This window comes from Clostridium sp. Marseille-P2415 (assembly GCF_900155545.1).
In the GTDB taxonomy this organism is placed as follows: domain Bacteria; phylum Bacillota; class Clostridia; order Lachnospirales; family Lachnospiraceae; genus Lacrimispora.
In genome coordinates this window covers 1,300,030-1,357,700 of the sequence record NZ_LT732526.1, presented here as the reverse complement: position 1 = coordinate 1,357,700, position 57,671 = coordinate 1,300,030, and the positions used below count along the sequence as shown (strand labels likewise).

Genomic DNA, 57,671 nt, shown 5'->3' with positions numbered 1-57,671 from the left:
AATGGGCCCGGTGTCGCCAGTAGGCCCGGTGTCGCCGGTAGGTCCAGTATCGCCCGTAGGCCCGGTAGGTCCGGTATCGCCCGTAGGCCCGGTAGGTCCGGTATCACCAGTCGGTCCTGTACCTCCCTCCACATTTTCCTCTACAATAACCATAGTACCTTTTAGTGGCACTTGTTGAGAATAAAATACGGTTGCTGTACTAATATTTATTAATGATAGGGTAGCAGGTGCACTTGTTATTTCAATAATAGCAACTCCATAAACCTCTCCAGTTTTTAATGGAGAATTGCCTTCTAATAAATCTCCTTGTGAAGTAGTCAAAGCAAATGCTGATCCATTTGTGGATTGGGAAGATTGTGTTGCTAACCACCAGTCTACAACAAATCTCCCGGCTTCTAAAAAGGTGACTACGCCCGTTGCTGGATTATAAGCTATATTTCCTGATAGAAAAACGATGTTATCAAAAAGTACGTTTGATCCAACGCTAATACTTTCAGATGATATTAATTCTATTTGAAGAGCAATATTAGCCATTGCTGTTCCTCCCTCTTCTTAAAATACTCTTGACGTATATTCATGATAAATAATAACGCCTACAATTAATTTATGATATTTCAGTAATTTTGGGAACATTTGGGACTTCCGGGTACTGGACTGAGTACGGTAGATACCAGTTATAGAAGAAAACTGTTTTTACGAATACATCAGAAAGAAAAATAGTCTGTGATGAATCAGATATTTCGTAAACGAAAGGTAGCCTTAAAAGAAACGATATTTACTTACAAGAGTAAAATGAATAAGAAGTTTAAAAAGAGAAATTCATTCCTGTTAATGTTAAGTAGAAAAATGAATATCCCATTATGATTAGTAATAAGATGCAGTACTCTAAAATATAAAAAGCGGTTTAAAAAATTGCTGTCTTTGTTATTTAATGCAACAGTCTTTCAAGTTTCATCTTCAGATGAGTACCATATTGTTCTTTACAAATTAATAGCATGGAAATATAATGTATATAATATTTTGCACAGATACGTTTGAAACAATAAACCAGGTCCGGTCTTATAATGGTGGAGTGAAGAAAAAACTACGAAGCCATTAGTATTTAGTCTTCCGTTCTTGTTTTGTCTCATCGCAACTGTGAAATACATTGCTGTCATCTGGATGATTATAAGACAAATAAAGGAGCACTTTTAAACCGTTTGAATGCGGTTGAACCGGAATTTTTAAATCATCCCAGCCATTGACTTTAGGTATGGTTTAATCTGGATAAGTCATTAATGAAATAATTAACCGCAAGTATCTGCTGTTTTCATAAGCGCATATATAAAATTGCTTTGTTGAGATGTATGGTACATATTTTTCTTGCGCGGAATTAGTAAAAACTGACTTTTGCCTGAAGATTATTTTTAGGGAATACCATGCATGGTTAATCAGGTTGTAAAGAATATATTTTTCTGTTAATTACATGGATAGCCTGTCTCTGATTTTAGGCCTGTAGTGAATTTGCCGTATTTGGATAATAATTGCGGAGAAATCTGTTTACATATAATACTGATAGAAAAAAATTTGCTTTTGATTAAATATAAAGAAAGCGCAGATGATAATGCAATGGAGGCTAAAAGATGGAGAGCCTTAGTAACAACAGAATTTTACAATTAGGAGAGATTAGATGAAGTGTTACATACGATCCTTGTATTTGTGCGTATTTAATATGGAACGTGCGATAGCTTTTTATGAGACGTTTTTTGAACAGCCGGTAACCGTTAAGGATGACATATATAGTGTTTTTGACATCAATGGCTTCCGTTTGGGATTATTTGCTTTTGAAAAAATGAAGGAAACTCACGTGTTCGGTAATAATTGCCTTCCCAGTATTGAAGTGGAAAACGTGGATGTGTTAAAGCATAAGCTTAAGGGACAAAAGATTGTGTTTCCGATAACACAAATCGGTACAAACTGGGTAGCTGAATTTGAGGACAGTGAAGGAAATCACATGGAAATCACTTCACCTGTTGATTCTTTGCAGATGAAGTGATTTGAAGAATGGGCTGCATTATACATAAGCCAGGAAGGACGCGAACAGGCAATGCATCATAGCGAATCACTTCCCGTATTTATTGAATGGTTAAAGTTAAATCCTGATTTTCCATGGTAATTAGCAAACGGTATACATCATGCTTCCAGGAGGTTTTCAAACGTTCATCCGTAATCGGGAGCACTTCTTTTCGGATATCGGACGCACCGTGAACCGTGAAGCTCCCTAAGCTTCCGATCCGCACGGCATCTCCGTTAAGAAGTGGCTCCTCGTAGAACATGAGGGATAATACCGGGCATGGGAGTTCCCCCTCGTAATGGTCCGATATGGTGATCCCCTTTCCCTTTTCCAAAACAGCGCTGCGAAAATAGGACCGAATTCTTTTATCCGGATAGGCGGCTGCCAGGTCCATGGAGATGCGGCAGACAGAGGTGCCCAATTGGCAGGATACGTTCTCTGCCCGATAATCAGCCCCTTCTTTTTCCGTGATTTCTGTTGCTCCGTCAAAAAAGGTGGGGAGGTTATGATAACGGGATTGCATGGTCCAGATATCATAACGATCCGGGGAGAAGGTCTTTTTCGTGTAAGTCTCCACACCAACGTCAATAAACATTGGTTTTCCATCTTTGTAAATAGTAAAGCTTCCGGTATCATTGTGATTATGACTGTCATCATTATCCCCAGCCTTTACAGCCAGGTAAAGATGTTCATCCCGGGCCATGAATATTCCTACACTTTCATACCAGAAATCCCGATGGGCAATGACAGGGTTCTTTTCAAAAGACATCATTTCCCTGTGGGTAAAGACTGTCTGGAGGCGGTAGAACAGGTTGTGCTCGTGAACGGTCAAGGGATCTTCGCTGTTCTGGTAATCCGATGCGGCAAAAGACATAAGCTCTGCATTTTTTGTCCGTTTCCCAAACAGAAATTCCCGGGCTCCGCACCGTCCGGCAATGGGAGAACAGTCCGCGAAGTTTACATAATATATGCCGTGTATATGGACAGTCAGGATATAAGAAGCAATATTTTTGATTTTTTCATTTTCATAAACAGGGAGAAAGGCATTGCCGGAAATCCCGTTTAAAACCTCAAGGCAGTTAAACAGGCAGAGTCCTGCGTGGCGGTAATACTGGGCACCTTCGTCGCAGCAGCCATCCTCTCCGTATTCAGCCAGAAAATAGTCCATGCTTTTGCATGCTTTCTTAAATATCTGCTCCTTTTTTGATTCCGGAAGCTCTCTGGTAAAGGCGGAGAGAAGTACGTTCTGAGTACACCATACGGTCCAGTTATTCATATGGCTGACTCCATCCCCCATCCACCAGAAGTGTTGTTCCAGATAAGGAATGAAAATCCGTTCTTCCAGATTTTTGTTGATCATCTTTGACAGGAAAGGACTGACAAAAAGAAGTTCCTGCCTTAAAAGATATTCCGCAATGGCCAGGACGGAGGCCGTTTCCGCCGCGAATAAATCAATGACAGGGCGGGTGACATCCGGAAGGATAAACTGAGGCGTGTCACGGATGTAGGAGTTATGGGCAGGAAGCTGCCATGCATTTTCCTCGCAGATCAAATAAAGCCCATTGATGATATCATCAAGGAATCGTCCCTGATGCTCCACACATTCAGCCAGCACCAGAGCATCCAGGGCAATACGTCTTGAAAACTGTTTATCCTGAAAATGGCTCCGGTTCCCGGTTCTTGTAAATTCCATGTAGTCCGTGGCAGTAAGGGCCGGATAATGAAAATTCAGAAATTCTTCCCCGTTTTTTATGAGCCTGTCTTTCAAATCCTCAGACAGAGATTCCCAGGCATTTCGGTCAGAAGCCTGTGGATAGGGGGTAAAACAGGATAACGGTTTCTTTAAGTTGTTTGCAAATTCCGTAATCATAACACATTCTCCTTATTTTTCTTCATCAGGGCTGATGGTATTCTGTTGTATGAATTCCCGGGGAGAAAGCCCGGTTACTTTTTTAAATACTTTACTGAAATAAAAGGCACTTTCAAAGCCGAGCTGGTCGGCTGCCTCATAGATTTTCATATCCTGTTCCAACAGCAGGGCTTTGGCCCGGTTGATCTTCGCCTGGGCGATGTACTCTGAGAAGCCAAGCTGGCAGTTCTTTTTAAACAGGATGCTTAAATAATTGGGGCTTAAACCAAACACTCCGGCCACTTCGTTTAAGCTCAGTTTTTCCGTTACGTGATTGTTGATGTATTTCTGCACGTTGGTTATGACATGGGCTTTGTAGGTCTTTCGTTTGGATTTCAGTACCTCGCACAGCCCGTCCCGGAAGATCGTCATCCATTCAACGATCTGTTCCACATTGGAAAAACGGTAGATGGAGCGGTAGCCGTCGCTGTAGGAAGAGAAAATCTCCGCCATGTTTTCCTCTCCGTCCGGGAGAAGGGACAGGGCTAAGTACAGGATGTTGCAGGCTCCATCCGCTGCCTGGGGAAAGTGCATGGGATGAGCTTCAAACAGTTCGATGATTTCTGTCAGTGTACGGTAAAGCACATCCGTGTCAAATTCGTTGAAGGCTTTCGTTATTTCGTTTTTAAACACGGAAATATTAAAAGCGTTGCGGATCGAAGCGGTATCATTGCAGGTAAAGATCACCATTGGGTTTTCTTCTGTTGCCCGTCCAAAGGCCTGGCGGGCTTCCTGATAGGACTCGCTGATTTTTAACGGATGGCTGACCGGAGTCCCGATTCCTGTGAGGACAGTCACATTAAAATAGTTGTAAACCATTTCAGCAGTGTTCCGAAATGCATCCGAAACAGCTTCTTCCCGGTAATCCTTTAAATCCGGCAGATGAAATACCACTGCGAAATGCTTCATGTCCAGAGATACCACATAGGCAGGCAGATGCTTGCCGATAATTTCTTTTGCCATTTGCAGGGTGCTGTTATAAAGATTCATGAGTTTTGTATAATCCATATCCCTGCGGCTTTTTTCCCGGATTTCACAGAGGGCGGTGAAATAGCAGTTTTCAGTAAAGTCAAGCTTTAGATCTTTGGACTGCAGCTCAAACTGTTCCTCATTGTCAAAGAGGTTATGTAAGAGACACATGAAAAATTTCTCGTAATAGCTCTGTAACAGAGGGCGGCCCGAATCCTTATATTCCAAAGAAACCTGAAGTGTCTCCAGGCGGGAGAGGGCTTTTTTGGCAGCTTCTGACAGGGATTCTGCGTTTAACTCCAGCTTAATTAAATAGTCCACGGCTTCATAGGACATGGCCTCTTTGATGAGCTGGAATTCTTCATAGCTGGTAAGAAAAATGAAAAGGGGTATTTTTCCGTATTTTTCCCGGCAGGTTTTTGCCAGCTCCAGCCCGTTCATGATAGGCATGCGGATGTCAGTAATGACGATTTCCGGAGAATATTCCGCAATCATTTCAAGGGCATTTTTCCCGTTCACGGCGGTTCCGCAGATTTCAATGCCGTATTCCGTCCAGTTTAACATGGATTTTATTCCGATCTGAACCAATGGTTCATCATCTACGATTAATAATTTCGTCATAAATATTACCTTCCTGCTGATTGGTTTTCTGAATAAGGCACATAGGGGATTAAGATGGTCATAGTGGTAAACTCGCCAGGCTCGCTGGTAATGGCAATTCCATACTCCGGGCCAAAATCATATTGGATGCGCTTGTTTACATTGCTGATGCCAACGTGCCGGAAAAATTCCGTTTTGTTTTGGCTGTCGGTGTCCTCATTGAGAACTTTGTCTATGGTTTCCTGGGTCATGCCGATGCCGTTATCTGTTATGTCGATTCTAAGCGCTTTTTTGGAGTTTACGTCTGCGGTCTGAGCCGATACGGCGATCCTGCCGGCCGTTCCCGTTGGCTCTATTCCGTGAAACAGGGCATTTTCGATGATGGGCTGGAGCGTGAAACGGTGGATTTGACAGTCATATAAATCTTCTGATTCCATGGAGTATTCCATGGTGACGCTGCCTCCGTAGCGGTACTGCTGGATCAGAAAATAATCCTTTACAAGATCCAGCTCTTCTTTTAAAGGAATCAGGGAAGTATTCCCCTTTGAAACATTTTTAAGAAGCCGTGCCAGGGCAGTGGTCATATCCGCGATTCCGTTTGCATTCTGAATGGTAGCCATCCATTTAATGGAATTTAAGGTATTATATAAAAAATGAGGGTTGATCTGGCTCTGGAGGATCTGGTATTCCAAGTCCTTTTTCTGCTTTTCGTCAGCCACCCGTTTTTCCATCAGGGTGATGATATTTTCTGACATGTTGTTGATCCCATGGCCAACCTGTCCCAGCTCGTGGTTCCATTCAATGGTATCATCCCTGGAGAAATTTCCGGTTGATATGTCAGCGATTTTTTTACTGAGCTTATGGATCGGGTCCATAATGATTTTATTTAACAAAAAGGCCAGCAAAATGCCAAGGGAAACAATGGTAAGACAGATGCCCACAATTAAAAGGGTATATAAGTTCTTCTGCTGTCTGAATTGCTGCTCGGAGAGGACCTGGGAGAGGCTCCAGCCGTCCATTCCCTCTACCGGACGTTCCACCAGTATCCGTTTTTCACCGTCGTTCATGGTAACAGAGAGTACCCGTGTTCCTTTGGATAAAGACTGACTATTGGATAATTTCTCCGGGTTGCTGTAAGGGGTCCGGGTTTCCTGCCATTTGTTGGAATGAAAGCTGTAGGTTTTTTCTCCGATGGTGAAAAAAAGCATGCTGTCCGAAGGAAGCGGAAAGGTGGCCAGGTAATCGGTAAAAAGCCGGGAGGAGATTTCCACATAAGTCCAGCCGATGATTTCGGAATTGAATTCATTATATACCGGACGTACAATGGGAATAAACTGTTCCCCGCTTGTAGCGGAAAAGGGATCCTTTACCAGCCCGATCCAGAGAAAGTCACGGGCTTCATAAAGCTTTTGAAAGAAGCTTTCCTGGCTGATGATCCTGGCCGCATAGGAAGACGAATAATTTGCCTGGGGCTGCCATTGAAGATAATTGTTTTCATCATTCGTGGAGATGATAACCCGGGACATGTATTCATTTGCCCGGGTGTTATAGTATTCTTCTTTCAGGCGGTTGTGGGTGGAAAGGGCCAGCGGACGTAAATTATCGGAATCTCTTGAGGTCGTGGGAAGCTTTGGCTGGTCCTTAAAAGCTTCCAGATAATCCAGTATGGCACCGTTGGTATAGCACCATTTGCTGAAATAGATGATATCCTTCATATCTGCAGCAATGTTGTTGCTCACGACCTGAAGGCTGAATTCTGCGGACTGGAGCTGGTTTTTTCTCAAAAAGGACTGAAAAACCGAGAAGCAGACCGTTGTGGTAAGAATGGTGATGAGCAGTGTGATGGCTGCCGTAAGAAGCATGATTTTGCCGCGTATGGTTTTCGGGATAAGATTTTTCCACATGATAAAAATGTGTCCCTTCTTTTTATAAATATGATATCGTGTTCGGTTTATCAAATACAAAGTTAGCTTATTTACTGTAAAATGTCAATGAAAAACAGTCTGGTTTTTTTATGGAAACACAACAATTTGTATACAAGAGAGAAATTTTACTGTTAATCTTAAAAAATTGCATGTTTTAACAAAGTGTAAAAGAAGTGTGAATAAAAAATGAATATTTTATGAGATAAATTCCATTCTTAAATATATAGTTCCGCGTTATAATTCAGGCAGGGTAAATCACACGGGAAAGAATGCGGGGTTTACTGAAACAAATCCAAATCAGGAGGGAATACAATGAAAAAAAGAACACTTAGCATTGCACTGGCATGTGCACTGGCAATGACCAGTCTGGCCGGCTGCGGCGGTGGTTCAAAGGAAACCACGGCAGCATCAACAGAGGGTACCAAATCCGAAACCACTGCAGCAGGTGGAACCACTGCGGCAGCTTCAGGAGAAGAGACGACCTTAAAATGGTCTGTATGGGATATTAATCTTTCCCCATATTATCAGCCGCTTATTGACGCTTTTGAAGAGAAGCATCCGGGTGTTAAAATTGAAATGGTGGATTTGGGTTCAACGGATTACCAAACAGTTCTCGCTACTGAGCTTACAGGAAGCGGTTCTGATTTTGATGTGGTTATGGTAAAGGATGTTCCCGGTTATATGACCCTTGTAAATAAGGGAGTGCTGGAGCCTCTGGACAGCTACATTCAGTCTTCGAACGTGGATTTGACCCAGTACAAAGGTCTGACCGATCAGATTACCGTTGACGGTAAATTATATGAGCTTCCGTTCCGTAACGATTTCTGGGTATTATTTTATAATAAGGATGTATTTGATAATGCCGGAGTTGCTTATCCGACCAATGATATGACATTTGATGAGTATGATGCTATGGTAAGAAGCCTGACCGTTGATACTCCGGGACAGGAAGTATACGGTGCTCATTATCATACATGGAGATCAGCTGTACAGCTTTTCGGAGTACTGGACGGCAAGCATACAATTCTGGATGGAAACTATGAATTCTTAAAGCCATATTATGAAATGGCTCTAAAAGAGCAGGAAGACGGCGTATGTCAGGATTATGCAACGTTAAAAACCAGCGGTCTGCATTATTCAGGCGCATTTGCTCAGGGTAACGTTGCAACAATGAATATGGGTACATGGTTCATCTCCACTTTGATTGAAAAAATCAAAACCGGAGAATATACGAACTGTACGAACTGGGGAATTGCCAAATATCCTCATGCAGAAGGTGTAGAGCCAGGCTCCACGCTTGCTACCATTACTTCTCTGTCTATTCCGGCCAATGCACCGCATAAGGATCTGGCATGGGAGTTTGTGAACTTCGTAAGCGGAGAAGAAGGTGCAAAAATTCTTGCTTCTACAGGTACGATCCCAGCTATCATGAACAGTACCGTGGCTGATCTTATTTCCAGTACAGAAGGATTTCCGAAGGACGATAATACCAGCGTTGAGGCTTTGAATACCTCCAATTTATATCTGGAAATGCCAGTAAATCCGAAGAATTCCGAGATTGAAACTGTTTTAAATGAAGCTCATGATGCTATCATGACAGGCAGTATGTCCGTAGATGACGGCATTGCCGAGATGAAGGAAAAGGTAAGTGCAATACTGGCTCAGTAATAAGCCGGAATGAGTGATTAAAGAGAGGCGGGCAGCAAAAAAGCCCGCCTCATTTAAAGAAAACTTCTGATTTGATTTGACGGATTAAAAAATGAGAAAAGGAGGATAAGCCGTTTCATTTGGCTTTCAATATAAAATATGGCGAAGACAATAACAGAAGCGCAAAAACAGGAAAAAATTGCGGAGTTAAATAAGAAACGGGAAGCCTTAAGCCTTTTATTAAAAGAGACCAAGGGAACCCGAAAACGCGATGGGCTGATTGCGAAAATCGAAACGATAGATGAGAAGATTAAAAAAGTGCGGACAGGGGAGCGTTTCACACGTCAGGAAAAGAGGGATCTGGTTGCCTATTCCTTCATTGCCCCCAACTTTATAGGATTTGCAGTTTTTACACTGGGCCCCATTATTTTTGCCTTTGTCCTGGCCTTTATGAAGTGGGATGGCAACAGCCCCATGCAGTTTGCCGGACTTAAGAATTTTGGGGAAATGTTTGGAAATGCCAGATTCCGGTCGTCCTTTACCAATACCATTGTATACTGTATTGCAACGGTTCCGCTGACACTGGCCTGCGCCTTAGGTCTGGCTGTGGTCTTAAACCAGAAAATAAAGGGAAGAAATTTCTTCCGTACGGTGGGCTTTTTCCCTTATGTAGCATCACTGGTAGCGGTGGCAGCAGTGTGGAATATGCTGTTCAGTCCGCAGAAAAGCGGCCCCATTAACATGATCCTTTATAACCTGGGCGTCCATGCGAAGAGCCTTCCAAAATGGTCTGCAGATCCCCACTGGGTGATGTTCACCATCGTACTGTTCAGTGTGTGGAAAAATATGGGTTATTACATGGTCATTTATCTGGCCGGTCTGCAGGGGATCAATGGAGAACTGTATGAAGCGGCAAGCCTTGACGGCTGCAATTCGTGGCAGAGGTTCCGCTATATTACATGGCCCCAGCTTCAGCCGACCACCTTCTTTGTTACCATTATTCTGACCATCAACTGCTTTAAGGTTTATGACATCGTATACATGCTGGCAGGCGGTTCCAATGGCATTGTAAGTTCTCAGGCTATGGTTCTTGTTTACCATATTTACGAAGAGGCGTTCCGCAACTGGAATTTAGGCTACGCGAGTGCGGTAGCTATGGTATTGTTCTTAATGGTGCTTGTCATCACGCTGGTTCAGTTCCGTGGTGAGAAGAAATACGCAAACTGAGATAAGGAGGATAAGACATGAAAGTAAAAAGCGCAAATTATAAAATCAGCAGATGCCTCCTCTATGTGGTCTTGCTCATTCTGACAGCTGTTATGCTGGTTCCTTTTGTATGGATGCTGTCCGCTTCCTTAAAGCTGGATAAGGACGTATTTATTTTCCCGATCCAGTGGATACCGGAAAATCCAAGATGGCAGAATTACCTGGATATCTGGACAAAGATTCCGCTTATGACCTTTGTATTAAACACCGTGAAGATCACGCTGATCGTTACATTTTTACAGCTTTTAACCAGCAGTTTTGCTGCCTATGCTTTTGCAAAGCTGAAATTTAAATACAAAGATACCTTATTTATGGCCTACATTGCAACCATCGCGGTCCCGTGGCAGGTGTATATGGTCCCCCAGTTCATGATGATGAGAAATTTCGGGTTGAATGATACCCATCTTGCGATCATCTTCCTGCAGGCATTCTCCGCATTCGGTGTATTCATGATGCGCCAGTTCTACCAGGGAATTCCGGATGAACTGTGTGAGGCAGCCAGAATCGACGGCATGAGCGAATATCAGATTTATGCGAAGATCATGCTCCCGCTTTCAAAGCCGGCTCTGTCAACCTTAACCATCTTCACTTTTGTTAACACCTGGAATGACTTTTTAGGACCCCTGATCTATCTGAAAACAGAAGCAAAAAAGACCCTGCAGTTAGGGCTTAAGATGTTCATCAGCCAGTACAGCTCCGAATACGGCCTGATCATGGCGGCATCGGTTCTTTCCCTGATTCCGGTCCTTATTGTATTCCTGTCCCTGCAGAAATATTTCGTGGAAGGCATTGCAGCGACCGGAGTGAAAGGATAGTGAAATGAAAATAATAAAGAATTTCGTGGATAATATCCATAACGAGGCATATAAGGACGGCTATACTTCTCCCTGCCTGGAAGCAGAATCCTATGTGTTTCCGGGCGGCCGGCAGGAAGAGTCCTTAGACGGCTCCTGGAATTTTTCCGTAGATATGTATGATAATTGTCTCAGGGCCAAATGGTTTCTGGAGCAGGATAAGAATTCAGAGGGGCTTAAAGTTCCATTGGATTATGGATTTGATGACTGGGAAGAGATCCAGGTACCAGGAGTATGGAACCTTGCAAAACCGGAATATTTTTATTATGAGGGACCGGCGGTATACAGCCGCCGGTTCTTTTTTAAGGATTCCATAAAGGGGCATGTATTTTTGCGGTTCGGGGCAGCAGCCTATGAGGCCAGGATCTTTTTAAATGGAAATTTTCTGGGGGTCCATAAGGGCGGTTCCACTCCGTTCTGTGTTGAGGTCACAAATGATCTGAAAGAGGAAAACCGGCTCATTGTGGTTGCAGATAACACCAGGCGGCAGGATCAGATCCCGAGTGAGAATACGGACTGGTTTTTATACGGCGGAATTTACCGGGGCGTGTCTCTTCTTTGTGTGCCCCAGACCTACATCAAGGACATGAAGGTATGTCTGGTGGATTGGGAGAAGAAGAAAATAAGTGTTTCCGTGACTCTTGGAGGTTCGGAATGCTTTGAGGAAGGGGAAGTTGTTTTTTCCATACCGGAGCTTCATGTGGAAGAGACGGTTCCATTTGGAATGGATGGAAGAGGACAGAGGACATTGGAAGCCGGCGGCCTCTCGCTCTGGAATCCGGAAAATCCGAAGCTGTACGAGGTTTTCCTTTCTTTCCGTTTTGATAATAAAATACTGGACCAGGTGAAGGACCGGGTGGGGTTTCGTACCGTGGAAACAAGAGGCAGGGAAATTCTCTTAAATGGAAAGCCGGTTTTCCTTCGGGGCGTCTGTCTTCATGAAGAGACAGAGGATCACGGAAAGGCGGTTACAAAGGAAGATATCCGCCAGGCATTTGACAGGGCAAAAAAGATGAACTGCAATTTTCTGCGTCTGGCCCACTATCCTCATACGGAATGGGCTTCAAAACTGGCAGATGAAGCAGGCCTTCTTTTATGGGAGGAGATTCCGGTCTACTGGTGGATCGATTTTGCTAACCCGCAGACCTTAAAGGATGCCAAAAACCAGCTTACTGAGCTGATGACCCGTGATTTTAACCGGGCCAGTGTGATCATCTGGTCCGTAGGAAATGAAAATCCGGATACTGACGAGCGTTACCATTTTATGAGGGAGCTGGCAGAAACGGCAAAGGAATACGATTCCAGCCGTCTGGTATCAGCCGCCTGTCTGGTGGATGCCGTGAATTTAAGGATCTCCGACAGGCTGGAAAGACATCTGGATGTCATTGGATTCAATGAATACTATGGCTGGTATGACCCGGATTATGGAAAACTGGCTGCTGTTTTAGAGGGTTCCAAGCCCGAAAAGCCGGTTGTTATCAGTGAATTCGGTGCGGATGGTTATCCGGCTTCCGGACCGGATGGCGGTAAGGTACGGGGCTCAGAAGAGGAACAAAAGGAAATTTATGAAAAGCAGGTTGAAATGTTTGGAAAAACCGATTATATTCAGGGTACGGCGCCCTGGATTTTATTTGATTACCGGACACCGAAACGGCTTGGGACGTATCAGAAGGGATACAACATCAAGGGTCTGGTGACAGCGGACCGGAAGCGGGAGAAACCTGCCTTTTTGATCATGAAGGAATATTACGGGGAGGTAAGAAAACGTGAGCAAACAGATTGAGGCTCTGCTTAACGGAAAGCCGGAACTCACAGCGGAAGATTGCCGGGAGGCAATGGATTTTGCCGTAAAGCAGGTTAAGGATAATTTAAAGGAATTTACGGAGTCATTTAAAAAGGCATACAGCGAGGGCGGTTTTTACAAACCGACGCCGAATGTAAACTGGACGACCGGTTTCTGGACCGGGCAAGTTTGGCTGGCCTATGAGTGGAGCAGGGCAGACGAACTGAAAAGGGCGGGACAGATTCAGGCAAAAAGCTTTTTAGACCGGATCGACGGTCAGGTGGAAGTGGATCATCACGATATGGGATTTCTGTATTCCCCTTCCTGTGTGGCCGCATATAAACTGGTGGGAGATGAAACGGGAAAGGAGGCGGCTGTTAAGGCGGCAGACCAGCTGATCAGCCGCTTCCAGCCGGTGGGTGAGTTTATTCAGGCCTGGGGGCCTATGAACCAGCGGTCGAATTACCGCTTTATTATAGATTGTCTTTTAAACCTTCCCTTATTATACTGGGCCACCGAAGAAACGGCCGACCGGAAATACCGTGAGATTGCAGAAAAACACATTCACACGGCCATTGCAAATGTCATAAGGGAAGACTATTCCACCTGGCATACGTTTTTCATGAACATGGAGACAGGGGCGCCGGATCATGGGGCTACCTGCCAGGGATACCGGGATGGCTCTGCCTGGGCCAGAGGACAGGCCTGGGGAATCTATGGATGCGCTCTTGCTTACCGGTATACAAAGCGGCCGGAATACATGGAAGATTTTAAACATGTGACCGGATATTTCTTAGAGCACCTTCCGTCGGATCTGGTACCTTACTGGGATCTGGAGTTTAGCGAGGGCTCGGAGGAGCCGAGGGATTCCTCATCTGCATCGATTGCAGCCTGCGGTATGCTTGAGATGGCAAAATATTTAAATGAGGCTGACGCTGCCTGTTACACGTCTATAGCAAAAAAGATCATGGAATCCGTAGTGAAAAATTATGCGGTAAAGGATTTAAAGGAATCCAATGGACTGGTGCTTCACAGCACTTACTCCAAGAAATCCCCTTACAATACCTGCACACCGGAGGGAGTGGATGAGTGCAACATCTGGGGAGACTATTTCTACATGGAGGCCCTCACCAGGCTGTCCACGGATTGGAATCCATATTGGTAACAATCGAAATAATTCGAAAAGAGGCGAATATAGATGAAACTTGAAACAAAACAGGATTTCCAGCAATGGATGTTCCGGGTGTTAAACCCTTTAAAGCCATTGTACAGCAAAGGATGTGCCAGGCTTCCCCTTGGAGACAGCGGTGTGACATACCCAAAGGTGAGCATAGAGATGGAAGCCTTCTCCCGGCCCTTGTGGGCACTGGTGCCCTTGTGGCTGGGGGGAGGCAAGGGCTTTGAGGAGATTTACCGGGAAGGCCTTACCCACGGTACCGATCCCGCCCATCCGGAATACTGGGGCGGTTTTAACGATTATGACCAGAGGTTTGTGGAAATGGCCGCCATTGCCAGCGGCTTGATTTTCACTCCGGAAAAAATATGGGAGCCCTTGAGCGGGGAAGGAAAACAGAATCTGGCAAAATGGCTTTACGGAATCAATGAGCATATGATTCCGGACTGCAACTGGCAGTTTTTCATGATCCTGGTGAATGTTGCATTGCAGAAACTGGGCTGCCGCTACAGTGAAGAACAATTGTCTTCCGGCCTTGAAAAAATCGAAAGCTATTACATAGGGAATGGCTGGTACCGGGATGGCGGCTCCAGCCAGAAGGATTATTATATTTCCTTTGCCCTTCATTATTACGGGCTCCTGTATGCAGCAGCGATGGAGGACGAAGAGCCGGAACGGTGCATGCGGTTTAAGGAACGGGCAAAGCTGTTTGCCAGAGATTTTATTTACTGGTTTGATGAAAACGGATCCGCTCTCCCCTACGGAAGAAGCTTATCCTACCGCTTTGGAGAAGCAGCATTCTGGTCTGCTTATGTATTTGCAGGGCTTGACGATATTTCCGCAGGCGTTGTAAAGGGAATTTTATCCCGTCATTTAAACTGGTGGCTGGAACAGAAGATATTTGACCGTGATGGTGTGCTGACCATCGGTTACGGATATCCGAACCTGATCATGGCGGAACGTTACAATGCGCCGGGTTCCCCTTACTGGGGGATGAAGACTCTTTTATGTCTCGGACTTCCCGATGATCATCCCTTCTGGACCGCCAGGGCGGAGGAACTGCCCAAACTGGATCCGGTAAAAATGTTAAAGCAGGCGGACATGGTGATGCACCGCCATGGAAAAGATGTGGTGGCTTATCCGGCAGGTGTGTGTGAAAAATACGGACATGGCCATGTGCCGGAGAAATACTCTAAGTTTGCGTATTCCACACGGTTTGGATTTTCCGTTGCCAGAAGCCAGATCGTGCTTCATGAAAATGCTCCGGATTCTTCCCTGGCCTTTGTCATTGACGGAGATGATTACGTGTTCGTCCGGAAATACAGTAATTCCTATGAGGTTTTGAAGGACCGGGTCGTCAGCAGGTGGCAGCCATTCCCGGGAATCACGGTGACTTCTACGGTTATTCCAAAAGAGTACGGTCATTTAAGGATCCATGAGATCGACAGCCAGTACGATTGCACTGCCTATGACTGCGGTTTTTCCGTAGAGAAGTTCTGTTCCGATTATGAACAGAAGGCAGATGGAAACACCGCTTCCGTATCCCATAAAGAGCAGGGCTGCATGGTGTCCGGGGAAGGGCCGGAGGCAGCAGGCGTGGTGATTGAGGCGGATCCCAATACCAATGTGCTCTATCCAAATGCCTCCATACCGGCGGTTTCCTACCGCATTAAGAAGGGGGAAACAGTCCGGTTGGAGACAAAGGTGGAGAGCTTTGTCCGTTAAGATGATCCATTGATTTTAAAGCTTTTTCACTGTATAATAGGGTCATAAACAGGGATCGGTGAGGAGGGTGAAAGAAGATGTGGATGGATAAAAAGCAGAAATTAAAGGCTTCTTATTATAACAGCTTCTTCGCCCTCATCGTCATTCCCATTCTTTTTATTATCTTAATTTCCATCCTCATTATCCGTACCATGATGGTGGATTCTGCAGTTTCCAACATCCGGCGCGCCCAGGATAATATCGCCTCCGTTCTGGGAGGCGAAGTAAAGGACGTATCCCTCCGTTTATCCCATTTTGTATATGTCAATGACAATGAAGTCATAAAAAATGCAGCGAAAACCAATATAAAAGATGTGGCTGAAAAATACCGTTATACAAAGATCCTGACCGAATCCTTTCATTATGCCATGGTTCCGGTGCAGGACATCCTGTCTGCCATATTTTATATGAAAGACGGGGACCATACCTATATGAAGGATGATATTACCCTTGGAAGGGAGGAATTAAAAGCTTCTTCCTGGTATCAGGAGGCCTTGGCAGAACCCAACGTGGTAAAGGTGGGCTTTTATGACCGCAGTGTGACCAATTCCAGAAAAAATGCCTATACTCTGACCATTGCCGCGGGCCTGTCTCCCGGAATGGATGTGGACCGTGACGGGGTCATAGAGATGGCAGCGCTGTTCGTTTCCTCCCAGACCGGAAGCCTGATAAAAGATTATAATAAGGAACGGATACTGGGCTCCACCCTGATTGCGGACAAGTCAGGAAATGTCATTTTTGACGCAGAAGGTACTCTGGCGCTCCTGCCCCGGGATATTCCTCTGGAGCAGCCCAAGTTTCGGTATCAGGTAAACGGCAAACGGTATATGGGAGTGGTGACCGAAGAGCCTGTGACCGGCCTTAAGATCATCAGCATAGTAGCATATGAGACCCTTACGAGAAGCTTTAACCGGACCGCAGCCGTCATTGTAGCGGTTACGCTCATCCTTTTTGTTCTGTTTTACCGCTTTTCCAGCTATTTCTTAAAAAGCATCATTGAGCCCATCCATAATACGGTTGAGGGCATGAAAATGGTGGAGGAAGGAAACCTACAGGTTCATGTGGAACCCAATGGGCAGGCGGAGCTGCGCCTGATGATCCATTCCTTTAACCGTATGACAAGACGGTTAAAACAGCTGATGCAGGAAAATGAGGAACAGCAGCAAAAAAAGCATGAGGCGGAAATCAGGGCGCTGCAGTCTCAGATCAACCCCCATTTTCTGGTAAATTCTTTAAATTCCATCCGCTTTATTGCACAGATGTCAAAGTATGAGTCCATTGCCCGAATGGCGGAGGCTCTCATTAAAATATTGTCCTGTTCCTTCCGGAGCAATGTGGGATTTTATACGGTAAAAGAGGAACTGGAGGTTTTAGACAGCTATATCTATCTGATGAAAATCCGTTATTCCGATGGATTTGAGATAGAATACAACGTAGAGGAATCCTGCCTTTCCTGTCTGGTCCCCCGGCTCATCCTGCAGCCTGTGGTGGAAAATTCCATTGTCCATGGCTTTAGCGGCCTGATGGATGAGATGGGGAAGATCCGGCTGGCGGTTCGTGAAGCGGATGGTTTTCTTTCCATTGAGATCCGGGACAACGGTAAGGGGATGTCAAAGGAAGAGATACGCCGGATCCTTGCAGGAGAGGAGAAAAAGGATGAGCAGAAGGATCACGTAAGCATCGGGATCATTAATGTGAAAACCAGGCTGGTCCTTAACTATGGAATAAGCTGTGAATTTGAGATGGAAAGCGAAGAAGGCCGGTTCACAAGAACCTCCATCCGGCTTCCCATAAGAAGAAAGGAGCCGGAAAGCATATGAGAAATGTTCTGATCGTGGATGATGATACCATTGTCCGCATTACCCTGCGTTCTCTTATCAGCTGGGAGGAGATGGGGTATCATATTGCCGGGGATGCCATTCATGGGCAGCAGGCTTTGGAATACATAAAGAATAACCCGGTGGATCTGGTGATCACCGATATGAAGATGCCGGTCATGGATGGGATCGGCCTTTTGGAGGAACTGAACCGTTTAAGAAGCATGCCTGCAGTACTGGTTTTAAGCGGTTATGATGATTTTAATTTGGTTCGGGATGCGTTCCGCCTGGGCGCCTGTGATTACATTTTAAAGGCCGGTTTAACGGAAGAAATACTCGCGTCTATGCTGAAACGCATGGAAGCGGAGGTCTTTGAAAATCACCGGAGGGAAACAGGCGGTGAGAAGAATCCGGCCTTAAAAATCCCGGATTCTGTTCTTCTTGGGGATATGGCCATGGGGAAGCGGTCACTTGACGAATCCTTTTTTCAGCAGGAATATCTGGTGATACAATTTGAAATAGAAGATTTCCATAAGGCATCGGCCCGTTTTGGAGGGGATTTTGAAGAGGAACTGATAAAGCCCATGTTAGAACTGGCCGGTCAGATTCCCCGGGTGGCTTCCCGCTGTATTCTTGGAGCGGTGGCCCCCTCCCGTTATGTCATGCTGTACCGCATAACCGATCCGGAACAGTACAGGGAAAATGCGGTTTCCGCCTGCATGCAGTTATGCAATGTGTGGAAGCACTTTATGAATCTTTCCGTATCCGCTGGGATCAGCGGACCGGGAAAGGGTGCAGGAGATTTTCTGAAACGTTTTGAAGAGGCCGGGGAGAGGTTAAGGCTTAAGTACTTGAAAGGAAAAGCGAAAATATGCGGTCCATGGGAAAAGGATGCAGTTTCCTTTGAGGAGGTCGGGCAGACCGGGCAGGATTATGAAAGGCTTTTAAAGGGACTGATGGTGGGCGATGAACTGGCTGTTTCGGAGGAAAAGAAACGGCTCTTTGTAGCACTTTACAAGATGGAATTAAATGCGGCCAAAAAGGTCTGCCTCCGTCTCATCTGCAGCATGGCCTGGCAGCTTTCGGACAACCATGATGATATCAGTGCCCTGTTTGCGGAAGAGGTCAATTATTATGAGAAGATCGGCCGTTTGGATGAAATGAGAAGCCTGGAATTATGGCTTAATAATTATTTCCGCTGGATCATGGATTATAATGCCCACCATGCGGACCGGAAGCAGGCGGATATGATGATCCGGGCAAAGCGGTTTATTATGGATAATTATGCAAACCCGGAACTGACACTGGGAAGCGTGGCAGGCTTTATCGGCCTGAATGAAAAATATTTCAGCACCAGATTTACGAAGGAAGAGGGGCTGACCTTCATCAATTATTTAACCGGGGTCCGCATTCGAAAGGCAAGAGAACTGATGGAGACAACGGATTTAAAAATTTATGAAATCAGTCAGAGCGTGGGCTATAACAGCGTCGAGCATTTTACCAGAGTATTTAAAAAGCTGTGCGGAGTAAGTCCGGGCGGGTACCGGAAATAAAGACCTGACGAAACATCAAGTTTTCAAACCATATCTCATGGAGAAGGCTGTTATGAAATGGTAATATAATATCATCAAAACAAGGGAGGTATGACTGAAATGAGAAAACGAGTGTTGGCTTTGGGGCTTTGTGCGGCAATGGCAATGGGGACTGTGGCCGGCTGTAAAGAAACGGCGGAACCTCAGAAGGAAGAAACCGCGGCAAAAGGTCCGGATGGGGCCCGGGAAGACTTGGAAGGCAGTCTGGTGTTTGCCATCTGGGATAACAACCTGATGGATTACATTGACGAAAATGATATGGTTGGGAAATTCCAGGAGAAATATCCTAATGCAGAAATTGAAGTAGAAAAGATTAAGGATGATTCCGAATACTGGAATGCCATGAAGATGAGAACATCAGCAAACCAGCTTCCGGATGTCATGTTTAACAAACCGTTCACCTTATCCAGATTTAAGGATTATCTGCTGGATCTATCCGGTCTGGAAGCAGCGAAAAATAACGAACTGGCATCCGGGTATGCAATGGATGGCAAGGTTTTGGGCATTCCCATGACTGCGGGCTATGAATACGTTTATTATTGGAAGGATATGTTTAAAGAAGCCGGCGTAGAGGTTCCGACTACATGGGAAGACTTCGAAAAAGCAGCTCAGACCCTTCAGGATTTTTATGGGAAAAACGACCCGGATTTCATGGCAATTGCTCTTGGAGCAAAGGATGAATGGCCGGATTATCCGTATATGGAATTTATGCCGGCGCTTCAGGGCGGCAATGGCCAGAACTGGAACGATATGGCAAAGACAGACGCTCCGTTTGGGGATGGAACCGACATTAACAAAGCATACAATAAGGTTTACAGCTTATTCAGCAAAGATGTGTTTGGCAAAGATCCTCTTGGCATGGGAAATGATCAGGTAACGTCCCTGTTTGCCCAGAAGAAAGCGGCCATCATTGCTTTGGGAGACTGGGGCCTGCAGAACATTCAGAGCGGTACCGACGATTACTCAGAACTCGGCACATTCTATCTTCCGGTAAGAGATTCGAATGATGATCCGTTCCGCGTCATTGTACAGGGCGATTCCTTTATGGGAGTAACCACTCACAGCAAGAATCCGGAGCTGGCAAAGGCTTTTGTAGAATGGTTTTACAGCGAAGACTGGTATCCCGGATATTTAAACTATGTAACCAGTGCATCTTCCATGAAGAACTTCCCCAAGGAGAAGGATCCGATCCTGGCCCAGGCGGATGAGCAGCAGCCGGAGAAGGAACTGGTCATGTATGACGGCGGCGGAGACGATTTCCAGGCGGTCCAGAACGAAATCGCATTTGATTACAAGAAGCTGGGTGCCCGGATGTTTACCGATGGCTTTGATCTTAAGGCGGAACTGGATGGGCTCAATATAAAATGGGCGGAAGCCAGAACCAAGCTGGGAATTAAATAAACAGAATGGAAAAAGGGGACAGGGTGATGGCAGCCCTGTCCCCTTTTTCTCCAAGGACTTAAATCAGGAGGTATCTATGAATTCATTAGAAAAACAGAAAAAAAGGTTTCTTGTATGTGCCCTTATTGTTCCCATGGCATTACTCATCGGGTTTGTGGTGTTTCCGGCCTTTGACTTAATCCGCATGAGCTTTACAAACTGGGATGGATATTCCAGGACCTATGATGCCGTCGGTTTCGGCAATTACGCAGCCATGTTCCGCAACAGGGACTTATGGCTGTCCCTCCGCAACAATGCGGTGTATTTTTTCGGACATCTGATATTCATTCCCATTGAGCTGATGTTCGCTGTTCTTTTGACCTCCAGGCTCCGGGCGGCAAAGTTTTATAAAACCATGGTTTTTATGCCGTATATCATCAACGGAGTTGCTATTTCCTATGCCTTTTCCTATTTCTTTTCTCCCATTAACGGAGCATTTGATGAGATATTAACCGTATTTCATCTGGAAAGCTTTATAAGGAACTGGCTGTCTGACCCTAAAATCGTCAATTTCGTGCTGACCTTTGTTTCCCTGTGGAGGTTTTCCGGGTACCATGTCATCCTCTTTATGGCAGCCCTGCAGTCCCTTCCTCAGGATGTACAGGAAGCGGCCAGAGTGGATGGGGCAGGTGCGTGGCAGATGTTCCGGTACATACAGATACCGTCCATTATGCTCATGGTGGATTTTGTCCTTTTCGACAACATCCGGGGCGCCCTTCAGGTATTCGATATCCCTTATGTCATGACAAGCGGCGGACCGGGGTATGCATCCTCTACCTTTACGCTGTATACCATTGATACGGCTTTTAAATACAGCAACTTCGGCCTTGCTTCCACCATGGCGGTGGCAATTATGGTCATGATTGTTGTCATTTATCTGGTTCAGAATAAGATCATTCACGGAGTCGTTCTGAAAGGGGGAAGAAAATAAGATGAAAAGACGTACAATGGAACAGGGATTGAAACAGATCATCTGCGCGGGAATGGTCCTGATCGTTCTGGCGCCCATCATTCTGACTCTTTTTGCAGCTTTCAAGACAAAGGCGGACATGGTGAATACGTCCCCCCTGCTCCTGCCTCCCGCCGGAAGGATTACCCTTTCGAACTTTAAAAAGGTGCTGGGAGATAAATATCTTATGATCGGTTTTAAGAATACCGGCATCATACTTGCAGTCAGTATTCTGTTTAATGTGCTGTTCGGTACCATAACCGCGTTCATTCTGGAACGTTTTGAGTTTAAGCTTAAAAAAGTGATCATGAGCCTTTTTTTCCTAGGCATGCTGATCCCCAGCTTTGTAACGGAAATTGCCAGATTTAAAATCATTAACGGCATCGGCCTTTATAATACACTTGGGGCGCCCATCGTGATTTATGTGGCATCGGATCTGATGCAGCTATACATTTACCGGCAGTTCATCCGGGCTCTGCCGGTATCCCTTGATGAAAGCGCGCTCTTGGACGGCTGCTCCTATTTCGGCCTGTTTAGGAGAATCATTTTCCCTCTGTTAGCGCCTGCCACGGCTACGGTCGTGATTATCAAAGCTATTACCATTATTAATGACATGTATATTCCGTACCTGTATATGCCAAAGAATAAGCTGCGGACCCTGACCACCTTTTTGATGAATTACGCCAATGCCCAGCAGGGATCCTGGCAGAAGCTGGCGGCCGGCATCATCATTATCATGCTGCCCACGATCCTGATCTATGTCTTTTTCCAGAAATATATTCTGGCAGGGATCGCTGCCGGGGCGGTAAAAGAATAAAAGATACAGGAAATCGTAAAAAATGCAATGGATTCTTTGGCCGCGGTCGATTATAATGGACCCAGAGTTAAGATAAGGAGGATTTCTATTCATGGAACAGAAGAGTGCAAAACAGGAATGGCTGGAGGATCCGCAGGTCTTCGCAGTGAACCGGCTGGCCGCTCATTCCGATCACCGCTACTATGAGACAGAAGCAGAAGCCTTAAGCGGAATCATGGGATTACGTCAATCCTTAAATGGGACATGGAAATTTTCCTATGCGGAAAATCCGTCTCTTAAGGAAAAACATTTTTATGAGAATGATTTTAATCTGGACAGCTTTGATACCATAGAGGTTCCGGGACATATGGAACTTCAGGGCTATGGCAGATGCCAGTATATCAATACCATGTATCCCTGGGATGGGCTGGCTGATATCCGGCCTCCTCATACGGATAAACAGAACAATCCGGTAGGAAGCTATAGCAGGGAATTTGAACTGGCTGACCCATTAAAGGGAAAACGGCAATTTCTGTCTTTTCAGGGAGTGGAAACGGCTTTTTATGTCTGGCTTAACGGAACGTTCATCGGATATTCCGAGGATTCCTTCACTCCGTCTGAATTTGAGATCACCCATGCGGTTAAAGCAGGTACCAACCGTCTTGCGGTGGAGGTCTACAAAAGAAGCAGTGCAAGCTGGATCGAGGATCAGGATTTCTTCCGGTTTTCCGGAATTTTCCGGGATGTTTATTTATATGCCATTCCGGAGTGCCATGTCGAGGATTTATTTATCCATGGAGATGTATCGGAGGATTACCGGGATGGAATGTTTCGGGCGGAGCTGACTCTTACGGAAGAAACAAAGGGAAGTGTCTGTGCTATTTTAAAAGATGGGGCTGGACAGCAGGTTGCGGCCTGGGAATCCATTCCGGCAAAGAAGGAGGTAGAATTCTCCTGCCGGATATCCAATGCCCGCTTATGGAGCGGCGAGGATCCTTACCGGTATGAGCTTACCATTGTTTTATACGATGAACAGGGGAATGTGAAAGAAATCGTGCCCCAGAAGATGGGGTTCCGCCGCTTTGAGTTTAAGGACCGTATGATGTGCCTCAATGGAAAGCGGATCGTATTCCGCGGGATCAACCGCCATGAATTCAATGTCAGAAGAGGCCGTTCCATTACAAAAGAGGATATGATATGGGATATCCGGTTTATGAAGCGCCATAACATCAATGCGGTCCGGACCTGCCATTATCCGGATCAGAGTTTCTGGTATGAGCTTTGCGATGAATATGGAATTTACCTTATCGATGAAACGAATCTGGAAAGTCATGGTTCCTGGCAGAAGATGGGAGCCTGCGAGCCTTCCTGGAATGTACCCGGAAGCCTTCCGGAGTGGAGGGCCTGCGTGGTGGACCGGGCAAGGTCCGTGCTGGAACGGGATAAGAACCATCCCAGCGTACTGATCTGGTCCTGCGGCAACGAATCCTATGCCGGTGAAGATATTCTGGCAATGTCGGAATTTTTTAAGGAGCGGGACCCTTCCAGGCCGGTCCACTATGAGGGGGTATTCTGGAACCGGGAATTTGACCGGATCAGCGATATGGAAAGCCGGATGTACGCCAAACCTTCCGAGGTGGCGGAATATCTGGAGAAGGATCCAAAGAAGCCATTTATTCTTTGTGAGTATATGCATGCCATGGGCAATTCACTTGGCGGAATGAAAAAGTACACGGATTTAGAGGACCGGTATGATTTGTATCAGGGTGGGTTTATCTGGGATTATATTGACCAGTCTCTGATGAAGAAAGACGCTTACGGAGAAGAGCATATGACCTATGGCGGCGATTTCGGTGACCGGCCCACGGATTACAGCTTCTGCGGCAACGGCATTGTTTATGCAGACCGGTCCATATCTCCCAAGGCACAGGAGGTCAAATTTCTGTATCAGGATATCCGCCTGATTCCGGACTCCAAAGGCGTATCCATCGAAAACAGAAGACTGTTTACCGATACTTCGGACCTTGAGTTTGTCTATTCGGTGCTAAAAGACGGAGAACCGGTTTACCAGAAGAGCTTTTATACATCGGTAAAGCCTCTGGAAACAGGATATGAAGCCGTCCGGTTGCCGGATTTTACCGAGCCGGGAGAATATGTCCGCCAGGTTTCGGCTCTGCTTAAGAATGATACCTTATGGGCGGATTCCGGTTATGAAGCCGCATTTGGGGAGCAGATTACAGTGGTCGGAGGACAGCCGGAAACACGCTGTGGAAAGCCTTTGAAAGTGATTCATGGTGACGTGAACATCGGAGTCATGGGAGAAGGCTTCCGGATGCTGTTCTCGAAGCAGGAAGGCAGCATTGTTTCCCTGGTTTACGATGGGAAGGAATGGATCGGAAGACCTCTTATGCCGGTATACTGGAGAGCGACTACGGATAATGACAAGGGAAATAAATTCTCCGTATCCGGTTCCATGTGGTATGGGGCAGGCCGGTTCCCTTATTATGACAAGGATCATTGCATAGTGGAAGAGAAAGAGGGGCTTATAAAGGTGACGTACACCTATGAGCTTTCTACCGTTCCAAAAGCGGTAACAGAAGTCTCCTATGAAGTGGACGGAAGCGGAAAGCTAAAGGTGAGGGCCGTATTCCGCGGTCAAAAGGGGCTGCCGGAGCTTCCTGCCTTTGGCATGAGGCTCATCACACCGGAAGCAGTCAAACAGTTCACCTGGTATGGAAGAGGACCGGAGGAAAATTACTGTGACCGGAAGGAAGGAGCAAGGCTGGGGATTTATAAGGATACGCCGGATAATAACCTTTCCCGCTATCTGGTTCCCCAGGAGTGCGGAAACAGAAGCGGAGTCCGGTGGCTTAAGATTACAGACATGGAGGGCCGCTCCATCGGCTTTCAGGCAGCCGGTCAGGCATTTGACGCTTCGGTACTTCCCTATACGGCGGAAGAACTGGAGGCAGCTTCCCACAGAGAGGAGCTTCCGGTTCCGAGATATACGGTCGTGAATATTCTGGGTGCCATGAGAGGTGTGGGCGGCGACGACAGCTGGGGAGCACCGGTCTATCCGGAATATTGCATCAGCGGGGAAAGAGAGCTTATCACGGAATTTATGATAGAGAGAAAATCGTAAATGTAAGCGGCAGGCGGCAGGAGTGTGAGATTTGGAAAACTCCTGTCATCTGCCGTTTTTGTCTTTACGTAAACAAAAACTTAGAGCAGTTGATAAAAATAATCAAGAAATCTTGTCCAATTTCCGTGATATCGTAATATAATAGGATTGGATCGGCAGGAGGCAGCTAAATATAGAAAAGATTGTTTTAAACTGTTGCAGAGCCGAAGAAAATGAATGGAAAGAATAAAGGAGGATATAGAGTGTCTACTGCAATTATTTGCATGATTTTAGTTATCATTTGTTATTTTGGATTAAAAAGTACCATAAAAAGGACGAAACATGGCTGCTGTGGAAGCGGCGGTGATGAGGTGAAGAAAATCAAGGCAGCTGATAAAAATATTTCACATTATCCCTTTACGAGCACTTTGCAGGTGGAGGGAATGACCTGCGGCAATTGCAAAAAGAGAGTGGAGAATGCTTTTAATAGCCAGGAAGGACTGTATGCTTCCGTGGATTTGAATAAAAAACTGGCCGTAATACATATGAAAGAACAGGTGCCGGAAGATAAACTGAAAGAGATCGTAAGAAAGGCAGGATATATGCCTGGAAATATCAAAGAAATGCCTTGATTGTAATGGATACGTAAGGGATGTCGTCAGAATTTTTAAGAAAAGAAAATGATTACGGAAAGCGGCAGACAAAAGTGGTTTTTATTGCGACCACCTTTGTCTGCTGCTTTTTTATATTAAGAAGCAATTTATTGAAAAAACAGGTTGTTTTTCCCATTCACACATGGTAAGTTGATAACAGACAGGAGGGGTCTGATGGTAAAAATTACATTCTATGATTCTGTAGAGGACCATTTACTACATTTTGCAGTTATTGTTTCCCGTTACCAGAATAAATGGATATTCTGCAGGCACAAGGACCGAAGCACCTTTGAATGCCCGGGAGGGCACCGGGAAAAGGAGGAAGATATCATAACCGCTGCCAGACGGGAACTTTATGAGGAAACAGGAGCTGCAGAATATACCCTGAAACCTGTCTGCGCATATTCGGTTCAGGATCTTGATAAAAATAAGGGTAATTCAGAAGAATCATTTGGCATGCTGTTTTACAGCGAAGTCAAAAAGCTGGGGGAAATCCCTCCCGGATTTGAAATCGAAACGATACAGCTATTTGACGAAACACCTGATTCCCTGACTTATCCTGAAATCCAGCCGGTATTGATGGCCAGGGCCATCCGCTCAATGTCTTAATGACCGGGGAAAAAGCCCAGAGGTAGGAATTGTGAAGTTTAAAAAATTAAAAAAGTGAGGATAAAAAATGATCATCAATTTTAATGAGAAAGAAGAAACCATAATCCCGCATTTTAACGGAGGGGAAAAAGAATTTAAGGCAAGGATGTTTGTGGATGAGAACAACAAGATTTTTTGTGGAACGCTTGAGCCGGGAGCATCGATCGGAATGCATACCCACGAAACAAGCAGCGAGATCATATATATTTTACAGGGAACAGGAAAAGTGCTGTTTGACGATGGAGAGGAAGCCGTACAGGCAGGGCTTTGCCATTATTGTCCCAAAGGACATGCCCACAGCCTGATCAATAACAGTGATGCTGAATTGATTTTCTTTGCGGTTGTTCCTCAACAATGACATACTGTTGTCATGTTTCAGATGGTATAATCCTGGAAAAAAGGAGGAGCAGCTATGAAATTTCAAAGCCCTTTATTGGTAGTAACAGACATGGAAAAATCAAAATCATTCTATAAAGAGATTCTGGGGTTAAGGGTCACTATGGATTTAGGAGCCAATGTTACCCTGACTGGGGGCGTAGCCCTGCAGACGAAGGATAGCTGGATGGAGTTCATTGATCAGGAAGAATCCGGCATCGTGTTTCATGGAAATGATGCGGAGTTATACTTTGAGGAGGATGATTTTGACGGTTTTCTGAAAAAATTAAGTTCCGTAAAAGAAATTCAATATGTTCATCCGTTGAAAGAACACAGCTGGGGACAGAGAGTGGTTAGGTTTTATGATCCGGACCATCATATAATTGAAGTTGGTGAAAATATGAAGGTTGTCTGCAGACATTTTCTGGACAGCGGAATGACTGTGGAAGAAACGGCAAAACGTATGGGTGTTCCGGTAACATTTGTACGGAAATCATGCTGAAAGAAAGGGGATCCTATGCTGGAAAATATACCATCGCAAGAGGAAATGACATCCCTGATCGGAGAGACTTCCTTTGAGGCATGGAAAAGCCTTTGTGCAAGAATTGAAGGGAAGTATGATATGGAATGCCAATGGAACAGCGGAGGCAAAGCGTGGAAGTACGAGTATAAATACCGCAGAGGCGGGAAAACCCTTTGTGCCTTATATGCCAGAGAAGGCTGCTTTGGATTTATGGTGATTATGGGAAAAGCGGAACGGGAAGTGTTCGAACGGGAAAGGCAGAACTATTCCCCGGAGGTCCAGAAGGTATACGATGAATCAACAACCTACCACGACGGAAAATGGATTATGTTTAAAATTAAGGATCAATCGCTGTTCGATGATATGATGCAGCTTTTGATGATAAAAAGAAGGCCGAATAAAAAGTAATTGTATTGTCTTGGAGGAAATGTATGAGATATCAGTGGATTGATGAATATCTGAAGTCAATGAAAGGGGTATCCAGTGACTTTAAAGAGGAATGGAATTGGACCAGATATCTTCTGGACGGTAAAATGTTTGCGGCGGTGTGTTGGGATGGCCAGGGGAAGGAACAGTTGATCACACTAAAGCTGGAGCCGGCAGAAGGTGAATTTTTGAGACAGCAATATGAGGATATCATACCGGGTTATTATATGAATAAGATTCACTGGAATTCTGTCAAGGCGGATGGAAACGTCCCGGATTATTTGTTGAAAGACCTGCTTGAGAAATCATATCGGTTGGTTTTGGCCGGGCTTCCGAAGAAGAAACAGAAGGAATTGCTTGGAGAGTAAACATCATCCGTTACAGGATTTCCAGGCAGATTATGGAATATAGGTGGAACGTATGAAATATTTTGGCGAAGGTTTAAGTGACGCGCACAAAGCTTTAAATAGAATAATCCGTAAAGAAGATCAGATAGAACAGGCAAAAAGTATCTTTTTAAACATACACAGAGAACTTCATCTTTCAAAAATATCGGAAGGAGAAGAGAACGAAGTCGACAGACTCCTTGGGGATCTTAAAGCGAATGAGTATGCCATCATGCCGACCAGCAAGGATGAAACCATAGCATGGGTTTTGTGGCACATTGCGAGAATCGAGGATTTGACCATGGGGATCCTCGTTGTTGCATTATCGGAATGAGGTTGGAAGTAGAACCAGGCAGATCGTTAAACATTTAACTGCAGGCGATATGAGAACGGGGGTTTCCCGATCGGGGCTTTGTAAAATCCTGTCGGAAGGCGGCGTGACAAAACAGGAGGATTCCATCTGGTTATTGGACTTTTGGAGTAAAAAGGACATGGCAGGAATGTTGCTGATGCCTCCGACCCGCCATGTCATGCTTCATCTGAATGACTGCTGCAAGTGGAAGGAATTGATCAGGACGAAGAAAAAATTTCATAAGAGTTAATAAGGCTTCTGTTATGGCATATAAATGGATGGGATAGAAAAATGATAAATTGCTTGACAAAATAAAAAATTGGAAGTATTCTAGTAATTGTACAATAAATACCAATAATTCTAAGAAAAGGAGGCAGATTCTATGAAACGTAACAATAATGCAATCGGAATAAATGGAATAGCGAAATTATTTTATATCAATTCAGTCTGCCTCAGTGAAGATAGAATCTCATGATAATGGGTATCATGGGATGAGTGACGGCTCCGGTCGGGAGCTGCTTCTATGAGTATTTAACCGCAGTCTGGATGAACTGCGGTTATTTTTTTGGAGATTTACCGGAAAAGACCGCGCTATGCAGTTTTTTCCGGTTTTTTTACATAAACGGGCTAAGAACCCATTCATGCTTGTAATAGGTAAAGGAGGAAGAGTATGAAGAATTTATGGAAGTATGGAAAGAAGTACAGCCTTTTGTATGTTTTGGCGATTGCGGCCATGATCGTCAGCATTCTTTTGGATGCAGCGGCTCCCCAGATCACAAAACGCATCATTGATGATGTTATTGTGGGAGGGCAGATGCAGATCCTCATGAGACTGCTTTTGGGGCTTGTGGGCATTGGCCTGGGAAGAGCTGTATTTCAGTACACAAAGGAGTTTATTTTTGACTATGCCGCATCCGGGATCGGATGCAGTTTGAGAAAAGATTTATTCGACCATATCCAGACACTGTCTATGGGATATTTTGACAGCCACAATACAGGGGAATTGATGGCAAGGATCAAAGATGACGCGGAACGTATCTGGAATGCTTTCGGATTTGTGGGTATGCTGGTTTTAGAATGCTCCATTCACACGATCATTGTTCTTACCTGCATGTTCCGGTTAAGCCCTGTCCTCACTCTGGTCCCTCTGGTGATTCTGCCTCTGATTGCCTGGTATGCGGTCAAAATGGAGAACGGTCTGGGAGAGGTTTACGACAAGATCAGCGAACAGACTGCCGAATTAAATACGGTGGCGCAGGAGAATCTGGCCGGGGTCCGAACCGTAAAGGCCTTTGCAAGGGAAGATTATGAGATCGAGAAGTTTAAGAAACACAACACACGGTATTATAATCTGAATATGCAGCAGGCCAGACTGATTGTGCGCTACCAGCCCAATATATCCTTTTTGTCAAAGATCCTTTTAATGGCGGTCATTGTCATAGGCGGTATTCTGGTCATTAACGGCAACATGACGATTGGTGATCTGGGCGCATTTTCTGAGTATGCCAACAACATCATCTGGCCTATGGAGATGGTCGGCTGGCTCAGCAATGATATTGCAGCCGCGGTAGCCTCCAATAAAAAAATCAAAAAGATCATGGCAGAACAGCCGGTGATCCGGAATCCGGAAAATCCGGTTCTGCCGGAGAAAATTCAGGGAGAGCTGTCCTTTCGGAATGTACACTTTGAACTGGAAGGAAAGAGTATATTAAATGATATTGATTTTACTTTAAAAAAGGGGAAGACACTAGGCATTATGGGTGTGACCGGTTCCGGTAAAAGCTCCATAGTCAATCTGATCGAACGTTTCTATGATGTGACAGAAGGAGAAATCCTGTTAGATGGAACCAATGTGAAGGATCTGCCCTTACCGTTCCTCAGAGGACAGATATCAGTGGTCATGCAGGATGTATTTTTGTTTTCTGACAGCATTACAGAAAACATCAAGACGGGAAATAAGGATGCTACGGAATGGGAAAGTGTTCAGCAGGCCGCCATCTCCGCGGGAGCCCACGGTTTCATCCAAAAACTGTCGGATCAATATGACACCGTAATCGGGGAACGGGGAGTCGGCCTGTCAGGGGGGCAGAAGCAAAGAATCAGTATAGCCAGGGCCATTGCCAAAGAAACGCCGCTTTTGATCCTGGATGATTCCACATCCGCTCTGGATATGGAGACAGAGAAGGAAATCGAAGCGCGTCTTAAAGAGCTGAAGGACAGCTCTAAAATCATTATCGCTCACCGCATATCAGCGGTGCGCCGGGCCGATGAAATTCTGATCCTTGACGGAGGACGGATCATAGAACGCGGAAACCATGAGGAACTTATGGAAAAGCGCGGACAGTATTATAAGACTTATCAGGTACAGTACGGGGAGGAGGAAATGAAATGGCATTCAATTCAAGCAGAATAGACGAAGAACAGAAGGAAGTTTTAAAGAAGGATACCCTGCTTCGCCTGTATCGGTATCTTCTGGATTTTAAAAAGCAGATTATTGCGGTCCTTTTCATCATGGCCGGAACCATAGCTATCAGCATGTCAGCCCCTCTTATGATGGAATATGCGATCAATGTCTGTGTGGCTCAGAGAAACAAGGCGGGCCTTTTATGGCTGNAATTTCATAAGAGTTAATAAGGCTTCTGTTATGGCATATAAATGGATGGGATAGAAAAATGATAAATTGCTTGACAAAATAAAAAATTGGAAGTATTCTAGTAATTGTACAATAAATACCAATAATTCTAAGAAAAGGAGGCAGATTCTATGAAACGTAACAATAATGCAATCGGAATAAATGGAATAGCGAAATTATTTTATATCAATTCAGTCTGCCTCAGTGAAGATAGAATCTCATGATAATGGGTATCATGGGATGAGTGACGGCTCCGGTCGGGAGCTGCTTCTATGAGTATTTAACCGCAGTCTGGATGAACTGCGGTTATTTTTTTGGAGATTTACCGGAAAAGACCGCGCTATGCAGTTTTTTCCGGTTTTTTTACATAAACGGGCTAAGAACCCATTCATGCTTGTAATAGGTAAAGGAGGAAGAGTATGAAGAATTTATGGAAGTATGGAAAGAAGTACAGCCTTTTGTATGTTTTGGCGATTGCGGCCATGATCGTCAGCATTCTTTTGGATGCAGCGGCTCCCCAGATCACAAAACGCATCATTGATGATGTTATTGTGGGAGGGCAGATGCAGATCCTCATGAGACTGCTTTTGGGGCTTGTGGGCATTGGCCTGGGAAGAGCTGTATTTCAGTACACAAAGGAGTTTATTTTTGACTATGCCGCATCCGGGATCGGATGCAGTTTGAGAAAAGATTTATTCGACCATATCCAGACACTGTCTATGGGATATTTTGACAGCCACAATACAGGGGAATTGATGGCAAGGATCAAAGATGACGCGGAACGTATCTGGAATGCTTTCGGATTTGTGGGTATGCTGGTTTTAGAATGCTCCATTCACACGATCATTGTTCTTACCTGCATGTTCCGGTTAAGCCCTGTCCTCACTCTGGTCCCTCTGGTGATTCTGCCTCTGATTGCCTGGTATGCGGTCAAAATGGAGAACGGTCTGGGAGAGGTTTACGACAAGATCAGCGAACAGACTGCCGAATTAAATACGGTGGCGCAGGAGAATCTGGCCGGGGTCCGAACCGTAAAGGCCTTTGCAAGGGAAGATTATGAGATCGAGAAGTTTAAGAAACACAACACACGGTATTATAATCTGAATATGCAGCAGGCCAGACTGATTGTGCGCTACCAGCCCAATATATCCTTTTTGTCAAAGATCCTTTTAATGGCGGTCATTGTCATAGGCGGTATTCTGGTCATTAACGGCAACATGACGATTGGTGATCTGGGCGCATTTTCTGAGTATGCCAACAACATCATCTGGCCTATGGAGATGGTCGGCTGGCTCAGCAATGATATTGCAGCCGCGGTAGCCTCCAATAAAAAAATCAAAAAGATCATGGCAGAACAGCCGGTGATCCGGAATCCGGAAAATCCGGTTCTGCCGGAGAAAATTCAGGGAGAGCTGTCCTTTCGGAATGTACACTTTGAACTGGAAGGAAAGAGTATATTAAATGATATTGATTTTACTTTAAAAAAGGGGAAGACACTAGGCATTATGGGTGTGACCGGTTCCGGTAAAAGCTCCATAGTCAATCTGATCGAACGTTTCTATGATGTGACAGAAGGAGAAATCCTGTTAGATGGAACCAATGTGAAGGATCTGCCCTTACCGTTCCTCAGAGGACAGATATCAGTGGTCATGCAGGATGTATTTTTGTTTTCTGACAGCATTACAGAAAACATCAAGACGGGAAATAAGGATGCTACGGAATGGGAAAGTGTTCAGCAGGCCGCCATCTCCGCGGGAGCCCACGGTTTCATCCAAAAACTGTCGGATCAATATGACACCGTAATCGGGGAACGGGGAGTCGGCCTGTCAGGGGGGCAGAAGCAAAGAATCAGTATAGCCAGGGCCATTGCCAAAGAAACGCCGCTTTTGATCCTGGATGATTCCACATCCGCTCTGGATATGGAGACAGAGAAGGAAATCGAAGCGCGTCTTAAAGAGCTGAAGGACAGCTCTAAAATCATTATCGCTCACCGCATATCAGCGGTGCGCCGGGCCGATGAAATTCTGATCCTTGACGGAGGACGGATCATAGAACGCGGAAACCATGAGGAACTTATGGAAAAGCGCGGACAGTATTATAAGACTTATCAGGTACAGTACGGGGAGGAGGAAATGAAATGGCATTCAATTCAAGCAGAATAGACGAAGAACAGAAGGAAGTTTTAAAGAAGGATACCCTGCTTCGCCTGTATCGGTATCTTCTGGATTTTAAAAAGCAGATTATTGCGGTCCTTTTCATCATGGCCGGAACCATAGCTATCAGCATGTCAGCCCCTCTTATGATGGAATATGCGATCAATGTCTGTGTGGCTCAGAGAAACAAGGCGGGCCTTTTATGGCTGGGAGCGGCAGCACTGGTGCTTTTCCTTTTATTCCTGGCCGGAACCAAGGTAAGGATGCGTCTTATGGCGGATGTGTCAAACCAGGTGCTGTTAAACATCCGGGAAGAACTTTATAAACACATTCAAACGCTGGGCTTCGGTTTTTTTGACAGCCGCCCTACGGGAAAGGTGCTTGCAAGGATAATCGGGGATGTCAATTCCTTAAAGGATGTGCTGTCGGACAGTGTTACCCAGCTGATACCGGATCTTCTTACGGTTATCTGTGTTGCAGTCATCATGTTAGTTAAGAATTACCGCCTTGCCATGGCAGCACTTCTGACTCTCCCCATACTGGCCGCCGGAATGTTTTTCATTGAAACCACCGTCCACCGGCGGTGGCAGATTTACCGCAAAAAAACATCAAATTTAAACGCTTACGTTCATGAAGACTTATCCGGCATTCGGATCATACAGAGCTTTGCCGCAGAACCGGAGACGAAAAACGTGTTTCACGATCTGGTAAACCAGCACTATAAGTCATTCATTGATGCAGTGACCGTGGCGGATGGATTCGGCCCGCTGGTGGAAATAACCTGGGGTCTGGGCGGCTTCCTCTTATATTTTATCGGCATTCGGGTCGTAGGTATAGAAAAAATCGGAATCGGTACCTTCCTTGCATTCTCTACCTACATAGCCATGTTCTGGAGCCCTATCCGGAATCTGGCCAACTTTTATAATAAGCTGACCACCAACATATCAGCTGCGGAACGTATTTTTGATATCATAGATACGGAAGCGGAAATTACGGACCGGGAAGACGCTGCGGACTTACCGGAACTAAATGGAGAAGTGGTCTTTGACCATGTTTCCTTTGCTTATGGCGATGAACCGGACCGCCTGATCCTTGATGATGTGAACTTTTCCGTAAAACCGGGAGAGACCATTGCACTGGTGGGGCCGACCGGGGCAGGAAAAACCACAATCGTAAATCTGATCAGCCGCTTTTATGAGACGACAAAAGGGAAGGTGCTGATTGACAGCCATGAAGTAAAAGGAGTGACCTTAAAAAGCTTAAGGAGCCAGATGGGAATTATGACCCAGGACAATTTCCTGTTCTCCGGTACCATAAGAGATAATATCAAGTATGGCCGTCTGGATGCATCTGAGGAAGAGATGACGGAGGCAGCCCGGGCTGTCAATGCCCATGAATTCATTATGAAGCTGGAAAATGGATACGATACGGTAATCAGTGAACGGGGGGCAGGGCTGTCCATCGGACAGAGGCAGCTTTTGGCGTTTGCCAGAACCATGGTTTCCAGACCCGGAATATTGATTCTTGATGAGGCAACCTCCAGCATTGATACCCATACCGAGCTTTTGGTGCAGAAGGGAATTGATGTTCTTTTGCGGGGCAGGACCTCCTTTGTCATCGCCCACCGCCTTTCCACCATCCGCAAGGCAGACCGTATTTTTGTCATTGATCAGGGGAATATCATGGAAGCAGGCACCCATGAAGAGCTGATGGAAAAGCAGGGAGCCTACTATAATCTATACCAGAGCCAGTTTTCCTAGTTTGGAAAAAGGATTGACCGGGCCGGAGAAATGCAATAGAATAGAAGGCGAGGTGATAAGATGACAGAAGGAGCATTGGTTCTAGAGGGAGGTTCCCTGCGAGGCGTGTTTACAGCCGGCGTTTTGGATGTATTTATGGAGCAGGGGATCGAAATGTCCTATGTAAATGGTGTGTCGGCCGGTTCCATGTGCGGAATGAGTTATATCAGCAAGCAGATCGGGCGGACCATTAAAGTGGATTTGGATTATGTCAAAGACAAACGTTTTTTAAGCTTTCGGAATATGGTAAGAAACCGTTCCATTTTTAATTTTGATTTCCTTTTTGGGGAATTAAGTGATACACTGGTTCCCTTTGATTATGATACCTTTCGCAAATCACAGCAGACGTTTGAGGTGGTCGCTACCCGCTGTAAGACGGGAAAACCCGAGTATTTTGAAAAAAGCTCCTGTGATGATTTCATAAGCGCAGTAAAGGCTTCCAGCAGCATCCCCATTCTTTCCGGCATGATCCGTGTGAATGGAAAAAAATATCTGGACGGAGGCTGCTCCATGTCCATTGCATATCAGAGGGCCATTGATTTGGGATATGATAAAATCGTTGTGGTTCTCACCAGAGAGCATGGATACCGAAAGCCGCCGTTGGATAAATGGACGAAAAGAGGGTATGAACGTTATTTTGCTCCTCTGCCAAAGTTTTTAAAGGCATTGAAAGATGTTCCGGACCGGTATAACCGGATGCAGGAAGAGATCGACCGGCTGGAGGAAGCGGGAAGAATCTATGTGATCCGTCCGGATAAGCATGTAACGGTCCAGAGGACCGAACAGGATAAACGGAAGCTGCAGGCTCTTTATGAAGACGGACGCCGTCTGGCGGAGGATCACCTGGAGAAAGTGAAAAAGTATCTGGGGATTGCAGAGTAAGGAAGCGCCTTGCAGATATACCTTTATGCCCTGAAAAACTGGGTAAAAAAGGGGAAACACCTTGCAGGTATACCTTTATGCCCTGAAAAGATGGGCAAAAAAGGGGAAAGGAAAGAACGGTATAGTTTATGAGTATTTATGATACATTGAATCCAATGCAGAAGGAAGCGGTACTCCATACGGAGGGACCGCTTCTTGTGCTGGCAGGAGCCGGGTCAGGTAAGACCAGGGTTCTTACGCACCGCATTGCTTATTTAATAGAGGAAAAAGGCGTCAATCCATGGAATATTCTGGCGATCACTTTCACCAACAAAGCGGCGGGAGAGATGAGGGAACGGGTGGACCGGCTGGTGAGCTTTGGTGCGGACAGCATATGGGTTTCCACCTTTCACTCGTCCTGCGTCCGCATCCTTAGGCGGCATATTGAGAGCCTTGGTTATACGACAAATTTTACTATATATGATTCCGACGACCAGAAAACCCTGATGCGTCATGTTTTAAAGGCTCTGGACATTGATCCGAAAATTTATAAGGACCGGGCCATGCTGGGACTTATTTCCACAGCCAAGAATGAGCTGGTGACAACCGAGGAATTTGAACTGAACGCTGCCGGTGATTTCAGGCAGAAAAAGGCAGCTCAGATTTATAAGGAATACCAGAATCAGCTAAAAAAGAACAACGCCCTGGATTTTGATGACCTGATTATGAAAACAGTGCAGTTGTTTCAGAATAATCCGGAAATACTGGATTATTACCAGGAACGTTTTAAATACATTATGGTGGACGAGTATCAGGATACCAATACAGCCCAGTTTAAGCTGATAAGCCTGCTGGCCGGTAAATATAAAAATCTCTGTGTGGTCGGAGATGATGACCAGTCAATTTATAAATTCCGTGGTGCCAATGTTGAAAATATCTTAAATTTTGAGAAAGCTTATCCGGGTGCAAAAGTGATCAAACTGGAACAGAATTACCGTTCCAGCCAGAGTATATTAAATGCGGCCAATGAAGTGATCCGCCACAACCGCGGACGAAAGGATAAAACATTATGGACTGCCAATGAAGAAGGCCCTTTGGTGCAGTTTAAGCAGTTTGAAAATGCTTCTGAGGAAGCGGATTCCATTGTCCGGGATATTTTAAACAGCGCTTCGGATTACCAGGACTGCGCCGTTCTTTACCGGACCAATGCCCAGTCCCGTCTGATTGAGGAAAAATGCCTACAGCATAATGTTCCTTACCGTATGGTGGGAGGCGTAAACTTCTATCAGAGAAAGGAAATCAAAGACATACTGGCCTATTTAAAAACCATTGCCAATGGGAGGGATGATTTATCCGCTTTAAGAATCATCAATGTTCCCAAGCGCGGCATCGGAGCCACCAGCTTAGGCAGGGTCCAGGCATTTGCATCCGAACACGGTTTTGGCATTTATGATGCGTTTTGCAGGGCAAAAGCTGTGCCCGGGCTTGGAAAAGCGGCGGAGAAGATTCTTAAGTTTACCGTACAGATTGAAGATTTCAGGGGAAGGCTTGAGGAAGAGACATATTCCATTCATGAGCTGATTGAAGACGTTCTGGATGAGACGGGATATCAGAAGGAATTGGAAGCAGAAGGGGAGATCGAGTATCAGACCCGGCTGGAAAATATAGAGGAATTGATCAATAAGGCAGTCAGCTTTGAGGGCGAACATGAACACCCGAATTTAAATGAATTCCTGGAAGAGGTGGCATTGGTAGCGGATGTGGACCGCATGGATGATTCGGAAAACAGAGTGACGCTGATGACGTTACACAGTGCCAAGGGGCTGGAGTTCCCGCGAGTGTATTTAAGCGGAATGGAGGATGGTCTGTTCCCAAGCATGATGTCCATTTCTTCTGATGATAAAGAGGATGTGGAGGAGGAACGGCGTCTCTGCTATGTCGGGATCACCAGAGCCCAGAAATTTTTGATGATGACGGCAGCAAGGCAGCGCATGGTGAACGGAGAAACCAGATATTCCAAGGTAAGCCGATTCATAGAGGAAATTCCAGATCATCTTTTGGATTCGAGCAAGCTGGAGCCCAGACTATCCACATTCCGGAATTCCTCTGGCCTTGATGACAGCGCTCTGCCCTGGGGAAACAGAGGGAAGGCTTCGGGACGGCCGGTAAGTATCAGCAGCTTTGGGCCAGGGAATAACGCTTATGCCTCGAAAAGTGCAGAACCCATGTCCAAGCCTGGCTTTGGAAAAGCCTTTACGGTTGAAAAAGCTGCTTCTTTAAGCTATAAGGAAGGCGACCGGGTCAGTCATGTAAAATTTGGAGAAGGCGAGGTTATGGAAATCAAGGACGGCGGAAGGGACTATGAAGTTACGGTCCGGTTTGATAAAGCCGGCGTCAAGAAAATGTTCGCTTCTTTTGCAAAATTAAAACTTGTAAGAGTTTAATTTGTAAATACATATTTTCTTAAAAAAAAGCGAAAATGATAGTAAAAGAATCAATATAATGGTATAATAACTGCGACAGGCAGAGAGACTAAGACTTTGCCGGAATGTATGAAAAAAGCAGGGCTCTCAGAAAGGACGTGGAGACATGAACAGATTTGATGCAATGAGCAAAGAAGCTATGAGCAAATTGGAAGATCTTATGAACTCAAGCAGAGTAAATGAATTGCTTCATAGAAAGGAACAGGAAGAAAAGAAGAAGAACTGCATCCTCTGGATACTCGCTATCATTGGTGCAGTGGCAGCGGTGGCAGGAATTGCCTATACCGTATACCGTTTCTTCACACCGGACTATTTAGAAGATTTCGAAGACGATTTTGACGATGATTTCGATGATGATTTCTTTGAAGATGATCAGCCGGGCGAAGGTTCTGAAGAGTAGGATCGGCATTATAAAAGAAGAGAGCGTGCCTCAGACAGTGAGACACGCTTTTTTGCTCGATTAGAAGTTAATAAGGATAGAATAGGAGTCAGCAGAGTGAAAAAGGGTGAGATATACGAAGGTACAATCGGACGGTTCGATTTCCCGGACAAGGGAGTCATCGAGCTTCCGGAAGGAAAAATTGCAGTAAAACACGCACTTCCGGGCCAGAAAGTCCGGGTCATGATAAACAAAAAAAGAGGTGGACGGTGTGAGGGCAGGATTCTTGAGGTATTAGAGCATTCCCCGCTGGAAACAGCAAAAAATCCGTGCATCCATTTCGGAAGCTGCGGTGGCTGTACCTATCAAACCATTCCGTATGAAGAACAGCTTAAGATCAAAGAGCAGCAGGTGAAGTCTCTTATAGATGCAGTTTGTGAGGATTATGAATTTGAAGGAATCAAAGCCAGCCCGATCGAGGAGGGCTACCGGAATAAAATGGAGTTCTCCTTTGGTGATGAGTATAAGGACGGTCCTCTGGCTTTGGGCATGCATAGGAGGGGGAGTTTTTATGATGTGGTGACTACCACGGAATGCAGGATTGTTAATTCTGATTTCTGCGACATCTTAAAGGCGGTAAAGGAATATTTTGAAACACGGGGAACCGGATTTTATAAGAAGATGCAGCATACAGGGTATCTGCGTCATCTTCTGGTGCGGCGGGCTGTAAAAACCGGTGAAATTCTGGTAGACCTTGTTACCACAACACAGGAAGAAGTGGATTTAAAACCTCTCACGGAAATGTTGTTGGGACTTTCATTAAATGGAGAGATCGTTGGAATTCTTCATACGTTAAATGACAGCCTGGCAGATGTGGTTAAGAGTGACCGTACCGATATCTTATATGGACAGGACTATTTTTATGAGGAGCTTTTGGGGCTGAAATTTAAGATATCACCGTTTTCTTTCTTTCAGACCAATTCTCTGGGGGCGGAAGTCCTGTATGAGACGGTCAGAGGGTACGTGGGAGAGACTAAGGATAAGGTGGTATTTGATTTATACAGCGGAACAGGCACCATCGCCCAGATCATTGCACCGGTAGCTAAAAAAGTGGTGGGTGTGGAAATCGTAGAGGAGGCCGTGGAGGCAGCCAGAGAGAATGCTGGGCTCAACGGCCTGGATAATTGTGAGTTCATTGCCGGAGATGTATTGAAGGTTATTGACGAGCTGAGCGATAAGCCGGATCTGATCATTCTGGACCCGCCGAGGGATGGGATCCATCCGAAGGCGTTGGGGAAGATTATCGATTTCGGCGTGGACAGGCTGGTGTATGTTTCCTGTAAGCCTACCAGTCTGGCAAGAGATATGGTTGTACTTCAGGAGAAAGGGTATCGGGTGGAGAAGGTGTGTTGTGTGGATATGTTTCCTTCGACGGCGAATGTTGAAACAGTGGTTCTGCTGGAGTGGAAAGCCCAGGAAATCAAAGGGATTCGGAAATTTGGGCAGGATATGTAGGTGTGTTTTTGTAGTGGATCAGAATAAAATATGTTTCCGGGTACCGTGGTGGGGTAAGGAAAATGAATGTTTTAGCAAAGGGTTTGAATTTCGCCAAATAAGCACTTTTGTTTTGTAGCTGAGAGATAAATCTTAATTTGTGAATTAACTTTAGGGATAGAAAGTAAAATAATTTATCCTAAACAATTAATTATGTGATTATAGAGGAGATGGATGACATTGAACGGAAAAGATGTAAGAGTAGGCGCATGCCTATTAGCTGGCAACATGGACAGCATGGTTCGATTTTACAGAGATACATTGGGCTTTGATACTCAATGGAATGGTGGGGATTTTGCAGAGTTTGAAACGGCAAGCGGCGAACTATCCTTGTTCATGTATAGCAGGAAAGCATTTGCGCAGGCAATTGGGGAGAGCTACGTTCCTCCAAAAGGAATCAATCAGACATTTGAAATTGCCCTTTGGTTGCCCTGTTTTGCCGATGTGGATGCGGAATATGAGCGACTATTGAAGCTGGGCGTGCAATTTCCAACTGGAGAACCCATAACCTTTTCTTTCGGCATCCGCAACTTTTATGTTGCCGATCCGGAGGGGAACCTACTTGAGATAGGCAGTACGAGCGAAACGTAGATCGGAAATTCGCTTCATCACAAAGGCTCTATGTTTGCGTACTCTAATCTTAATAATATGAGTATTCGACGTGAACAGGTTTTCAAACATAAGCTTGAAAAATTCCAGTTTGTAATGTCGAGCAATTTGCTTTGCCAATAGTAAAAATAATTTCAGGGGTAAACGGCACTAGATGGGGAAAAAGAATGAAAAAGACAAAAATGATATTACCGATTCTGGCAATGATACTTATGACTGCCTGCAGTCAACAGACCGTAACTCAGCCATTGGAGACAAGCCAGGCAGTCTCTGCTGCAAGTTCGGTTCAAATGTATGAAAATGAATTTAGAAAATTGGAGAACTATGATATTGATGAAGCTCAAAAGCTGGCTATGATTTTAGCAGCGGAATATGTGGATATCCAACAGCGCATTGACCTGGATGCCCTCTGTGCGCTGAACCCTCAGATTGAAGCGAATATATCGAATGATCGGCAAGCGATTTTTGAACAATTTCTGAAGACGGATAATTTTCAACTATATGAGGTAGACAGTGCCAAGCTGGAAGGCAATATCCTGAAATTTAATGCAGTCTATACGTTTACCATCAAAGATGCTTCTGGAAAGAGCCAATCCATTCTTTACACCAAGTTTGTTTATCAATATGAAAATGACCGATGGCAGTTAATCGAGACTGGGGAAGATGCAGACCCGTCAATATCCGGCAAGCCGAACCGTATGCTAATTTTGATGGGTAAACAGGAGGAAACAAAAGAACAGTTCGGGGTAGATAATATTGTCGATCTGTTTGAATTTGATAAAATGAATTACCGGGAAGAATATTTAAATCAGTGAACAGTTATCTGATTTTATTATGCGTTTAGTATGGTGACTTCCGCCTGGGATCAATCACGCCCTCCCGGCATCATTATCACAACATCGAAGAACATTGAAACTGTTTGCCTTCTGAGCTGGAAAGAGCGGTATATTAAAGGCTTTCGGAATTTTTAGTAACTACGTATAGCCACTATTACAGGAAGAGTCGGTAAAATATAAAAAGTATTTTTATGCTTTAAGGCCGCTACTTGCAGGAAAATTCATACTGGAATATCAATGTCCGAAAATGGATATGGATATGCCGGCAAAACTGCGTATGGAATTGATGAGTTGCTGGAAATCAAAAAAAGGAGTGACGAAAGAGAAAAAGGTGTGCAGATTCCTGATATCCGGGATTTTATTATCAATGAAATAGGAAGACAAAAGAACTATGTGGAATGTATTTCAGATGACAGAAAACGCGAATTCTAATCATTCTGGGTTAGCAGGAAATGTTCTTCCTGGTTGGGCAGAAATATAGAAATGGTGATAAAAGATGAAAAAAATAATTCTGTTATTAACAATGATTTACTGGGGATTGGCATTAAGCGGATGCGGCCAGGTAACCGAAGAAAACAAAAATTCTCCTATACATATCGATGAACAGATAAAGGAAGAAACTATATCAAAATCAGGTAAGGAAGCAACTGCGTCAGATTTAATTAAAGGTGAAGCAGAGAAGATTCAGGATACAAATTACGATTTTGAATATAATCCTTATGTATTGTCTAAAGATTTTTTAATTAAATATGGGAATGAATATATTGAATTTTATAGAAATTTCGTAGATGCATATATAAATTATGAAACAAGCTGCCCTTGTCCAAAAGAAGAATATTCCTATGAAGCCGAGTTTCTTACAAATAGTAATTTTTTAATGTTTCAAGCGGATGCTTATTTTGATAATGATAAGTGTATATATGATGAAGAGACAAAGACGATTCATTGGTACTATTATTCCGATAACAGGAAAGAGCATGATAGAAAAATAAAAGAATTTGAAAATCAGGTAGCCACATATATGCGCTGCCTGCAAAAAGGTGATAGTGATTTTGAAAAAACCATAGCTATATATGATGAATTTAACAGTCGGATGAAATATGATATAAATGTGGAAGATAGAAGCTCATATCATGCACTGATGGAGGGGACCGGAATATGCACCAGCTTTTCAGGCGCTTATTGTCATCTGTTATTACAAGCCGGAGTAGATGCAATAACCAATGGTGGATTCAGTCAGAAAAGTGGCGGACATGCTTGGAATATCGTCCATCTGGATGATAAAGACTATTTTATGGATACCACTTATGAGGTGGGGTCTAAAGGCAGTGATGGAAAAGGTTTATTGTATTTTGGAATGAGCAAGGAAGAAAGAGAAGAAATCGGTGGATTTAACATTGATCGTTCATGGTATGGTGATGTGAATGGTTTAAAGGCCGAGGATTATTTGAATTCTGATAATCGCTTTTCAGTATTTCGTAACTGTGTTGATTTCGAACTGGATCGAAATCGTGAGTGCATCATGTATTATAACAAAGATGATAGTGAGCCGAAGATATTCTATTATAAAATATAAGTTAGTAAAAAAAGAATAATTTTATCTATTATGTTAAATAAATAATGTATGAATTTTCAATATAAAAAACAAGGCCTTCTGGAACAGAAATATCTTTATACGATGAGGCATCGAAGCCAGCTCTGGTATTTACTGGAGCTGAATTTATGAACGAACTTATGCCGTGTAGTATAAAATTTTTGTTCAAAGGAATGTGCAAATGGATACGCCTGTGGTGGAGCGGAGCGTTCTCCCGGCTATTGCTTTCATATTGGCTTTGCTGCTTCTATATGGCAGGAAGTGCGGGTCATTGTACAAGAATATTTTAGATATCGTTTATATTCTTTATCTCAGCAATTTAGAAATGTACGTTATGATTCATTCATGCAGTGAGATGAGGGCATATAAACGGTGCAGTAATCTGAGTATTGTACAAGTGTTTTAAACATGAGAAAGCAAAGAAAAGGAGTTTGGAGTATGAAGTATATTACATTTGTCGTTCCAAGTTATAATTCTGAAGCGTATTTAGACAGATGCATTAAATCTCTGTTACCAGGTGGAGAAGATGTAGAAATTATTATTGTAAATGATGGTTCTACAGACAACACAGGGAAGATAGCAGATATGTATGCAGATCTTTATCCGAATATGGTGAAAGCGGTACATAAAAAAAATGGAGGACATGGTTCGGGTGTGAATGCCGGAATAGAACGGGCGAACGGAGTTTATTTTAAAGTTGTAGATTCTGACGATTGGGTGGATAAAAGAAGCTACTTAACACTTCTTAACAGAATTAAAGAGTCTGTAGAGCATGGTGATAAGACGATTGATTTGTTTGTTACCAACTATGTGTATAATCGATTGGACGAAGGTAATTCTCATCGTATCCATTATAAAAATGTGTTTGATTCGAACAGAATTGCTACATGGGATTATATAAAGCACTTTACCGTATCACAATATTTTTTGATGCATTCGCTGACATTCAAAACAGATGTCGTTCGGAGGGCAGGTGTAAAACTGCCGGAACATACATTTTATGTTGATAGTATATTTGCATATCAACCTCTGCCTTATGTAAAAAAGCTGATGTATCTGGATATAGATTTTTACCAGTATTATATCGGAAGAGAAGACCAGTCGGTAAATGAAAAAAATATGATAAGGAGAATTGATCAGCAGTTTGCTGTGACAAGGATCGTTATGAATAGTTATAGCATAGAGGAAATAAGGCAAATGTCTCCGAAGCTTGCAAAATATATGGTACGTCAAATATCTATTTTATTATCAATAACTTCCGTTTTATGTTCTTTGGCAGACACAAATGAGTACACATCTAAAATGAAAGACCTATGGCTGGAACTTGAAAATATAGATAAATCACTTTATAGGCAGGTCAGATACTTTTCATTCAATGTAATTTCTACATTGCCCAAGCCATTATGTAATAAAGTATCAGTTTTTTGTTACCGTTTTGCCAGGAGAAAGTATATGTTTGCTTAGAAGGAGATTACATGAAGATATCTGCTTTTATAAAAAAACATAATCTTTTTGTGAATGGACTACTGTTTTTAACGGTAGCCCTTCTTACGGGCTATACAATATTCCATGGAAACAACATAGCTGATTTAATAAAAAGCATGCGTCAAGTATCTTTGCTTTGGCTTATCCTTTGTGCTGCTGCTGCACTGTTATTTATATGTGCTGAAAGTTTAATATTATGGATACTTTTAAAGCAAAAAGATAAAAAAACGCCTATTTTAAGATGCTTTCAATACTCTCTGGTCGGATATTTTTATTCAGGAATTAGATCTTTTTACCATACTTTGTATCCTGGCTGCAATAAGCAAAATATTTGACTGCATCAATGATTATTACAAGAAGTGCCAGTTTTTATCTAATCTTCGTGACTGGAATGACTGTTGTACTTTTTAGTGGGAATTTGATACGAAAAGGAAATAGGGTGAAACTTTGACAATAAAAAAACGATTATTTTATTCTAATTTATTGATGGTAATCCTCCCGCTGGTTACATCGATTCTTATGGGGGCTGTTTTTTTCTTTTCCGTTAAAAAATTTATTTTAAATCCGGATGCAGAGATAACCGAAATCAATGAAATGAACGAATCACTGCACCAAATCCAGACTATCATTGAGGACACGGATGCCAATTTGCTTTCGGACAGCATAGAAACCCAGCAGCGCCTGATGAATCAACTTTCTGACCTCGATTTTTATATATGTGGAATACAGGCGGGCAAAGTACTCTTTACCAGTTTGGATAAAAAAGAACAATCGGAACTTTCAGACTATATTGTTCGAGAAAATTTATATACTGCAAATCAAACACTTTGGGTAAAGGACGATAATTTTTTTCTCTTATGGCGAAGGTTACAAACCAATACAATGCCGATTACACTCATTGCAATGGGGGATACCGATGAAAATTATTTAAGCGGCGCCGGAAATACTGCGGCATTTATAACCGTTTCTTTCGTGATCATTACTGCAATTATATTTATTGTAATACTGATTAGCTTGCACCTTGCGAATAAGTTGCTAAAAAAAGTTATGATTCCCTTAAACGCACTTTGTGATGGAGCTCAGCGCATTCGGGATGGAAATTATGAACAAGATATTTTATGCCAGAACACAGAAGAGTTAGAGAAGGTTTGTGATACCTTTAATAAAATGCAGCATCAACTTAAAGAGAATTTAAAGAAGAATGAGTTATATGAAAGGGACAGAAACGAAATGCTTGCCGGGATTTCTCACGACCTCCGCTCGCCTCTCACGTCTATAAAAAGCTATGTCAAGGGATTGCAGGATGATATTGCCAAAACACCGGATAAGCAAAAGGCATACTTGGATATCGTTTACCGGAAAGCTTGCAGGATCGAAGAACTCATCAATTCTCTGTTCTTATTTTCCAAGTTAAAAACAGGTAAATTCCCATTTGATTACAAATCTGTCACGGTACAGAATTTTATTGTCACGTTACTGGATTCGATGGAATGCGACTTTAAAAAAAATAATGCAGTCCTAATCTTAAAAAGTACCTGTACCAATCAAAAGGTGTTTATAGACGGTGCACAGATGACCCGTGCCATAACGAATATACTCGATAACAGCCTTAAATATAATCGGGATAAGCAAGTACATATTACGGTGACGTTGTCGGAGCAGAATGGAAGAATTATTATACGCATACAAGACGATGGAGCAGGGGTAACGAATGAACAGCTTCTTCGCTTGTTTGATAGTTTTTATCGCGGAGATGAGTCAAGAAACAATGCCACGGAGGGCAGCGGACTCGGACTTGCCATTGCAAAAAACATTGTAACTGCCAATAATGGGAACATATATGCAGAAAGTAATCGTGGATTAACTATAATCATAGAACTTCCGGTTGAAAAGGAGGAGCATCAATGAAGTGCGTATTAATTGTGGAGGATGATAAAGAGATCGCTGCCATTGAAAAGGACTATCTGGAAATAAACAATATCGAAGCAGAAATTGCGAATGACGGAAATTCAGCTCTTGAGATGATGCGGGAAAAACAATATGATTTACTATTGCTGGATGTCATGATGCCGCATAAAGATGGCTTTCAATTATGTAAGGAAATCCGTGATACCTGTGATGTGCCTATACTGATGGTGACGGCTAAAACGGAGCCGGTTGACCGGATTAGAGGGTTGGGATTTGGCGCCGATGATTATATATCAAAGCCCTTTGATCCTGCGGAGCTTGTTGCAAGAGTAAAGTCTCATCTTGCACGCTACGATCGGCTGACTAACGCGACCAAAGAAAAAGGAAACGATGAAATGGGAACGGCAGAGGTCATTGTAATGGGTGATCTGCATATTATGACGCAGGGATACAAGGTTTATATTAGAGGAGAAGAGGTGAAATTCACCAACAGGGAATTTGAACTGCTGCTGTTTCTTGCTTCAAATCCAAATATTGTTTTTTCTAAGGAGAAACTTTTTGAAAGAATATGGGGGTATGAATATATGGGCGATAATGCTACCGTTACCGTTCACATTAATCGAATCCGGTCAAAAATAGAAAAAGACAGCAGCAATCCGCAGTTTATTGATACAGTATGGGGAGTTGGCTATCGTTTTAATAAGTCTTGAGCTAACCTATAAAATGAGAGGTTTGGAAAGCAACCATTTTAGGCTTTGACGGGCATTTCTGGCACAGGTGATGGTAATAGTAAATATTATAATCACCTGTGTGCTTTTTTATTTCATAAGTGTAGATAAATTTTTTCTCCTGTGCTATGATAGGTTCAAGTGGTCAGACCAAAATACCATTAAAATTCTGTTTGACTTTTGCAGCACTATTTTTAATACAAAGAAAGAAATGGAAAATGGATATTTTAGTTTGTGTCAAGCAGGTTCCGGAAACTTCAAAAGTTGAAGTGGATCCGGTTACAGGTGTTTTAAAGAGACATGGGTTGAAAGAATAAATTAGCTTTTGATCCTAAAAACATATTAATTCCAGGAAAGATTTTTCAATAGAAACAGCTTGTCCAGAAGAACGTGAGGGGAACTTATGGCAAAAATTAAGATACCGTATTCAAAAAAGTTTTTAGAAATTGTCATTCCAGACCATAATCTGGCTGCAATATTAGAATCAAAAGCCCATGCTTTTATAGCAGAATGCAGTCAGGAGGAGATTGTAAATAAAGCATTGGATCATCCGATTGGAAGTCCTCATTTGGAAGAACTGGTAAGAGGTAAAAAAAACATGGTAATCATAACCAGTGACCACACTAGACCTGTACCAAGCAAAGTGACAATGCCAATACTTCTCCAAAGAATCAGAAAGGCAAATCCTGATATCGATATTAAAATATTAATAGCCACCGGTTTTCACAGGCCTACTTCCAGGGAAGAAATGATTCATAAATTTGGTCAGGAAATTGTAGATAATGAAGTGATCATCAATCATTTATCAGCGGATGAAAACAGTGTCGTAAGAGTAGGAAATCTTCCTTCCGGAGGGGAACTGTGGCTCAATAAGTCAGCTATGGAAACAGAATTATTGATTTCAGAAGGATTTATAGAACCCCATTTTTTTGCGGGATTTTCAGGGGGGAGAAAGAGCGTCCTTCCCGGAGTGGCATCGGCAAGAACAGTGATGGCCAACCATTGTTCCGAATTTATAGCAAGTGAGTACGCCAGGACGGGAGTTTTGAAAAACAATCCCATCCATATGGATATGCTTTACGCGGCCAGGCAGGCAAAGCTCGCTTTTATACTGAATGTTGTCATTGACAGTGAGAAGAAGATAATCAATGCTTTTGCAGGAGACAGCGAGCTGGCCCACGAAGAAGGATGTAAATTTGTTATGGAACTTGCATCAGTGAATGCAGTGAAAGCGGATATTGTCATATCGACAAATGGAGGATATCCTCTTGATCAGAATATCTATCAGTCCGTAAAAGGTATGACTGCAGCAGAAGCAGCCTGTAAGGAAGGCGGAGTCATCATCATGGTGTCTGCCTGCAATGACGGACATGGCGGCAAGTCCTTCTATGATCATATGGCAAATGCAGGCAGTCCAAGAGAAGTTATTGATCATGTTATGAAAACAGGAAGAAATGAAACAGTTCCAGATCAATGGGAATTTCAGATTCTTGCCCGCATACTCGATAAACATACTGTAATACTTGTTTCAGATATGTGTGACCCGGAGATGATAAAGAACATGCACATGCAGCATGCATATACATTTGAAGAAGCGCTGGAAAGAGCTTTTCAGATAAAAGGAAAGGAGGCTAAAATAACGGTGATACCAGATGGAGTGGCTGTTGTGGTGAAATAACTATGCTCAGCTTGCAACTCAGAAGGATATGAATAAGTTCTGATTTACATTGATAAGTTGCCGTTTCCTGCTATACTTGTAGCAGAAAGCGGCTTTTTAGTATGATATCAGACACTCATCAGAAGGAGGTCATTATATGATATACAGTAAAATTACAAAATTTATTGATATATTTTCAGAATAGTATGTTTCAGGAGAATGGATTACCGATAAACAAAACGATGGTACTCCAGAGCATCCAATTCAGATGCCCTATGTTGCTTATAATCGTGAAGTGGCGGATTTCCTTAAGGCAGTTTACTGCGCTGAATTAGGTAATGATACCCTTGAATGGCTTGGAGCGGAGCGGATTCTGATTGCGGATGATTTTAACAATGATTTATCATATTATCTGCCGGGTACAACGTTATATTTTTACATACTGGGGGAGCCACTGCACTGTTTGCCGAAAAAGAAATTCTCGGGGAACTCTATTAAAGAGTTTCGATAGAGGATGATGAGGGGCTGTGAACAGGGGAGAAGAGGAAAAAAGAACCATGCATAAGAGAGGTGTTGTTTACCTCTTTATGCATGGTTTTGAAATTTTAAACCCTGTAGCTGTTGACCGATACATCACTCTCAATTTCAGTGCCGTCTAACTCAGGCTTTTCCACCAGAGTCACATTTAAACCATTCTTAGCCGTATAGATAGCCGCCTACATATCCTCCGGGGACTCCACCGATTATGAGCAGGTCTGATAATGCACTTGCCACTATCGACTGACATGTCTATGTAATTATTGAAAAAAGGGTTCTATTATCTGGCAGGACAGTTATAATGGGTTCTTTCAGATCAGCATATGAGGCATTGGTTCCCGATTCAAGAATATAGGGTGAGTGCATTAATCCTCACTGCTGCACTGAATACAAAGATCACATTTTAGTGGAATTTTTTCAGCGTTAATCAGGTTAAATAATCCCCAGCGCCGGATTTCCTTGAAGACACTTAGAAGACTTTTCCCTAAATCTGTCAAGCGGTATTCAACATGAGGCGGAACTACCGGAAATACATGACGTTCAACTAATCCATCTTTTTCTAGCTCACGTAATTGTTGTGCCAAGACTTTTGCGCTTATATTGGGGATATTGCGGCAAAGCTCATTAAAGCGGGCATCTCTGCCTAATAATTCTTTAATTATTGATAACTTCCACTTACCGCTGATAAGTGAAAGTGTTGCATCAATTGGGCATCTGGGGGTACTCATAGTAAAACTCCTTTCAATTAATTCAATTGGTTACCAATATGTTAGCACATTACCTTAAAGTGCGTACTTTTATTAGAAGGTTAAATGCTTTATTATTTATTATAACACATTGATACTTAGCGTGCTGTCTTAATTGTTGTTATATTTTATAAAATTCAATGAGATGAAGATATGAGTTCTGTTCAGGAAGAAAATAATTAAAAGTGATTTCTATAAGAGGCAGTTAAGACAGCTTTTAATATTAAATTATCCGATATTCTGACTTGGCCGGTAGATCCGGTGAGTGTATCCGCAGCTATTAACATGGACTTAATACTGTTCGGTTACGAAAATAAGAGGGATAAAACTAACCCAATATTTTATTTGGAGGAGGAATTAGTGTGAAAACTGATGTACAAATCGCGCAAGAGGCCAAAATGCTTCCAATAACCGAGATTGCCCAAAAGCTTGGTATTCAGGAAAACGAATTGGAACTCTATGGCAGGTATAAGGCTAAGGTATCCCTGGATGTTCTGACAAGGCTGAAAGATAAGCCGGATGCAAAGCTGGTTCTTGTTACAGCGATTAGCCCAACACCGGCAGGTGAAGGAAAGACAACAACAAATGTCGGCCTTTCCATGGGATTGAATAAAATCGGGAAAAAAACTATCACAGCTTTGCGAGAGCCCTCTCTTGGACCATGCTTTGGCGGGAAAGGAGGGGCTGCGGGAAGAGGCTATGCCCAGGTTGTTCCAATTGATGATATTAATCTGCACTTTACCGGCGATTTTCATGCAATAACCTCAGCACATAATCTGCTTGCCGCAATGTTGGACAATCATTTACATCAAGGGAATGCCCTTAATATCGATCCTAAGAAGGTTGTCTGGAAAAGAGTTCTGGATATGAACGACAGGTCGTTGAGGAATATTATTGTTGGCTTAGGCGGAAATGGAGATGGATTTGTACGTCAGGCGGGTTTTGATATTACGGCAGCTTCCGAGATCATGGCAATTCTCTGCCTTTCAACCTCTTTGGCAGATATGAAGGACAGGCTCTCTAAAATGGTTGTAGCATATAACACCACGGGAGAAGTGATTACAGCAGAAGACTTAAAAGCAACGGGGGCCATGACACTTCTTTTAAAAGATGCTATCAAGCCGAATCTGGTTCAGACCATTGAAAATACTCCTGCATTTATTCATGGAGGTTCTTTTGCCAATATAGCCCATGGCTGTAATTCCGTTATGGCAACAAAGGTAGCACTCAAGCTTGCGGATTATGTTATTACAGAAGCAGGCTTCGGGGCAGATTTGGGAGCGGAAAAGTTCTTTGATATCAAGTGCCGGTTTGCAGGCCTTAATCCGGATGCCGTTGTTATTGTGGCAACAGTAAGAGCACTTAAAATGCATGGCGGCTTACAGAAGAATGAGCTGAGCGGTGAAAATCTTGATGCCCTTGGCAAAGGTATCTCTAATCTTGAAAGGCATTTGGAAAATCTGGCTAAGTTTGGAGTACCGGCAGTAGTGGCAATTAACAGATTTCCGGCGGATACAGAGGCGGAGCTAGACTTACTAAGGAAAAAATGTGCTGAAAAAGGTGCTGAAGTAGGTCTTTCAGAGGTGTTTACAAAAGGAGGGGACGGTGGAATTGATCTGGCTGAAAAGGTTGTCCAGATTTGCGAGACAAAGAAGTCAAATTATAAACCGCTTTATGCTGTGGAAGGAACCATTGAGGAAAAAATATCAACGATTGCCAGAGAAATATATCATGCTGCCGGCGTGAATTTTACTCTAAATGCAAAAAAACAAATGGAAGATATTGAAAAACATGGTTTGGATAAAATGCCTATCTGTATAGCAAAGACTCAATATTCTTTCTCGGACAATGCGGCACTTTTAGGTGCACCCAGTGGATTCAAGATTACGGTTAGGGAAGTGAAAGTCTCTGCCGGAGCAGGTTTTATTGTAGCCATTACAGGTGAAATCATGACAATGCCCGGACTTCCAAAGATTCCCGCGGCTTGTGGTATGGATATTACAGAAACTGGTGAAATATTAGGATTATCATAAATTTCGACTTATGAGGAGGTTAGTTTGCATAATAATGTGGTCTTCGATAAAGCCAAGGCAATTACGCCGGCTGCAGGAGGGGTAGGAGTGATTACGACAACAATACTCTTAAGCCATGTGGTTGGAGCTTGTGAAACATTAATGCAGTAAACCTAATAATTTTATTTTATGGAGGAGAATTATAATGAACACAATGGACTCAAAGAACAAAAGTAAGATAATCTCAGTGGCTGGACTGGCATGTGTATCCAATATTTCAAATTTAACAAATGACAGAATTGAAGCGCTGGCCGGAGGTCATGGCATGGTTAATATAGCGATACATACTGTTGTAAATGTCATTACAGAAGAACTGCTCAGAGGAAGCAGACTGTCAATTGAATTTGCCGATGCCCGGAGATTGCCGGTTGACGACATTATGGAAAAAGCCATTCAGGTGGCAAAAAAATCAGGCGCTGATGGGGCAAATGCTGCATTAATCGTGGCGTGCATTATGTATTTAGCAGGCTCTAAGGCACAGGTCGGGATACCGGCGGGAAACAGAAAGCTGGGTGCTACTGCGCGAATGCTGGCAGGCGTTGACCGGTGTGGTGTTGCTGCTGTTCCAACTGCAAAAATGAATAATAAAATTTCAGGATTTCCGGCAGTTATGGCAATTTATCAGGCAATGATGGAAGGCAAGCTGACATCAATTGATGGAAGAAAGATACCGGTCAATGTGTCCGGAAGCCCAGTCTATGGTCATAGTGCATTGGGAGAAGACAATGTCTGGCCGGAGATGGCTGAAAATGGTGCACGTATCGGGACACAGGCAATGCTTGATGCTATGGCAGGTGCTGCGATTCGTCCCCATCCCTTTACTGCAGCTGTTTTAGGCGCCGCAGCGATTCTTGAAATAATCCATCCCGATGCTGAAATACCAGAAGAACTGGGAACGTATGGCCGTACCAGTTCTGCTTATTTAGCTGGTAAGACTGCAGCCCAAACTGCCGGACTTCCTGAAAAGCTGCATATTAAAATCACAGGGGAAGAGTATGACACTGCAAAGGTCGTGGGAGATGTTGGCTTAATTCTTAAAGATATCGGCGGACCGTCAGTCATTGGCATGATGGCATTTGATGAAATTTTTGCTGTTTTTGCTGAAACCATATCAGGCTTTTCTACAGCTGCCTTCAATGCGCCGCTGGGACATATTGGAGGGTTTGCAGTCGTAGGAATGAAAACATTGGTTGCCAATAACGGCGATACAGAAAAAGCAGCGAAGATGATTGCGGAAGACAGGGCTGCCACTTCATTCAGTCCGGAGGTGGCATTACTGAGCATTAACTTAATAGCAAGAAAAGCCGCTGAGCTTCATAATGGTGTTGTTACCCGTATGCTGATCAATGCCACTGATCCTGCAAGAGCAAAATCGTTATATTCCCGTGCGGAATTTACCTTTGATCAATTATCGGCTGGCAAAACTCTGGCGGAAGTGGTTCGTGCTTTGGATGACGAGCGTGTGGCATATATTGAAAAACATTCCAGTATTATTCTTTCCGGCATGGAGGGGGAGGAGGTTAAAATTAAGATACTGAAAATTGGTAACGGAGCGAGGAGAAGCTCCAAGCTGGCCCAAAAGTATCTGGCCTTTGATATGTTGATTGATATAAGTGTAACAGTTGGAGATAAAACTGCGGTAATGAATGGTTTTGCCCATGATCTGCTCCCGAAAATCTGCAGAGGAGAACGGGATGACATAGCCTGGGCAGCTCCGTTGGCAGGGGCAGTAGCGGGCGAAATTGCATTGGTAGCTTGCAGTATTCTGAACATAGTCGTGCCTGTTGCAGCAGCTACTGCGATGAAACTGTATACGCCTGAAGATGCGGCTGCAATTGCAGAGAAATCTGCTTATCTGACTGCGGCAATACCTGGTGGTAAAGCGGCGGCAACAAGGGTCGGAAAATTAGCATTAGAAATGATTTCGGATTAAATATCAGTTTGTTTTTCTGATTACGAATGCCATGTTCAAGGGAGGTAACGGTATTAAATAATGCTGTTACCTCGGCTTGATAAAAACATTATATTTTGGTTGCTTTTCCGGAGAAACTCAAATGGTACGAAGATAAATCAATAATTTGAAGGAGTTTTGTACATGAATATTTTTACCAAAAAAGGTCTGGTATTTATGGTTCAGGTCGATCATTTGTCAGGAGAAAATCTGGGACAGGTCATTCAATATTTATATGATTCCGGTGCCTCGAATGTTCAAATTATCCCCACCATAACAAAGAAAAACCGTCCGGCACATTTATTCTTCATTGATTGCAGAAGTGAATATGCGGATAAAATTGAGGAGATCATTGCAAGAGAATTGACATCCGGAGGCTGGCACCGAATTGATACTGTTCATAGGCATTTATGTACAGACTTAATTAAGCATTCAGTTACCGTGAAGTCTGATTCTGACAGTTTTGATTTTATGATAGAAGGGAAAAAAATAGGAGATGACAGATCAAACATTCGTCCGGAACATCAAAATTGTATGGATTTGAAGGATGAAGTTTTTCAGAAGTTTGGAATACATATTTCATTGAGTGAAGCAAATTTTAAGATTTCGGAGGTACTTAACGGTACGGATAAAAGAGAAATTATAATCTGTTGATTCGTGGCATGGTTAAATTCTAAATGATCATACTGCCAAAAACAGAGTTATTTATGGAGGTATTTGCATGTGGGTAAGTATTTGGGGACAAAGGGGTCCAGGGCCTCAAGGGAACAGTTTGAACTGGTGAGGATCGGCAATTTTCCGTTCTACTGCCATCACCGTCGGGTTTCCAAACCGTGAGTAAATCAGACTCTTCATAGGATCGTCAAAAACTGCAGCGACCTCTTCCGTTGATTCATATACATAAGTTGTACTCTGAACAATTGGCATAACACGTGGTTCTGCATTTTGCGGATTATATCCTGCGTGTAAGCACTTTGTTTCATCTCTCATAAATTTTATTCTCCTATATTGTCAAATTTGATTCAATGCCTTTCAGATGTGTTGCATTACATATTATGATCGGCAGCATTTTTACGCAGGGTTTGAATTTGTCCAAGTGCCTGCGCAAGCTGATCCCCGCAAGAGGTTCCATTCCTGCAAGTAATGCCTTTTACCTTGGCGATCACATCATCGATCTTCAGTCCTGTTACAAGTTCTCCTATGGCTGCAAGTCCCCCGGGACACCCGCCGTTAAACCGGACACGGCTCACTAAATCGCCATTCACTTCAATCAAAATCTCTTTGGAGCAGGTACCATAAGTGACATATTGGTAAGCCTCGCCGATGCCGTTACTGTCAATCTTCTGAAGAGCGCTGACATCTTTTTGCCGGAGGTTAGCAGTGGCCGCGGTAACAAATCTTTCTAATTTATTCATAACAGCAATCCCCTCAAAGTAGTGAGAAAAGCCGGAGAGCGCTACTTCCCCGGCTTTTTTATTTATCTGCTTTTTACTTAGGCAACAGTGTAGATTTTGACGTCAGGATCGGCAGCCCACAATGGCTTCAGGCTAACAAAGACATCGTTTTTAAACATATCGGTATTCAGATACGCCTGGGCATCTTCAACGCTGTCAAAGCCATGCAGTACCTGTACGTCTTCGTCGCGGATCAGCAGTTCCTTGGATACGGCCCCCTTAATCCGGGATAGGAAAGGGCTGCGATAATCGCTGTATACCTTTTAATCGTCTATGGTTTACTTGTACCATGTTTAGACTATAACAAAGGCACTTAGAAGAGTAAATATACTATGAAATTTATTGGTCACTAATCAATTTCATAGTTTGAGATGAAAGCAATTCATTAATACATAGCGGATATAAAATTTATTAGTTCCAAATAAATTTCATAATATATAAGAAAAAGCAGTCCTTGCAGGAAGAGAATTAAGAAAGACCGCCGGCCGGCGGTCTTTCTTAAGAGGTAAAAGATATAGAATCTGCGGGATATGATATCCTTTAATTCCAGGGCTTTGGCAGTTTATAATCGCCATAAAGTGTTGAAAGGATGTGATACATCTCAGGGTCGTATTCTTTAAGCTGCTCGCGGTCCGATTTGCCCGATGCATTCGGTACATTCAGATCCGTCGGGTTGGCATTGAACCACCTGCAGGATTGACCCGTAAAATATTCGTGATAATTGCTGCGGTCATAGTCCGATTCCGTGTATTTATTTGCTTCCATAGCATGGTTGTAGGCAGTGACGATAGCATTGTAGGTAGCCGTGTCAGCTCCGGCAAGGCCTGCATCTCCGATTCCGTATGTCAGCAGCGTATGAGCAAATTCATGGACAAGACCACAGAAGTTCTGACGCCAGGTATCATCGGAAGGAACGATGCAGTCCTCCTCCAGTACGGTTGTGGGATTGCCGCCACCGCCTCTTCTTGGCCATGACGGATCGCTGCTATCGGACCAGGAAGGATGCATGTCATTGGTTTCATTTAAACCTATAATTATGGCATACACCTGGTTGTCCAGCATTTTTTGCAGGACAGCAGGCTTATCCGTCTTAATTTTTTTCAACTGGGCATCCAGTATATCATAGGCATTGAGCAATGCCTGATCCGGTACTGCCGAAGTTGAACAGATAGGAATTCCGTTTATCATAACGCATTTTTTGTAGAATGAAT

The 57,671-nt window shown here is 43.8% G+C and carries 47 protein-coding genes and 4 pseudogenes (2 of these 51 only partly in view); 42 read left to right on the top strand and 9 right to left on the bottom strand.

Annotated features, from left to right (window positions below; translation table 11 throughout):
• Window positions 1-534 (bottom strand): annotated as a pseudogene (locus tag BQ9856_RS24835) (hypothetical protein); its annotated part reaches 336 nt to the left of the window's first position; the annotation flags it as partial.
• Window positions 535-1,669: 1,135 nt separating this feature from the next.
• Between BQ9856_RS24835 and BQ9856_RS11200 the strand changes: the two are divergent.
• On the top strand, window positions 1,670-2,035 hold the full coding sequence (locus BQ9856_RS11200; protein ID WP_077611109.1) for a VOC family protein: 366 nt from the start codon (window positions 1,670-1,672) through the stop codon (window positions 2,033-2,035).
• Between the two features lie 79 nt (window positions 2,036-2,114).
• Here the strand turns inward: BQ9856_RS11200 and BQ9856_RS11195 are convergent, their stop codons facing one another.
• The 3 genes from BQ9856_RS11195 to BQ9856_RS11185 are packed head-to-tail and all read right to left on the bottom strand — an operon-like array spanning window position 2,115 to window position 7,435.
• Window positions 2,115-3,923, bottom strand: a complete 1,809-nt coding sequence (locus tag BQ9856_RS11195) for a heparinase II/III domain-containing protein (RefSeq protein ID WP_077611108.1) — start codon at window positions 3,921-3,923, stop codon at window positions 2,115-2,117.
• Between the two features lie 12 nt (window positions 3,924-3,935).
• A complete protein-coding gene (locus BQ9856_RS11190) occupies window positions 3,936-5,552 on the bottom strand; it encodes a response regulator (protein WP_077611107.1) in 1,617 nt (538 codons plus the stop codon).
• Window positions 5,553-5,557: 5 nt separating this feature from the next.
• On the bottom strand, window positions 5,558-7,435 hold the full coding sequence (locus BQ9856_RS11185) for a sensor histidine kinase (protein WP_077611106.1): 1,878 nt from the start codon (window positions 7,433-7,435) through the stop codon (window positions 5,558-5,560).
• Between the two features lie 333 nt (window positions 7,436-7,768).
• Between BQ9856_RS11185 and BQ9856_RS11180 the strand changes: the two genes are divergently transcribed.
• The 37 genes and pseudogenes from BQ9856_RS11180 to larA all read left to right on the top strand — a co-directional run bounded on the left by BQ9856_RS11180 (window position 7,769) and on the right by larA (window position 49,721).
• The gene (locus BQ9856_RS11180) at window positions 7,769-9,124 is read left to right on the top strand and encodes an ABC transporter substrate-binding protein (RefSeq protein WP_077611105.1); all 1,356 of its coding nucleotides are present in this window, start codon (window positions 7,769-7,771) and stop codon (window positions 9,122-9,124) included.
• Window positions 9,125-9,262: 138 nt separating this feature from the next.
• On the top strand, window positions 9,263-10,330 hold the full coding sequence (locus BQ9856_RS11175; protein ID WP_077611104.1) for a carbohydrate ABC transporter permease: 1,068 nt from the start codon (window positions 9,263-9,265) through the stop codon (window positions 10,328-10,330).
• 17 nt (window positions 10,331-10,347) lie between these two features.
• Window positions 10,348-11,184, top strand: a complete 837-nt coding sequence (locus tag BQ9856_RS11170; protein WP_077611103.1) for a carbohydrate ABC transporter permease — start codon at window positions 10,348-10,350, stop codon at window positions 11,182-11,184.
• Between the two features lie 4 nt (window positions 11,185-11,188).
• Window positions 11,189-13,006, top strand: a complete 1,818-nt coding sequence (locus BQ9856_RS11165; protein ID WP_077611102.1) for a glycoside hydrolase family 2 protein — start codon at window positions 11,189-11,191, stop codon at window positions 13,004-13,006.
• Window positions 12,990-14,171 (top strand): glycoside hydrolase family 88 protein, encoded by a 1,182-nt coding sequence (locus tag BQ9856_RS11160; RefSeq protein ID WP_077611101.1) that lies wholly within the window; start codon window positions 12,990-12,992, stop codon window positions 14,169-14,171. Before BQ9856_RS11165 ends, BQ9856_RS11160 begins: the two co-directional genes overlap by 17 nt.
• A gap of 33 nt (window positions 14,172-14,204) precedes the next feature.
• Entirely contained in the window at window positions 14,205-15,905 is a 1,701-nt protein-coding gene (locus BQ9856_RS11155) for a DUF2264 domain-containing protein (RefSeq protein WP_077611100.1), read from the top strand.
• Between the two features lie 77 nt (window positions 15,906-15,982).
• Window positions 15,983-17,764 (top strand): sensor histidine kinase, encoded by a 1,782-nt coding sequence (locus BQ9856_RS11150; RefSeq protein WP_077611099.1) that lies wholly within the window; start codon window positions 15,983-15,985, stop codon window positions 17,762-17,764.
• A complete protein-coding gene (locus BQ9856_RS11145) occupies window positions 17,761-19,314 on the top strand; it encodes a response regulator transcription factor (protein ID WP_077611098.1) in 1,554 nt (517 codons plus the stop codon). Before BQ9856_RS11150 ends, BQ9856_RS11145 begins: the two co-directional genes overlap by 4 nt.
• A 99-nt stretch (window positions 19,315-19,413) precedes the next feature.
• Entirely contained in the window at window positions 19,414-20,754 is a 1,341-nt protein-coding gene (locus BQ9856_RS11140; RefSeq protein ID WP_077611097.1) for an ABC transporter substrate-binding protein, read from the top strand.
• A 76-nt stretch (window positions 20,755-20,830) separates the two neighbouring features.
• Entirely contained in the window at window positions 20,831-21,724 is an 894-nt protein-coding gene (locus BQ9856_RS11135) for a carbohydrate ABC transporter permease (RefSeq protein WP_077611096.1), read from the top strand.
• Between the two features lies 1 nt (window position 21,725).
• Window positions 21,726-22,559, top strand: a complete 834-nt coding sequence (locus tag BQ9856_RS11130; protein WP_077611095.1) for a carbohydrate ABC transporter permease — start codon at window positions 21,726-21,728, stop codon at window positions 22,557-22,559.
• Window positions 22,560-22,650: 91 nt separating this feature from the next.
• Window positions 22,651-25,680, top strand: a complete 3,030-nt coding sequence (locus tag BQ9856_RS11125; protein WP_077611094.1) for a glycoside hydrolase family 2 TIM barrel-domain containing protein — start codon at window positions 22,651-22,653, stop codon at window positions 25,678-25,680.
• Between the two features lie 242 nt (window positions 25,681-25,922).
• Window positions 25,923-26,291, top strand: coding sequence for a heavy-metal-associated domain-containing protein (locus tag BQ9856_RS11120; RefSeq protein WP_077611093.1), 369 nt, complete (start codon window positions 25,923-25,925; stop codon window positions 26,289-26,291).
• A 195-nt stretch (window positions 26,292-26,486) separates the two neighbouring features.
• Window positions 26,487-26,921 carry an NUDIX hydrolase gene (locus BQ9856_RS11115; protein ID WP_077611092.1) on the top strand — a complete coding sequence of 145 codons (435 nt, stop codon included), beginning with the start codon at window positions 26,487-26,489 and terminating at the stop codon, window positions 26,919-26,921.
• 67 nt (window positions 26,922-26,988) lie between these two features.
• Window positions 26,989-27,318 (top strand): cupin domain-containing protein, encoded by a 330-nt coding sequence (locus BQ9856_RS11110; protein WP_077611091.1) that lies wholly within the window; start codon window positions 26,989-26,991, stop codon window positions 27,316-27,318.
• 54 nt (window positions 27,319-27,372) lie between these two features.
• Window positions 27,373-27,837: a VOC family protein gene (locus BQ9856_RS11105; protein WP_077611090.1), complete on the top strand. Its 465-nt coding sequence runs from the start codon at window positions 27,373-27,375 to the stop codon at window positions 27,835-27,837.
• Window positions 27,838-27,852: 15 nt separating this feature from the next.
• Window positions 27,853-28,266 (top strand): DUF3788 domain-containing protein, encoded by a 414-nt coding sequence (locus BQ9856_RS11100; protein ID WP_077611089.1) that lies wholly within the window; start codon window positions 27,853-27,855, stop codon window positions 28,264-28,266.
• A 23-nt stretch (window positions 28,267-28,289) separates the two neighbouring features.
• The gene (locus tag BQ9856_RS11095) at window positions 28,290-28,652 is read left to right on the top strand and encodes an MmcQ/YjbR family DNA-binding protein (protein WP_077611088.1); all 363 of its coding nucleotides are present in this window, start codon (window positions 28,290-28,292) and stop codon (window positions 28,650-28,652) included.
• A gap of 52 nt (window positions 28,653-28,704) precedes the next feature.
• Window positions 28,705-29,004, top strand: a complete 300-nt coding sequence (locus BQ9856_RS25210) for a hypothetical protein (protein ID WP_235839192.1) — start codon at window positions 28,705-28,707, stop codon at window positions 29,002-29,004.
• Window positions 28,988-29,272, top strand: coding sequence for a hypothetical protein (locus BQ9856_RS25205; RefSeq protein WP_235839191.1), 285 nt, complete (start codon window positions 28,988-28,990; stop codon window positions 29,270-29,272). The genes BQ9856_RS25210 and BQ9856_RS25205 overlap by 17 nt, the downstream gene beginning before the upstream one ends.
• A 420-nt stretch (window positions 29,273-29,692) precedes the next feature.
• On the top strand, window positions 29,693-31,435 hold the full coding sequence (locus BQ9856_RS11085) for an ABC transporter ATP-binding protein (protein WP_077611086.1): 1,743 nt from the start codon (window positions 29,693-29,695) through the stop codon (window positions 31,433-31,435).
• Window positions 31,436-32,073: 638 nt separating this feature from the next.
• On the top strand, window positions 32,074-33,816 hold the full coding sequence (locus BQ9856_RS11075; RefSeq protein WP_077611086.1) for an ABC transporter ATP-binding protein: 1,743 nt from the start codon (window positions 32,074-32,076) through the stop codon (window positions 33,814-33,816).
• Complete coding sequence (locus BQ9856_RS11070; protein ID WP_077611085.1) at window positions 33,792-35,567, top strand: ABC transporter ATP-binding protein; 1,776 nt, start codon at window positions 33,792-33,794, stop codon at window positions 35,565-35,567. The genes BQ9856_RS11075 and BQ9856_RS11070 overlap by 25 nt, the downstream gene beginning before the upstream one ends.
• Before the next feature lie 60 nt (window positions 35,568-35,627).
• Window positions 35,628-36,488: a patatin-like phospholipase family protein gene (locus BQ9856_RS11065; protein WP_077611084.1), complete on the top strand. Its 861-nt coding sequence runs from the start codon at window positions 35,628-35,630 to the stop codon at window positions 36,486-36,488.
• A 128-nt stretch (window positions 36,489-36,616) separates the two neighbouring features.
• The gene (gene pcrA, locus BQ9856_RS11060) at window positions 36,617-38,911 is read left to right on the top strand and encodes a DNA helicase PcrA (RefSeq protein WP_077611083.1); all 2,295 of its coding nucleotides are present in this window, start codon (window positions 36,617-36,619) and stop codon (window positions 38,909-38,911) included.
• Between the two features lie 145 nt (window positions 38,912-39,056).
• Window positions 39,057-39,350 carry a DUF4366 domain-containing protein gene (locus tag BQ9856_RS11055; RefSeq protein WP_077611082.1) on the top strand — a complete coding sequence of 98 codons (294 nt, stop codon included), beginning with the start codon at window positions 39,057-39,059 and terminating at the stop codon, window positions 39,348-39,350.
• 96 nt (window positions 39,351-39,446) lie between these two features.
• Window positions 39,447-40,844: a 23S rRNA (uracil(1939)-C(5))-methyltransferase RlmD gene (gene rlmD, locus BQ9856_RS11050; RefSeq protein ID WP_077611081.1), complete on the top strand. Its 1,398-nt coding sequence runs from the start codon at window positions 39,447-39,449 to the stop codon at window positions 40,842-40,844.
• Window positions 40,845-41,063: 219 nt separating this feature from the next.
• The gene (locus BQ9856_RS11045; protein WP_077613344.1) at window positions 41,064-41,474 is read left to right on the top strand and encodes a VOC family protein; all 411 of its coding nucleotides are present in this window, start codon (window positions 41,064-41,066) and stop codon (window positions 41,472-41,474) included.
• 185 nt (window positions 41,475-41,659) lie between these two features.
• On the top strand, window positions 41,660-42,307 hold the full coding sequence (locus BQ9856_RS11040) for a hypothetical protein (RefSeq protein WP_077611080.1): 648 nt from the start codon (window positions 41,660-41,662) through the stop codon (window positions 42,305-42,307).
• 258 nt (window positions 42,308-42,565) lie between these two features.
• Window positions 42,566-42,760: a hypothetical protein gene (locus BQ9856_RS25195; protein WP_084758073.1), complete on the top strand. Its 195-nt coding sequence runs from the start codon at window positions 42,566-42,568 to the stop codon at window positions 42,758-42,760.
• Window positions 42,761-42,824: 64 nt separating this feature from the next.
• Entirely contained in the window at window positions 42,825-43,904 is a 1,080-nt protein-coding gene (locus BQ9856_RS11030) for a transglutaminase-like domain-containing protein (protein ID WP_077611079.1), read from the top strand.
• Window positions 43,905-44,360: 456 nt separating this feature from the next.
• Window positions 44,361-45,386, top strand: a complete 1,026-nt coding sequence (locus BQ9856_RS11020) for a glycosyltransferase family 2 protein (protein ID WP_077611077.1) — start codon at window positions 44,361-44,363, stop codon at window positions 45,384-45,386.
• 11 nt (window positions 45,387-45,397) lie between these two features.
• Window positions 45,398-45,742 carry a lysylphosphatidylglycerol synthase domain-containing protein gene (locus BQ9856_RS11015; protein ID WP_077611076.1) on the top strand — a complete coding sequence of 115 codons (345 nt, stop codon included), beginning with the start codon at window positions 45,398-45,400 and terminating at the stop codon, window positions 45,740-45,742.
• A gap of 112 nt (window positions 45,743-45,854) precedes the next feature.
• Window positions 45,855-47,315: a sensor histidine kinase gene (locus BQ9856_RS11010; RefSeq protein ID WP_077611075.1), complete on the top strand. Its 1,461-nt coding sequence runs from the start codon at window positions 45,855-45,857 to the stop codon at window positions 47,313-47,315.
• Window positions 47,312-48,025: a response regulator transcription factor gene (locus BQ9856_RS11005; RefSeq protein ID WP_077611074.1), complete on the top strand. Its 714-nt coding sequence runs from the start codon at window positions 47,312-47,314 to the stop codon at window positions 48,023-48,025. Before BQ9856_RS11010 ends, BQ9856_RS11005 begins: the two co-directional genes overlap by 4 nt.
• A gap of 236 nt (window positions 48,026-48,261) precedes the next feature.
• A pseudogene (locus BQ9856_RS24220) lies at window positions 48,262-48,351 on the top strand (electron transfer flavoprotein subunit beta); the annotation flags it as partial.
• Between the two features lie 95 nt (window positions 48,352-48,446).
• Window positions 48,447-49,721, top strand: a complete 1,275-nt coding sequence (gene larA, locus BQ9856_RS11000; RefSeq protein ID WP_077611073.1) for a nickel-dependent lactate racemase — start codon at window positions 48,447-48,449, stop codon at window positions 49,719-49,721.
• Between the two features lie 881 nt (window positions 49,722-50,602).
• Here larA and BQ9856_RS10990 read toward each other — a convergent pair.
• Entirely contained in the window at window positions 50,603-50,965 is a 363-nt protein-coding gene (locus tag BQ9856_RS10990; RefSeq protein ID WP_077611071.1) for a winged helix-turn-helix transcriptional regulator, read from the bottom strand.
• Between the two features lie 380 nt (window positions 50,966-51,345).
• Between BQ9856_RS10990 and BQ9856_RS10985 the strand changes: the two genes are divergently transcribed.
• From BQ9856_RS10985 to larC, 4 genes are all read left to right on the top strand, one after another.
• Window positions 51,346-53,016 (top strand): formate--tetrahydrofolate ligase, encoded by a 1,671-nt coding sequence (locus tag BQ9856_RS10985; RefSeq protein ID WP_077611070.1) that lies wholly within the window; start codon window positions 51,346-51,348, stop codon window positions 53,014-53,016.
• Between the two features lie 24 nt (window positions 53,017-53,040).
• Window positions 53,041-53,166, top strand: coding sequence for a hypothetical protein (locus tag BQ9856_RS25455; protein WP_268875590.1), 126 nt, complete (start codon window positions 53,041-53,043; stop codon window positions 53,164-53,166).
• 34 nt (window positions 53,167-53,200) lie between these two features.
• A complete protein-coding gene (locus BQ9856_RS10975) occupies window positions 53,201-54,988 on the top strand; it encodes a hypothetical protein (RefSeq protein WP_077611068.1) in 1,788 nt (595 codons plus the stop codon).
• Between the two features lie 162 nt (window positions 54,989-55,150).
• Window positions 55,151-55,660, top strand: coding sequence for a nickel insertion protein (larC, locus tag BQ9856_RS10970; RefSeq protein ID WP_077611067.1), 510 nt, complete (start codon window positions 55,151-55,153; stop codon window positions 55,658-55,660).
• A gap of 135 nt (window positions 55,661-55,795) precedes the next feature.
• Here the strand turns inward: larC and BQ9856_RS10965 are convergent.
• From BQ9856_RS10965 to BQ9856_RS10950, 4 genes and pseudogenes are all read right to left on the bottom strand, one after another.
• Window positions 55,796-55,996 (bottom strand): annotated as a pseudogene (locus BQ9856_RS10965) (PLP-dependent transferase); the annotation flags it as partial.
• Between the two features lie 56 nt (window positions 55,997-56,052).
• The gene (locus BQ9856_RS10960) at window positions 56,053-56,421 is read right to left on the bottom strand and encodes a TIGR03905 family TSCPD domain-containing protein (protein WP_077611066.1); all 369 of its coding nucleotides are present in this window, start codon (window positions 56,419-56,421) and stop codon (window positions 56,053-56,055) included.
• Window positions 56,422-56,498: 77 nt separating this feature from the next.
• Window positions 56,499-56,723: pseudogene (locus BQ9856_RS25190) on the bottom strand (hypothetical protein); the annotation flags it as partial.
• A 277-nt stretch (window positions 56,724-57,000) separates the two neighbouring features.
• Window positions 57,001-57,671, bottom strand: the 3' end of a protein-coding gene (locus BQ9856_RS10950; protein WP_077611065.1) for a DUF5695 domain-containing protein. Its footprint extends 3,217 nt past the window's final position; the window shows 671 of its 3,888 coding nt (coding positions 3,218-3,888); its start codon lies beyond the right edge, outside the window; it ends in the stop codon at window positions 57,001-57,003.

Coding starts and splice junctions, on each gene's coding strand:
- BQ9856_RS11200 (WP_077611109.1), top strand. CDS start 1,670: ATGAAGTGTTACATACGATCCTTGTATTTGTGCGTATTTAATATGGAA.
- BQ9856_RS11195 (WP_077611108.1), bottom strand. CDS start 3,923: ATGATTACGGAATTTGCAAACAACTTAAAGAAACCGTTATCCTGTTTT.
- BQ9856_RS11190 (WP_077611107.1), bottom strand. CDS start 5,552: ATGACGAAATTATTAATCGTAGATGATGAACCATTGGTTCAGATCGGA.
- BQ9856_RS11185 (WP_077611106.1), bottom strand. CDS start 7,435: ATGTGGAAAAATCTTATCCCGAAAACCATACGCGGCAAAATCATGCTT.
- BQ9856_RS11180 (WP_077611105.1), top strand. CDS start 7,769: ATGAAAAAAAGAACACTTAGCATTGCACTGGCATGTGCACTGGCAATG.
- BQ9856_RS11175 (WP_077611104.1), top strand. CDS start 9,263: ATGGCGAAGACAATAACAGAAGCGCAAAAACAGGAAAAAATTGCGGAG.
- BQ9856_RS11170 (WP_077611103.1), top strand. CDS start 10,348: ATGAAAGTAAAAAGCGCAAATTATAAAATCAGCAGATGCCTCCTCTAT.
- BQ9856_RS11165 (WP_077611102.1), top strand. CDS start 11,189: ATGAAAATAATAAAGAATTTCGTGGATAATATCCATAACGAGGCATAT.
- BQ9856_RS11155 (WP_077611100.1), top strand. CDS start 14,205: ATGAAACTTGAAACAAAACAGGATTTCCAGCAATGGATGTTCCGGGTG.
- BQ9856_RS11150 (WP_077611099.1), top strand. CDS start 15,983: ATGTGGATGGATAAAAAGCAGAAATTAAAGGCTTCTTATTATAACAGC.
- BQ9856_RS11145 (WP_077611098.1), top strand. CDS start 17,761: ATGAGAAATGTTCTGATCGTGGATGATGATACCATTGTCCGCATTACC.
- BQ9856_RS11140 (WP_077611097.1), top strand. CDS start 19,414: ATGAGAAAACGAGTGTTGGCTTTGGGGCTTTGTGCGGCAATGGCAATG.
- BQ9856_RS11135 (WP_077611096.1), top strand. CDS start 20,831: ATGAATTCATTAGAAAAACAGAAAAAAAGGTTTCTTGTATGTGCCCTT.
- BQ9856_RS11130 (WP_077611095.1), top strand. CDS start 21,726: ATGAAAAGACGTACAATGGAACAGGGATTGAAACAGATCATCTGCGCG.
- BQ9856_RS11125 (WP_077611094.1), top strand. CDS start 22,651: ATGGAACAGAAGAGTGCAAAACAGGAATGGCTGGAGGATCCGCAGGTC.
- BQ9856_RS11115 (WP_077611092.1), top strand. CDS start 26,487: ATGGTAAAAATTACATTCTATGATTCTGTAGAGGACCATTTACTACAT.
- BQ9856_RS11110 (WP_077611091.1), top strand. CDS start 26,989: ATGATCATCAATTTTAATGAGAAAGAAGAAACCATAATCCCGCATTTT.
- BQ9856_RS11105 (WP_077611090.1), top strand. CDS start 27,373: ATGAAATTTCAAAGCCCTTTATTGGTAGTAACAGACATGGAAAAATCA.
- BQ9856_RS11100 (WP_077611089.1), top strand. CDS start 27,853: ATGCTGGAAAATATACCATCGCAAGAGGAAATGACATCCCTGATCGGA.
- BQ9856_RS11095 (WP_077611088.1), top strand. CDS start 28,290: ATGAGATATCAGTGGATTGATGAATATCTGAAGTCAATGAAAGGGGTA.
- BQ9856_RS25210 (WP_235839192.1), top strand. CDS start 28,705: ATGAAATATTTTGGCGAAGGTTTAAGTGACGCGCACAAAGCTTTAAAT.
- BQ9856_RS11085 (WP_077611086.1), top strand. CDS start 29,693: ATGAAGAATTTATGGAAGTATGGAAAGAAGTACAGCCTTTTGTATGTT.
- BQ9856_RS11075 (WP_077611086.1), top strand. CDS start 32,074: ATGAAGAATTTATGGAAGTATGGAAAGAAGTACAGCCTTTTGTATGTT.
- BQ9856_RS11070 (WP_077611085.1), top strand. CDS start 33,792: ATGGCATTCAATTCAAGCAGAATAGACGAAGAACAGAAGGAAGTTTTA.
- BQ9856_RS11065 (WP_077611084.1), top strand. CDS start 35,628: ATGACAGAAGGAGCATTGGTTCTAGAGGGAGGTTCCCTGCGAGGCGTG.
- pcrA (WP_077611083.1), top strand. CDS start 36,617: ATGAGTATTTATGATACATTGAATCCAATGCAGAAGGAAGCGGTACTC.
- BQ9856_RS11055 (WP_077611082.1), top strand. CDS start 39,057: ATGAACAGATTTGATGCAATGAGCAAAGAAGCTATGAGCAAATTGGAA.
- BQ9856_RS11040 (WP_077611080.1), top strand. CDS start 41,660: ATGAAAAAGACAAAAATGATATTACCGATTCTGGCAATGATACTTATG.
- BQ9856_RS25195 (WP_084758073.1), top strand. CDS start 42,566: ATGTCCGAAAATGGATATGGATATGCCGGCAAAACTGCGTATGGAATT.
- BQ9856_RS11030 (WP_077611079.1), top strand. CDS start 42,825: ATGAAAAAAATAATTCTGTTATTAACAATGATTTACTGGGGATTGGCA.
- BQ9856_RS11020 (WP_077611077.1), top strand. CDS start 44,361: ATGAAGTATATTACATTTGTCGTTCCAAGTTATAATTCTGAAGCGTAT.
- BQ9856_RS11015 (WP_077611076.1), top strand. CDS start 45,398: ATGAAGATATCTGCTTTTATAAAAAAACATAATCTTTTTGTGAATGGA.
- BQ9856_RS11005 (WP_077611074.1), top strand. CDS start 47,312: ATGAAGTGCGTATTAATTGTGGAGGATGATAAAGAGATCGCTGCCATT.
- larA (WP_077611073.1), top strand. CDS start 48,447: ATGGCAAAAATTAAGATACCGTATTCAAAAAAGTTTTTAGAAATTGTC.
- BQ9856_RS10990 (WP_077611071.1), bottom strand. CDS start 50,965: ATGAGTACCCCCAGATGCCCAATTGATGCAACACTTTCACTTATCAGC.
- BQ9856_RS10975 (WP_077611068.1), top strand. CDS start 53,201: ATGAACACAATGGACTCAAAGAACAAAAGTAAGATAATCTCAGTGGCT.
- larC (WP_077611067.1), top strand. CDS start 55,151: ATGAATATTTTTACCAAAAAAGGTCTGGTATTTATGGTTCAGGTCGAT.
- BQ9856_RS10960 (WP_077611066.1), bottom strand. CDS start 56,421: ATGAATAAATTAGAAAGATTTGTTACCGCGGCCACTGCTAACCTCCGG.